Here is a 56,900-nt window from a genome sequence, read left to right on the forward strand (position 1 = left end):
GCGTCGCCCGCGGCGACCCCGAGTTCCCGTTCCACGTCGCCGACGTGGCGGCCGCCGGTCGCCGCGAAGCACCCCGTCCCCGAGCACACCCGGACATGCCGCCGACCGCGCGCGGTGGCGAGATCCGCGTAGAACGAGGCGGGCCCGAGAGCCGCGGCGCGCGGCAGTCCGAGCCGCCCGGCCACCGCGGGCGCCCACCGCTCCGGCGGATCCGGCGTCCGCGCCCGCTCCAGGGCCAGTTCGTCCGTCAACGCGCCAACGACCGGACCGCGCCGCCTCGCCAGCGCGCGGAACGCGTCCGAACCCCGGTCTGCGCTCATGCCCTCCATCCTCGATCCGGCAGCCGAGCCGGAGATGGGCCGAAGGTCACTATCCGTCCGACCTCACGGCGAACTGGTCACTTGGCGCTCGTGCGGGCGTAGCGGCACAGGCCGCCGATACCCTGGGATGGTCCCCCGGCGGGTTCGGGGTCGATGACACGGATCGCGGCTCCGCTCAACACCGCCGCGCGCACCGCGACGTCCACGAGCTCGCCGCGCACATGCGGGCTCGCGTCCGCGGGCAGGTCGCCGCGGCGCCCCGCGACGTCTGTCGGGCCCGTGCCGAACCAGGCGGTGTGGTGCGCCTCCGAGCCGTCCGAGATCAGCAGGGTGCGCAGCCGGCCTTGGGCGAGCGCGCTCAGCGTCGCGTAGCCGCCTTCGATCGCGGTTCCGTTCGGCGATCGCCGCTCGGCGAATTCACTCATCACGGCTTCGGTTTCCTCTCGCCCCGCCCGGCGCGCGGCATCCTCCACCTGGCGCGCCCGATAAGCCTGCGCTCCGTCGGCGCTGCGGCTCCCGCTGACGGGGTGGACGGCCACACGCTCGCGCACCCAGGTCGGCAGGTGCTTGAGCAGATACTGCCGTGCCCGCACGTCGCCGGCGAGCATCAGCGTGTGAGCGTCCACCTTCTCCAGGGCTTCGGCCACGGCCTGCGCCACGGCGGCGGCATTGTGCTCCCACGAATCCTCGGCACGGTGCTGAAAGCGCATCTGCGACATGCCGCCGGGGCGGTTGCGCTCGATCTCGTCGTCCGGCCCCGCCACCCGCACCTGCTGCGCCGCGGTGGCCCCGTCGGCGTAGAGCTGCAGGTCGGCGCCCGCGCGGTCGACCACGGCGACGACGTGCGCGGGGTGCTGCTGCCGCCAGGCGAGCAGTGGCAGCAGGTGCGGAAGCGATCCCCACGTGGCCTGGTCCTCGATCTCGTCGGCGTTCTCGGGGAGGATCACGGAGAGGATGACGGCGCCGTCGGCGGCGATCGCCACGAGCCGGCCGGCCTCGAACCGGTGAACGTCGTACTCAAGGCTCAACGCGGCGAGGTCCTCCCGCTTCGCGCCGTGTGCCGCGAGACGGTGGCAGAGGTCCCGCCAGCGCGCTCCGGCGGTCAGTTCACGTTCGGGATGCGCCTCCAGGGCGAAGTAGACGGTCGCGAACGGCCCGTGCGAGGCGTAGAGGGAACGCAGGGCGTCAGTGCCGATCTCATTGCCAACGGTCATTCTGCGCTCACCTCGCCGCGTTCTGAGTGAGGAAGTCGGCAAAGGCCGAGAGGGTGGTCAGCTTCGGGTAGTCGTCCTCGTCGATGCGTACGCCGGTGCGCTTGGTCACCGTCTCGACGAGGGTGAGGAAGTCGAGGGAGTCGAGTTCGAGGGCGTCGCGGTACGGGTCGTCGAGCCCGAGGGCGGTGAAGTCGGCGTCGGGGACGATCCGTCGGATCGCGTCGCGGACGAGGTCGAGGGCTTCGTCGCGGGTCATAGCTCCTCCGGTTTCTGGAGCAGTCGGTCGAGTGCGGTCAGGAAGCGTGCGCCGACGGCGCCGTCGCTGGCGCGGTGGTCGGCCGAGAGTGTCGCGGTCACGGTCGGGTGCACCCCGAGCAGGCCGTCGACGGCGACGGGCCGCTCGGTGATCCTCCCGAGGCCCAGCAGGGCGACCTGGGGCGGATAGATGACGCCGTATACGCGTTCCACGCCCTGCTCCCCCAGATTGGTCACGGTCATCGTCGGGTCCGCGGTCTCGCTCGCGCGCAGTCGCCCGGCGCGCGCCCGGTTCGTCAGGTCCCTGAGGGCGGCCATGACTTCGGGCAACGGGAGCCGATCGGCGTCGTGCAGAGCGGGGGCGATCAGCCCTCCGCTGCGCAGCGAGATCGCCACGCCCAGGTGCACGCCCGCGCCGGGGACGAAACGGTCGTCGAGCCAATAGCCGTTGAGTTCGGGCACCTCGGTGAGGGCCCGGGCGGCCGCCTTGAGCACGAGTGCGGCGGGAACGAGCCGGTCGGCCACGTCAAGGCGACGGTTGCGCTCCCGCATCCAGGTCAGCGCGGCGTTCATGTCCGTCTCGGCCGCCAAGTAGTAATGGGGGATCTCGCGCTTGGACCGGCTCATCAGTTCGGCGATGGATCTGCGCATCGCCGCCGCGCGGTCCGACTGCGCGTTGCGCGGTTGCGGCTGCCGCGCCGTGGGAGCGGCCGCTTCGGGCACCACCGCGGACGGCGCGGAAGCAGCGGGAGCAGCGGGACCGGCAGACGGTGCGGCAGCGGCGGGAGCGGCGGGAGCAGCGGGAGCAGCGGGAGCGGCAGACGGTGCGGCAGCGGCGGGGGCGGCGGCCGCGCGCACGTCTTGCGCCCTGATCACGCCGTTCTTCCCGGTACCTCGGACGCGGCTGAGGTCGATGTGCAGCTCCTGCGCCAGTCGGCGCGCGAGGGGCGATGTGCGCGGACGGGCCCGCCGGGCGCGCGAAGCCTGTTCGACATCGGCGTGCGTGAGCCTTCCGCCCGGCCCGGTGCCCTTGACCCCCGCGAGATCGACGTGGAGGTCGTGGGCGAGGCGCCGCAGGATCGGGGAGACCTCCGCCTGCTCACGTGCGGACGACACGGGTGCCGGCGCGGGTGCCGGCGCGGCCACGGGCGCTGTCCGGCGCGGCACGGTCTCCCGACGCTTCGCCGGGGCCTGCGCGCCCGTCTCGCTCTCGATGACGGCCAGCGGAGTGCCGACCGGGACGGTCGTCGCCGGCTCGACGAGCAGCCGGTCGATCGTGCCGGTGTCGAAGCACTCGATCTCGATGGTGGATTTCGCCGTTTCGACCACCGCGACGATGTCCCCGCGCTTGACGTGGTCGCCTGGGTGCACGAGCCATTCGATCAGAGTGCCTTCGTCCATGTCGGCGCCCAACGAGGGCATGGTGAACTCGGCCATGGCATCAACTCACTGCCTTCTGCACGGCGGCGACGATATCTGCGGTCTGCGGCAGCGCGGCTTCCTCGAGTTGGCGGGCGTAGGGAATCGGCACCTCGGCGCTGCACACTCGCTCCACCGGCGCGTCGAGCTCGTAGAAGACCTGCTCGGTGATCCGCGCCGAGATCTCGGCGGCCAGGCTGCCGGTGCGCCAGGCCTCGTCCACGACGACCGCGTGGTGGGTGCGCGCCACTGAGGACATGATGGCGGCGTCGTCGAGCGGCCGCAGCGAGCGCAGGTCGATCACCTCGGCGCTCACGTCGAGCCGGGCGAGCTCCTCGGCGGCTTCGAGGGCCTTGGGAAGGCAGCCGCCGAACGTGACGATCGTGGCGTCGGTGCCGGGCCTCCGGATCGCGGCACGGCCCAGATCGACCGGGTCCGCCCCGGGATCCGGGTCGCCGGAGAGGTTGTAGAGGCTGCCGTGCTCGAAGATCAGCACCGGGTCGGGGTCGGCGAGGGCCGCGGCGAGCACGGTGCGGGCGTCGGCCACCGTGGCGGGCGCCAGTACGCGGATTCCCGGGATGTGCGCGTACCAGCCTTCGAGGCTGTGCGAGTGCTGCGCCGCGACCTGACGGCCGGCGCCGGTGGTCATCCGGATCACCAGCGGCACGGCGAGTTGACCGCCGGACATGTGCAGCAGCGTCGCGGCGTTGTTGAGGATCTGGTCGAGGGCGAGCAGGCTGAAGTTGACGGTCATGATCTCGACGATCGGCCGCATACCGGCCACGGCCGCGCCGATGCCCGCGCCGACGAATGCGGACTCGGACAGCGGGGTGTCGCGGATGCGTTCGGGGCCGAACTCCTCGAGCAGGCCGAGGCTGACGCCGAAGCAGCCGCCGTAGCGCCCGACGTCCTCGCCCATGAGGAACACGCGCTCATCGGCGCGCAGGGCCTCGCGCATCGCCTCCCGCATCGCTTCGCGGTAGGTGGTCTGCTGCGGCTTCGTGGCCGCCGATCCGGCGGTCATGAGGGCTCCGTCGCGCTGGTCACGTACCGCAGCAGGTTCTCGACGGGCTCGTACGGTGCCTGCTCGGCGGACTGCACGGCGTCATCGATCTCCGCGTCCACCGCCTTAGCGATCTCGTCGACGCCCCCTTCGGGTTCGCCGCCGGCGCGCAGCACGGCCGCGAGGGCGTCGACGGGGTCGCGGGACTTCCAGCGTTCGATCTCGTCCTTGTCGCGGTACCGGTCGGGGTCGTACATGGAGTGCGCGCGGTAGCGGTAGGTGAGCGCCTCCAGGAAGTACGGGCCGCCGCCCGCCCGGACGGCTTCCGCCGCGCGGCGTGCCGCGGCCTCGACGGCCAGCACGTCCATGCCGTCCACCGGCCAGGCGGGCATGCCGTAGGAGGCCGCCCTGAGCGCGAGATCGGTCTGCGCGTGCTCCCGGGACAACGCGGTGCCCATCGCGTAGCGGTTGTTCTCGCAGACCAGCAGCAGCGGCAGCCGCCAGAGCACGGCGAGGTTCGCCACCTCGTGGAATTCGCCCTCGGCGAACGCTCCGTCGCCGAAGAAGCAACAGGTCACCCGGCCATCGCCGCGCATTCGGTCGGCCAGCGCGAGGCCGCAGGCGAGCGGTATGCCGCCGCCGACGATCGCGTTGCCTCCGTAGAAGCGCCGGGAGGCGTCGAACAGGTGCATCGAGCCGCCGCGTCCCCCGCTGCATCCGGTCGATCTGCCGTACATCTCGGCCATGATCGAGCCGGCGGACACGCCGCGGGCGAGCGCGTGGCCGTGTTCCCGGTAGGTGGCGACCACCGCGTCCTGGTCGGTCAACGCCTGATTGACTCCGACGGCGACGGCCTCCTCCCCGATGTACAGGTGGACGAACCCGCGGATCTTCGCGGCGCTGTACAGCTCGACGCAGCGATCCTCGAACCGGCGGATCAGCAGCATCTGCCGCAGCAGTTCGCGTCGGTGCCCGGTCTCGGCATCTGCCGCCGCAGCCTTCTGCTTCGTGGCGACAGACGGCCTTCGATGCGCGGTGCGCGCCTGCCTGGATCTGGACGTGCCGCGTGCGGTGGGGGTGCGATCCGCTTTCATGACCGAAGGTCCTCCATCGTCGAGACGTCGCCTTCCGGCAGCCCGCGCTCGCGGGCGCGCAGCACGCGGCGCATGATCTTCCCGCTGCGCGTCTTGGGCAGGTTCTGGTCGAACGCGATCTCGCGCGGCGCGACGGCGGGCCCGAGCCTGCGCCGGGCGAACGCCAGCAGTTCCGCCTCCAGGTCCGGCCCCGCGGCGAATCCGATCTTGAGCGACACGAGTGCCTTGACCACCTCGCCCGCAACCGGATCGGGGCGGCCGATCACCCCGGCCTCGGCCACCGCCGGATGCTCCATCAGCGCGCTCTCCACCTCGAACGGCCCGATGAGGTGCCCCGCGGACTTGATCACGTCGTCGCCGCGGCCGACGAACCAGAACCAGCCGTCGCGGTCCCGGGAGACGAGATCACCGGTCAGATACCAGCCGTCGGCGAAGCAGGCCGCGTACCTGGCGTCGTCGTGCAGGTAGCCGCGGAACATCGACGGCCAGCCCGGACGCAGCGCCAACTCGCCCTCCGCCCCCGCGTCCAGGACCGTGACGCGTCCCTGGGCGTCGAGGAGTACGCGCCCGTCCTCGCCGCGCGCGAGCACCGCGGCCTCGACGCCGGGCAGCACCCGGCCCATCGAGCCGGGCCGGATCTCGCACGCCGCGAAGTTCGCGATCATGATGGCGCCGGTCTCGGTCTGCCACCAGTTGTCGTGCACCGGCAGCCCGAGCACGTCGCGCCCCCACAGCACCGCCCGCGGGTTGAGCGGTTCGCCGACACTGGCGATGAAGCGCAGTGCCGACAGGTCGAACCGGCCCGGCAGCTCGTCCGGTCCGGCCTGCGGCGTCGCCCTCATCAGCATCCTGATAGCGGTCGGCGCGGTGTACCAGACGGAGACGCGCTGCTCGGCCAGGATCCGGTACCAGCGGCGCGCGTCGAACTCGCCCTCGTCCACCACCATGGTCGCGCCGCGGGCGAGCGGCGCGATGATCCCGTACGAAGTGCCGGTCACCCAGCCGGGATCGGCGGTGCACCAGTACACGTCGTCGGGGTGCAGGTCGAGCGCGAAGCCGGCGGTGGCGTAGTGGGCGACCACGGCTTCGTGCACGTGGACAGCGCCCTTCGGGGTGCCGGTCGTGCCGCTGGTGAAATGCAGCAGCGCCATGTCTTGCGGGTCCGTGGGCACGGTCGCGAACCGGTCGTCCGCGGCGGCCATCGCCTCGTCGTACCGCATCGTGCCCGGATGCTCGCCGGCCACGGGTCCGACCAGCACCACGTGCTCGAGGCCAGGCAGCCGCCCCCGGTTCGCCTCGACCCTGCGCATGTACAGCGCCTCGTTTGTCACGAGGACCTTCGCGTCGCCCAACTGCATGCGCTGGCGCACCGGTTCCGGCCCGAACGCAGCGAACAGCGGGCAGAGCACGCTGCCGTTCTTCAGCGTGCCCAGCGCCACCGCGTACAGCTGCGGGCACCGTCCGAGCAGCGTGAACACCCGGTCCGACCGCCCGACCCCGAGGGCTTTGAGGACGTTCGCGAATTGCGCGCTCTGCGCAGCCAGCTGTCCGTAGGTGATATTCAGCACCGAGTCGTCGCGCCCGACGCATCGCAGCGCGACCTTCTCCCCGCGCCCTTGCTCCACGTGCCGGTCGACGGCCTCGAACGCGATGTTCAACCCGCCGCCTGGCATACCCGCCAGTTCAGCGCGCGCCCGCTGCCAGGAGAAGCTCCGGCAGGCCTGCTCGTAGTCGCGCAGGTTCGCCGCCCTGGCGGCATCAGCGTCCTTGTGGATCACCTCAGGGCACATCGGCCGGGCACCTCCTCGCGCTCCCCGCCGCCTCCCGGACGACGCGGAGCGGCTTCTTCCAGAATCGGACGCCGAGTGCGAGGAGAAAGGGCCGAAAGTCCCTTATCCTCCCATTCGGGCTGATCGACTCTGGAGGTGCGGGGAAAGCGGCTCTCGCCGTACCAGCCGAAGGAGGTCGGAGCGTGCCCTTCATCGACCGCATCGACGCCGGACGGCGTTTGGCGGGGTACCTGGCCTCGCGACTGCGCTCCGAGGACGTGGTGGTGCTCGGCCTGCCTCGCGGCGGTGTACCGGTCGCCGCCGAGATCGCGGAGGCACTGCATGCGCCGCTGGACGTGCTGGTGGTGCGCAAGCTGGGCGTACCGTTCCAGCCTGAACTCGCCTTCGGGGCCATCGGCGAGGACGCGGTACGCGTGATCAATCACTCCGTCGTGCGCACGCTGCGCCTGGACGACGAGGACATCGCCGAGGTCGAGGACCGCGAGCGAGAGGAGTTGCAGCGGCGGCTGCGCCGATACCGGGACGGGCGCCCGGCGATCCCGCTGGAGGGCAGGTGCGCGCTCGTCGTGGACGACGGCATCGCCACCGGAGCGACCGCCCGCGCCGCCTGCCTCATCGCCCGGGAGCGCGGAGCGGCCCGCGTGGTCCTCGCCGTGCCGGTCGCGCCGCGCGAGTGGACCCGTCGGCTCGGGGACGCGGCGGACGAGCTCGTCTGCCTTGAGACGCCGCGCGAGTTCTACGCCATCGGCCAGTTCTACGATGACTTCGCCGCGACCTCGGACGCGGAGGTGCGCGCCTGCCTGCGGCGGGCCGGGCGGCCCGGGTCGGCCGCCGGCAGCGAGGCGGCACGGGCTCCGCGGCCTCCCGCGGCCCAGGCCGCCGATCCCGAGATCGTGCTCCCCGTGCACGACGGAAAGCTGGCCGCGCACCTGGTCACCCCGCGCGAGGGCGGCGGGATCGTGATCTTCGCGCACGGCAGCGGAAGCAGCAGGCACAGTCCGCGCAACCGCTATGTCGCGGCGGCCCTCAACGGTGCCGGGTTCGCCACGCTGCTGCTCGATCTGCTCACCGAGCAGGAGGAACGCGGCCGGGCCGGCGTCTTCGACATCGAGTTGCTCGCCGAGCGGCTGCGGGCGGCCACCGCCTGGGTGGGTGAATGGCTGGGCGAGCTGCCGATCGGGTACTTCGGAGCCAGCACCGGAGCGGCGGCGGCGCTGTGCGCGGCGGCCGACCCCGACTGCCCGGTGCGCGCGGTCGTGTCCCGTGGCGGACGCCCCGATCTCGCCGCCTCGTGCCTGCCGTCGGTCACGGCACCCACCCTCTTGATCGTCGGCGGCCGCGATGAGGCGGTCATCGACCTCAACCGGCGGGCTCAGGCGATGCTGCGCTGCGCGAACCGCATGGAGATCGTGCCCGGGGCCACTCACCTGTTCGAGGAGCACGGCGCGCTCGAGCAGGTCACCGAGCTGGCAACCGACTGGTTCGCCGCGAACCTCCGCGGCGCGGCGGGCGGCGGCCCGGCCGCGAGCGGAACGCCGAGCCCGAGGAGGGCGTCACGTGGTTGAAGACGAGATCGCGCCGTTCATCGTGGTCGGCGTCGACGGCGCCGCCTCCAGCAGGGAGGCGCTGCGATGGGCGGCCCGCCAGGCCCGGTTGACCAAGGCGGAACTGCACGCGATCCGCGCCTGGGACTTTCCGGTCACCTACGGCTGGACGCCGGACTACTCCGACGTGGATCTCGCCGCGCAGGCGCATCAGGACCTGGCCATGACGATCACGCAAGTGCTCGGCGACCTGCCGGACGTGCCGATCGTCGTGCGGGTCGAGCAGGGGCCAGCCACGGCCGTCCTGGTCGAGGCCAGCCGCGGCGCGGACCTGCTGGTGGTCGGCAGCAGGGGCCACGGGGCTTTCGACGGCATGCTCCTGGGCTCGGTCAGCCAGCACTGTGCGCAGCACGCCGTCTGCCCCGTCGTGATCGTGCCCCCTCAGCAGGATTGAGGGTCCGTCCGGGTACGGTTCACCCGCCCCCCGAGGTGCGAATCGGGGTAAGCCGGGCAAAAGCACGGTATGACGAACACGACGAACCCGGACCACGCGTACCTCGAAGGCGGCCCGAACGACCTGCCCGAGCGCATCGTCGCGATCAGCCGCCCCGGCCACGACGTGAAGATCCCCCTGCGCAACGGATACGAGCACTTCCGGGCCACCGCGCGGGAGACCGATTCCGCCGACGGGCGGCTGCCGGTCTACGAGTGGTTCGAACGGACGGAAGCGGTGAGCTGACGGGAGGCGGGCGCAGCTGACGGGAGGCGGGCGCACAGCGCACAGCTACAGCTTGTAGCCGATCTGACGAAGCAGGGTTTTGCGATCCGCTTCGTCGCCGTCCGTCTCCACGCCGAGCGGCGCGGCGCCGTCGACGACCCCCACGATCCCGCGGCCGAGTCCGGTCTCGGCGATGAGCGCCTCGACGGGATTGGCCGTGGCGCAGAAGATCCCGCAAACCTCGGGCACCTGCTTGATCGCGTTCAGCACGTTGACCGGATAGCCCTCGCGCAGGCAGATGACGAACACATGGCCCGCGGAGAGCGCGACCGCGTGGGAGACGGCCATCGCCACCAGGTCCGGGTCGTTACCGGAGCGCCGGACGAGACGTGCGCCGGACGCCTCGCAGAAGGCCACGCCGAATCTGAGGTGCGGGCTGGTCCCCGCGAGGCATTCGTGCAGGTCTTCGACGGTCTTGATGAAATGGCTCTGCCCGATGATCACGTTCACGTCGTCGGGTGTGTCGATGCGGACGGTGCTCAGGTCCATACGAGATTCTCCGTCGCCTGCTCGCCCGCCGACGACGGCGTGTACACCATCCAGGTGAGCGCCTGCGCACGCCGTGGACAAGCGGGTCCGCGGTCCCGTCGCGGTGGTCTCGGTGCGCGCTGCCGGCACTGCGAAAGGGACGATCGGCATCGCCCACCGGGCCGTTCGGCCCTGGGCGGGGCAACCACCGTGACAGGTGATGGAAGCATGAATACCGACAAATTCGTCCGTGAGGTGATGAGCGCGACGGTCGGCTCAGCCGCCCCCGATGCCACGATCGGCCGCCTGGCGAGGACGTTGGCCGAGCACCGTGTCGGCGCCGTGCCGGTGGTCGACGGCGCGGGCCGGGTCATAGGCATCGTCACCGAGGCCGACCTGGCGCGCGGCGGCACGGCGAGCGGGTTCGCCACGGCGGCGGACGTGATGTCGGTGCCGGTCTTCGCCGTCCGGGCCGAGGATCGCGTCGATGATGCGCAGCGCGAGATGCGGCGCAACGGCGTGGGGCACCTGCCGGTTCTCGACGGCGCCGGGCGCGTGATCGGCATGATCAGGGCAAGCGATCTCCGGCGTACCGTTTCGCCGACAGCCATCGAGGAGGCCGAACTGCGGCGCCGGGTGATCGACCGCGTCATCGACGCCGGGGGCGAGGTAAGCGCGCTCAGCGTCGAGGAGGGCGTGGTGCGTCTTTGCGTGCATGTCGGGGACTGCGGCGAGATCCCGCTCATCGAGCAGATGCTCCGCGGTATCCCGGGCGTCGGCCAACTCGAACTGACCGTCGGCGCCGACGTCGATGTCGCACATCGGCTGTCCCCTCGGACGTCCGGCCGCCGCGTCCGTGCCCGGTCCCGAATCTCGAGCTGACGGGAGAGGTGCCATGTCGGAGCTGAATTCCCACCGGCGAGTAGTGGCCTGGACGAACGGGTCCGACGAGGCGGCGCACGCCACCGACTGGGCCGCCCGGCACGCGATGGCCAGGGCCCTCCCACTGCACGTGCTCTACGTACCGCGCTTCGATGCCCCGGTCGGTCAGGGCAGTTCCCCAGGGCACAGTTCCCCAGGACACGCGGCCGAGGGCGGCGACCTCGCGTCGGACGCGTCGGATATGGAGCGTGTCGACGCCTGCTTGTCGCGCTTGCGGGCCCAATACCCGGACCTCGCCGTGACCGAGCAGGCCGTGCTGTACGGACGCCGTTGCCCTGGGCCCGGACTCGTCGATCCCGAGGACATCCTCGTGACGTGGCCGAGCGGATACCTCGAACTCGCCGAGCAGACGGAACTCCACGTGCACGCGGCGGCCCGGCTCCCCGCGCCGACAGTGTTCGTGCCGCTCAACGAGGCGGCCCAGCCGAGCGGCCGGCGAGTGCTGCTGCTCACGGGGCCGCGCTTCTTCCCGGCGGCCGCGTCCTTCGCCTTCGCCGCCGCGACGGACCTGGGCGTGGCGATGGACGTGGTGCGCCTGCCCTGTGCCTACGACGAGTTCTTGGACGAACCCCGACCCGCCGCACACGGGCCGTACTCGCTGGGACCGCGGTTGCGCTCGGAGATCGCCGGCATGCAGGCCCGGTTCCTCGGCGTACCCGGCGAGTTCTACTCGCTCGGCGATCGGCCCTGGCCCGCGCTGCGCACCATGACCCGCGCGGCGCAGTTGGCCGTGCTGGGCGCGGGCGCCGGATCAGGCGTGGACATGCGCGCCGTCTATGACCTCGGCACCTGCCCGGTCGCCGTGGTGCCGGAGCGATCGAGACGCGCGGAGACGGAATCCCGGCGCGCCTTCGCGTCACTCGGCTGAGCCGTCGGAAAAGGACCAACGTCCATGGCAAGGGCCGGTCCGGCATGGTCCGATCGAAGGAGGGGTTCGCCGCGACGATCGGAGTGGAGCGGATGGCCGGGCGGTGGGAGTTCTGGGTCGATCGGGGCGGGACGTTCACAGACATGGTCGCCAGGCGCCCGGACGGAAGCCTCGTGGCGCACAAGCTGCTGTCCGAGGATCCGGCGCGGTACGAGGACGCGGTGATCGCGGGAATCCGCGAACTGCTCGGCGTCCGCTCCGGGCAGCCGGTTCCGGCGGAGCTGATCGGCTCGGTGAGACTGGGGACCACGGTCGCGACCAACGCGCTGCTGGAGCGCCGGGGCGAGCCGACGATCCTCGTCATCACGCGCGGTTTCGCCGATGCTCTGAGGATCGGCTACCAGAACCGGCCGCGCATCTTCGCGCGCGAGATCGTCCTGCCGGAACTTCTGTACGCTCGCGTGATCGAGGCCGACGAACGGCTCGGAGCGCACGGTGAGATCGTCGTGCCGCTCAACGAGGACGCGGTCGCGGACGGGCTCAGGAGCGGCTACGCGGAGGGTTTCCGCTCGGTGGCCGTGGTGTGCGTACACGGATACCGCTATCCCGAGCACGAATCGCGGATCGGGCAGATCGCGCGGGCGATCGGGTTCACCCAGGTCTCCGAGTCCCATCGGACGATCCCCCTGATGAAGCTGGTCTCCCGCGGGGACACGACCGTCGTCGACGCGTATCTTTCGCCGATCCTGGCACGCTACGTGGACAGCGTGGCACGGGAGCTCGGCGGTGTCAGGCTGCTGTTCATGCAGTCCAACGGCGGGCTCGCGGACGCCCTGAGGTTCCGCGGCAAGGACTCGGTGCTCTCCGGGCCGGCCGGCGGGATCGTCGGAATGGCCCGCACCAGCGCGGCGGCCGGCTTCGAGCGCGTGATCGGCTTCGACATGGGCGGCACCTCGACGGACGTGTCGCACTACGCCGGCGAGTTCGAGCGGCAGTACGAGACGGAGGTGGCCGGGGTGCGGATGCGCGCGCCCATGCTGAGCATCCACACCGTGGCAGCCGGAGGCGGCTCGATCCTGCACTTCGACGGGGCCCGGTATCGGGTCGGGCCCGACTCGGCGGGGGCGCATCCAGGCCCGGCCGCCTATCGCATGGGCGGTCCGCTCACGGTCACCGACGCCAACCTCCTGCTCGGCCGCATCCAGCCCGAGTGCTTTCCGCGGGTCTTCGGCCCCTCGGGCGACCAGCCGCTCGACACGGCGGTCGTCGGTGCCGGCTTCGCCGCGCTGGCGCGTCGGATCACCGCGGCCACCGGCGATCGGCGCGGTGCGGAGCAGGTGGCGGCAGGATTCCTGCGGATCGCGGTGGCCAACATGGCGAGTGCGATCAAACGGATCTCGATCCAGCGCGGTTACGACGTCACGCGCTACGCTCTCGCGACATTCGGCGGTGCCGGCGGGCAGCATGCGTGCGCCGTCGCAGACGAGCTCGGCATCACCCGGGTGCTGGCCCATCCGCTCGCCGGCGTCCTGTCCGCCTACGGCATGGGCCTGGCCGACGTCATCGCGATGCGTGAACGGGCGGTGGAGGAGGCGCTCTCGCCCAGCGTGGAACCGAGGCTTGAGGAGGTGGCCCGCGAACTCGAGGCCGACGGCCTCGCGGAACTGCGCGCGGCCGGAATCCCCGACGACCGGATCCGCAGCGAGCGCCGTGTGCAGCTGCGCTATGCGGGGACCGACACGGCGCTGCCCGTCGTCATGGGCCCGGCGGCCGAGATGCTCAGCGCGTTCGAGGCGACGTATCGCCGGAGGTTCTCCTTCCTGATGCCCGACAAGCCGATCGTGGCGGAGGCGGTATCGGTCGAACTCATCGGGGGACCCGGGCTGCTGTCGGGGGCGGAGGCGGTATCGGTCGAACTCGTCGAGGGACCCGGGCTGCCGTCCGGGGCGGAGGCGGAATCGGTCGAACTCGTCGAGGGATCCGGGCTGCCGTCGGGGGCGGGCGCCCGGCCCGCGCACTCGGGCGCGGCCGCACGCGGCACGCCCGTCCCGGCGGGGCGGGTCCGGATGTTCGCGGACGACGCGTGGCGCGAGGTGGACCTGTTCCATCGCGCCGACCTGCGGCCCGGAGACGCGGTGCCCGGCCCGGCCGTCATCGCGGAGCGGTTTGCCACAACGGTCGTCGAGCCGGGCTGGCGTGCCGAGGTGACCGATCTCGGCGATCTGCTGCTGTCCCGGTCGAGCGCGCCCCCGCGGGCGGCGGCCGTGGGCACCCGGGCCGATCCGGTCATGCTGGAGATCTTCAACAACCTATTCATGTCAGTTGCCGAACAGATGGGGGCGCGCCTGCGCGGGACCGCGCACTCGGTCAACATCAAGGAGCGTCTCGACTTCTCCTGCGCCGTCTTCGATGCCGAGGGCAACCTGATCGCCAACGCGCCGCACATCCCGGTCCACCTCGGATCGATGGGCGAGAGCATCAAGATGGTCGTCCGCCGGAACGCGGGTCGCATCAAGCCAGGCGACGTGTACGTGCTCAACGACCCGTACCACGGGGGCACGCACCTGCCCGACGTCACCGTCGTCACCCCCGTCTTCGACGAACAGGGCTCTGAACTCCTCTTCTTCGTCGCCTCGCGCGGCCACCACGCCGAGATCGGCGGCATGACGCCGGGATCGATGCCTGCCTTCAGCACCCGCGTCGAGCAGGAGGGTGTGTTGATCGACAATTGGCTGCTCATCGAGAATGGCGTGCTGCGTGAAGACGAGACGCTTCAACTGCTGGCCTCTGCGGAGTACCCGTCGCGCAATCCGGTCACGAACGTCGCGGACCTGCGCGCCGAGGTCGCGGCCAATGAGAAGGGCGTGCGTGAACTGGGCCGCATGGTCGAGACCTTCGGCCTCGACGTCGTCCACGCGTACATGGGCCACGTGCAGGACAACGCGGAGGAGTCGGTGCGCCGCGTCATCTCCGCCCTGCACGACGGCGAATACGCGTACGAGATGGACAACGGCGCCGTGATCAGGGTTGCCGTCCGGGTGGATCGCGCGGCACGCGAAGCGGAGATCGACTTCACCGGCACCTCGGCGCAACTGCGCGGCAACTTCAATGCGCCCTCGTCGGTCGTCATGGCCGCGGTGCTCTACGTCTTCCGCACGCTGGTGGACGACGAGATCCCGCTGAACGCCGGGTGCCTCAAGCCGATCCGCGTCACGATCCCGCCCGGCAGCATGCTCGCGCCCGCGTACCCCGCGGCCGTCGTCGCGGGCAATGTCGAGACCTCCCAGGCGGTCACCGGAGCGCTCTACGCGGCACTCGGGGTGATGGCGGAGGGAGCCGGGACGATGAACAACCTCACCTTCGGCGACGATCGGTATCAGTACTATGAGACTCTGGCGAGCGGCTCGGGCGCCGGAGACGGATTCGACGGCACCGACACCGTGCAGACCCACATGACCAACTCCCGGCTGACCGATCCCGAAGTGCTCGAGTGGCGCTACCCGGTTCGCGTGGAGTCCTACGAGATCCGCCGGGGCAGCGGCGGCGCGGGACGCCGGCACGGCGGCGACGGCGGCCGGCGGCGACTCCGCTTCCTGCAGCCGATGACCGTCAGCCTCATCAGCGGCCACCGGCGCGTGCCGCCGTACGGCATGGCCGGCGGCCAGCCCGGAGACCTCGGCCGAGGCCGCGTCGAACACGCCGACGGCCGGGTGACCGAGCTGCGCGGCTGCGACACGGTGCGCGTGGAGGCGGACGACCTTCTCGTGATCGAGACCCCCGGCGGAGGCGGCTACGGACCGCCCGCCGCCGGAGGCTGAAGCCGCGCCGAGAGGTTCGCGCGCCTGCCCCGGCCCCGGAACACCGCACGGACGGCCCCGGAACACCGCACGAACCACCCCGTCGACCGCACGCTGCTCTCCGTGGGCGGCGGACGCCACCCTGGAGGTGACGCGGGGCGCGGCATTGACGCGATAGCATGCGGCGGACACTGAGGGAGTCAGTGTCTTGTCACTGGTGAGGGGAACCGTCGTGAGCACGACGTCCGTGATGCTGAAAGCGTCGTTCCGGGTCTTGCGGGAGCACAGGCGTCTGCTCGTGCTCCCGGCACTGTCGATCACGGCGGAGGCCGTCGTCGGCGCGTCGTTCGCGGTGCCCTACATCATGACCGGTCACGGCTCGTCCGCCGACGCGACGCACCTGACACCGGCGACGGACGTTCTGCTCGGCCTCTTCTCGCTGATCGCTACGACCATCAGCCTGTTCTTCAGCGCGGCCCTGTTCCTGGCCGTGGCCGACGCGATGAACGGCGACGAGGTGAGGCTGAAGACGGCACTGCGCGGCGCGCTGCGGCGGCTCCCGACGATCTTCGCGTGGGCAATCGTGTCGTGCACGGTCTCGCTCGTCGTGCGGACCATCGACAAGCGAGTGCCGCTCTCAAGCCTCGTACTCAGCATCTCCTGGACGTGCGTCAGCATGCTCGCCCTGCCGATGATGATCTTCGAGGGAGTCGGCGCCGTCGAAGGAGTCCGCAGGTCCATGGCGGTCTTCAAGAGCACGTGGCGTGAGCAGGCCATCGGAACCATGCGGCTCGGCGTGTACGCGCTGCTAATGTTCCTCCCGGCGCTGCTCGTGTTCGTCGCGGGCCTCACGACGGCCGACGGCCCCGACATCGTCCTGTCGATCGCGATCTGCGCACTCTGGCTCGGCCTGTGCTCCCTCATCGTGTCCTGCCTCAACGGCGTCTACCGGGTCGCGGTCTACCGCTTCGCGACCACCGGCGTCGCGCCGGAGCACTTCAGCGCGCTGGGTCTCGGCAAGGCGTTCCGGTAAGCCGTGAACCGAGCTGTGCGGCGCTCGCCGGCGCAAGGGCGATCGGCGGTTAGGGGGACCTGCCACGTACGGCCGGTCCCCCTCACTGCTTGCGTCGGTCGCTCAGTTCGCGGCCTTGGCCGCGGCGATCTCGCGGCGGACCTCGTCCATGTCCAGGGCGCGGGCCTGGCCGATGAGGTCGTCGAGGGCGGCCTCGGGCAGGGCGCCGGGCTGCGAGTAGACGACGACGCCGTCGCGGACGATCATCAGGGTCGGGATCGAGCGGATCTCGAAGGCGGCGGCGAGCTCGGGCTGGGCCTCGGTGTCGACCTTGCCGAACATCAGGTCCGGGTTGCCCTCGGCGGCGCGCTCGTACACCGGGCCGAACTGGCGGCAGGGGCCGCACCAGGACGCCCAGAAGTCCAGCAGGATCAGTCCGTCGTTGCCGACCTTCTCGTCGAAGTTCTCCTTCGTCAGTTCCACCGTGTGCGCACCGTTGCCTGCCATGCCCGTTCCTTCCATCCGTGCCGTGCCCCGTGGCCGGCTGCCTGGGGGGCGATACCCTGCCGGGTATAGCGGGCATAGGTCGTTATTTATTTCGTCTTTGTCGGCGGCGTCTGCCAGGATGGGTCAGGAAGTAGGAGACCCACATGCATCTCGCCCGTTACAAGTCCGTTCTCGCGCTGCCCGGAATGCGCACCTTCATGCTGGTCTCGCTGATCGCCCGGATCCCGGGGACGGCGTGGACGACGGCGCTCACGCTGAGCGTCGTGCTCGACCGGCACCGCAGCTACGCCGAGGCGGGCGCGGCCACCGCCGCGTTCACCGTCGGGCTCGCGCTCGGTTCGCCGCTGCTCGGGCGGGCAATAGACCGGGGCGGGCCGCGGCCGGTGCTGCTGCTGACCGGGCTGGTCTCGCTGCTGTTCTGGAACCTGGTGCCGATACTGCCGTATTCCGCGGTGCTCGCCCTCGCTGTTCCGTGCGGCGCGCTGCAGGTGCCGGTGACGACGCTGGTGCGGCAGTCGCTGGCCGCGCGCGTGCCGGAGCAGGTGCGGCGGCAGGCGTACTCGCTGGACTCGATGGCCGTCGAGCTGTCCTTCATGGTCGGCCCGGCGCTCGCGGTACTGGCGATCACGCAGCTCGGCGAGGCGACGTCGACGCTGCGGGTGCTCGGCGTCGGGCTCGGGCTGAGTGCGGCGGTCCTGTACGCGTACAACCCGCGGCTGCACGACGGCGCTTCTTCCGTCGGCAAGGCGGGCGCGGAAGGTGCGGAGCACGCCGCCGCGCGGCCGAAGGCCAAGGCGGCTTGGCTCGCTCCGGGCTTCCTGATGATCCTCGCCGTCTGCGCGGCCGCCTGCATGATGCTGGCGTCCACGGACGTCGCGATCGTCGCCGTGCTGCGCGGGCACGGGCAGATCGAGTGGGCCGGCATCGTCGTGATCACCTGGTGCGCGGCGTCGATGGTCGGCGGATTCGTGCATGGCGCGATGCCGCGGCCGCTGCCGATGACGGTGCTGCTGCTCGCACTGGGAGCGCTGAGCATCCCGATCGGCCTGGCCGGTTCGTGGTGGCTGCTGTGCCTCGTGGTGATCCCCGCCGGGCTCGCCTGCGCTCCGACGATCGCCTCGACGGTGGACGGCGTGAGCCGCGCGGTGCCGGCCGAGCGCCGCGGTCAGGCGATGGGCATGCACAGCGCGGCGCTGACCGTCGGCGGCGCGATCGGCTCCCCGCTGGTCGGCATCGTCATCGACAGCGGCGGCACCGGCTGGGGCATGGCCGTGATGGGCGCGATGGTGTGCGTGCTCGCACTGGTCGGGATCACGGCCCAGTTCCTGCGACGCCAGCAGGTCGCGGCGGCGCGCGTGTTCGAGGACTACTCCCCCGCCCGCGCCGCCTACGAGACCGGGTCTTGACCGCGCGGCGGGCTTGGGGATGGGCCGCCGGTCCGGCTCGACGGATTCGACGGAATCGACGGAATCGACGGATTCGACGGAATCGCCGGAATGGGATTCGACATCGGCCCGCACGCGTGTCCGGCGCGAATTCGACGTCGGCGCGACACGTGCCGCTGGCGCCGCGGGGCTACCGGCCCTTACCTTTGCTCGCGTGACTAAGCAGAGAACCGTGGGCGTACTCCGGGTGGTGTTCGGGCTGCTCGGCCTCGTCGCGCTCACGGTCGGATACGACCGGGACATCCACACCGGCGACGCGGTGAACTTCTGGTTCTACTTCACCGACCTGTCCAACATGTTCGCCGCGGGCGTGTTCCTGTACGGCGGGATCGCGGTGCTGCGCGGACGTCCTGGCGTGCCGGACCTGATGCGCGGGGCGGCGGTGCTCTACCTGGTGATCACTGGGCTGGTGTACTGGACGCTGCTCGCCAACACGATCAACGCGCAGACGATCGTGTGGGAGAACGACATCGTGCACGGGGTGATGCCCACCGTGCTGGTGATCGACTGGCTCGTCTCACCGCCCGCCAGGCGCCTCGGTTTCGGCAAGGCCAGCCGCTGGCTCGCCTTCCCGATCCTCTACCTCGCGGTCTCGCTCATCCGCGGGCCGATAGTGCGCTGGTGGCCCTACGACTTCCTGGACCCGACCCAGCCCGGCGGATACACGCACGTGACGACCTGGTCGTTCATCGTCACCGGCGTCTTCGTGGTCTTCATGCTGCTGATCGTGTGGGCGGGCAATCAGCTCGGCTCCTCGTCCGGCAGCCCGAGCAGCGACCGCAGCCTCTCGACGCGGTCCGCGTAGCGCTCCTCGACGCCGTGGCGCGTCGGGCGGTAGTAGCGGGTTCCGTGGATCGAGTCCGGCGCGTACTGCTGGGCGGCGACGGCGTTCGGCAGGTCGTGCGGATAGACGTACTCCTGGCCGTGGCCCAGCTTCTTGGCGCCCTTGTAGTGCGCGTCGCGCAGATGTGGCGGGACCGGGCCGGCCTTGCCCGCACGGACATCGGCGAGCGCCGCACCGATGGCGAGCGTGGCAGCGTTTGACTTGGGGGCCAGCGCGAGCGCGATCACGGCCTGGGACAGCGAGAGCTGCGCCTCGGGCCAGCCGATGAAGGACACCGCCTGCATCGCGGCGACAGCCGTGGGCAGCGCGGACGGGTCGGCCAGGCCGATGTCCTCGCTGGCCGAGATGACCAGCCGGCGGGCGATGAAGCGCGGGTCCTCGCCCGCCTCGATCATCCGCGCCAGGTAGTGCAGCGCGGCGTCCACATCCGAACCGCGGATCGACTTGATCAGCGCCGAGGCCACGTCGTAGTGCTGGTCGCCGTCCTTGTCGTAGCGCACGGCGGCCCGGTCGACGGCCTGCTCCAGGATGGCGACGGTGATCTCGTCCGAACCGCTGTCCTTCGCCGCTCCCGCCCCGGCCTCCAGCGCGGTCAGCGCCCGGCGCGCGTCTCCCCCGGCCATCCGCAGCAGGTGGCCGCGCGCCTCCTCGGCGAGGGTGACGGTGCCGGCCAGGCCGCGCTCGTCGGCCAGCGCCCGGTCGATCAGGGAGCTGATGTCGGCCTCGTCGAGCTGCTCCAGGGTGAGCAGCAGGGACCGGGACATCAGCGGGGAGATGACCGAGAAGTAGGGGTTCTCGGTCGTGGCCGCGATGAGGGTGACCGTGCGGTTTTCCACCGCGGGCAGCAGGGAGTCCTGCTGGGCCTTGGAGAAGCGGTGGATCTCGTCGAGGAACAGCACCGTCTCCCGGCCGTAGCCGGCGAGCTGGGTGCGCGCCTCGTCCAGGGCAGCGCGCACCTCCTTGACGCCGGCGGTGATCGCCGAGAGCTCCAGGAAGTGCCGGTCGGTGCTCTGCGCCACGACGTGCGCCAGCGTGGTCTTGCCGGTGCCGGGCGGGCCCCAGAGGATCACCGAGGCGGGCACGGCGCGGGACTGCGCGGAGGCCTCGACGAGCCGGCGCAGCGGGGAGCCGGGACGCAGCAGCTTGGCCTGGCCGACGACTTCGTCGAGGGTGCGCGGGCGCATGCGCGCGGCGAGCGGGGCGCGGGATTCGCCCTGCTCGCGGCTCGCGTAGTCGAAGAGGCTGTCGGCCGGCATGGCACGAGCCTAATACGCGGCGCCGACAAATCCGGATCAAGGAGTAGGCGCGGGCCCGCGCGAGCGCCGTACCGGATCAAGGAGTACGTGCAGGGCCCGCGCGAGCGCCGTACCGGATCAAGGAGTACGCGCATGGCTCGCGCGAGCGCCGTACCGGATCAAGCTTGTCGGTGCCGGATGCGAGAATCGTCGCCATGGACGTGATGCCGCAGGCGGCGGTCACCCGGTACGGCTCGTACGCCGAACTGCCCGGGGCGATGCTCGAGGACACGATGCTGCTGATCGAGACCGACCCCGGCGTGCTGCACGGCGCGTGGACCGCCTCGGACGGGTACGCGTTCGCCTCGGTCGACGGCTACGGCGGCGATCCGTGCTGGCTCAACGTCGTCGGGCCGCCGGAGACCTCCGCGGCGCTGATCGAGGCGGCGCTCGGCGAGCTGGGCGGGCGGTGCTGCGGGATGACCGTGCCGCGCGGGCTGGACGTCGCGCCGTGGCTGCGCTTCGGAAGCGGAGGCGGGGACGGAACCGGCGCCGGGGCCGGAACCGGAGGCGGGGACGGAACCGGAAACGGAAGCGGAGCCGGAACCGGAAGCGGGGACGGAACCGGAAACGGCGACGGCGACGGCGACGGCGACGGCGACGAGGCAGCGGCCGAAGCCGCAGCGGGGACGGGAGCCGAGGTCGGGGCGGTCGCCGCGGACGGCCTGCTCGAGCCCAGCCAGTGGGACGCGATGCGCTGCGACGCGCCGCCGCCGGTGCAGCCGGGTGAGGAGCGGGTGCGGCCCATCGAGGATCTCGCGGCGCTCCAGGAGTTCCTGGACCGGGTCAATCCGCACCATTCGGTGCGCGCGGACCATCCCGAGGTGGAGCGCTGGCTCGGAGCGCGCGACGCCGTGTCCGGCGAGCTGCTGGCGGTCGGCGCGTTCACCCGGCGCCGACGGGGTACGGCGTATCTGGCCTCGATCGCGACGGCCGAGGCCGCCCGCGGCCAGGGGCTCGGCGCGGCGGTGACGGCGGCTCTGACGCGGCACGCGTTCACGTCCGGTGACACCGTGTGCACGCTCGCGCACTACCATCCGAACGAGCCGGCGCGCCGGATCTACCTGCGGCTGGGCTATCGGACGACGCATCAGTCGCAATCGGTCCAGTTCGGGCGCCGTCGCGAGGCGGGGTGCCCCTGAGCCCTGGGCCCGGGCGAGTGATGTGGGACACAATAAGATCCATGACGAGAGCCTGGAAGATCGAGCCGACCGGTCCGCTGCGCGGGGACGTCACGGTCCGCGGGTCGAAGAACGCCGTCACCAAGCACATGGTCGCCGCGCTGCTCGGCGAGGGTCCGAGCAGGATCGCGAACGCGCCGCGGGTCGGCGACGTGGAGATCACCGGATCGATGCTGCGATCGGTCGGCGCGAGCGTGGAGCGCGAGGGTGACACGCTGGTCATCGAGCGCGGCGCCGAACTCTCCGCCGCGGTGCCCACCACGTTCACCGGGCGCAACCGGATCCCGGTGCTGCTGCTCGGCCCGCTGCTCAACCTCACCGGCGAGGCGTTCGTGCCGCTGGTCGGCGGGGACGCGATCGGCCCGCGCCCGCTGGACTTCCACATCGACGCGCTGACCAAGATGGGCGCGAACATCGTCGTCGACGAGACGGGCATCCACGCGACCGCGCGGCGGCTGCAGGGCACGAAGGTGCAGCTGCCGTATCCGAGCGTCGGCGCGACCGAGTCGGTCATGCTGAGCGCGGTGCTCGCCGAGGGCCGGACCGTGATCCAGAACGCGGCCGTGGAGCCGGAGATCATGGAGCTCGCGCTGTTCCTGCAGCGGATGGGAGCCGGCATCCAGCTCCAGCCGGACCGCAGGATCCTGATCGAGGGCGTCGAGAAGCTGCACGGCGCCGCGACGACGCTGGCGGGCGACCGGCTCGAGGCCTTCAGCTACCTCGTCGCGGGCCTGCTGACCGGCGGGCAGGTGCGCGTCCACGGCTGCGCGCAGGAGCGCCTCGTGACCGCGATCGAGACGCTGCGGAAGATGGGCACGCACTTCGAGATCAGCGACCAGTACATCACCGCCTCGGCGCCGAACGGCCTGCGCTCGGCGGCCGTGCACACCGACACCCACCCCGGGTTCGCCACCGACTGGCAGCAGCCGCTGCTCGTGCTGATGAGCCAGGCGCGGGGCCTGTCCGTGCTGCACGAGACGGTGTTCGAGAACCGGTTCGTGTACGTCAAGGCGCTGCAGCAGCTGGGCTGCGAGATCGAGCTGTTCCCGATGTGCCTGGGCGGCAACGCCTGCCGCTTCCACGACACCAACCACCTGCACTCGGCGGTCGTGCACGGCCCCTCGAAGCTGGTGGGCGCGGAGGTGCACGTCCCGGACGTGCGCACCGGCTACTCCTCGGTCATCGCCGCGTCCATCGCCGACGGCCCCTCGGTGCTGCTGGACGTCGAATCCCTCGAACGCGGCTACGACGAGCCGCTGAATCGGCTACAGTCGCTCGGCATGGCGATCACCGTCATCGGGTCCTGATCGCCAGACTGTAGAGATAAACCACCTTGGGGGAGAGAGACGTGTCCGTGTTCCAGGACGCAGCCGCGGCCCAGTTCGGGCCGGCGCCGGTCGGCAAGCAGATGAAGAAGCGCAACGTGGTCGCCGTGTGGATCGGGCTTCCGCTGATCACGCTGGGCATTTACCACCTCGTCTGGTACTACACGATCCAGGCCGAGATGAAGGAGTTCGACCCGCGCGAGGAGAAGATCAACCCGGTCGGCTCGCTGCTGACCGTGATGTTCGGCTGGATCCTGTGCTACGTCCCGCCGCTCGTGTCGTACTACAACACCGGCAAGCGGATCGCGAACGCGCAGCGCGCGGCCGGCCTGGCGCAGACCTGCAGCCCGGTCGTGGGGCTGCTGCTGATGTTCGTGTTCGGCCTGGGCACGCTGTACTACCAGGGCGAGCTGAACAAGGTCGTCGAGCACTACGGCGACGCCCCGGCCGGTTCGCCGGTCCAGCTCGCCGCGTAGCCGGCCCGTCAGCGGGTGGCCGGCGCGTCGGCGCGTAGCCGGCGCGTCAGCCGCCGTGCGCCAGCCGGCGCAGGGTCTCCTCGGGCTCGCGGCAGAGCCCGAGGTGCACCGGCGGTGGCCGGCGCGTCGGCGCGTAGCCGGCGCGTCAGCCGCCGTGCGCCAGCCGGCGCAGGGTCTCCTCGGGCTCGCGGCAGAGCCCGAGGTGCACCGGCCCCGGCTGCAGCACGGCCGAGCGGGGGGCCGTCAGCCAGCGGAAGCGCTGCCCGAGCGAGATCTCCCCGGCCGGACCGGCGGGCGCCCCGCCGCGGCAGATCTTCGCGATCGCGCCGAGCGCGGCGGCCAGGCCGTCGATGTCGGCGTCCGGATCGAGGGCGCGCACGCGGTCGGGGTCGAGCCACGTCGCGCAGGCCAGGAAGTCGCGGGCCTGGCAGTACACGAGCACGCCGACGTTCACCGCCTCGCCGAGCTCCACCCGCGGAACCGCGCGCAGGTACGCGTACTCCACCGCGTTCGAGGCGGCGTCCTTCGCGGCTGCGGTGTCCGCGGTGTGCGCGGAGTCCGCGGAGGTGGCGGCAGCGTGCTGAGCGGCAGTCATCATCGTCACCGGGCCGCCTTCGCGTCCACCGGCGCAAGCCACTCGGAGCGCGGCTCGCGGAGCCGGACCGCGAACCAGTCCACGAAGGCCTTGCGCACGGCGTCCGGCGAGTCGAAGCCCGGCTCGTCCGCCAGCCACTCGTCCGGAACCAGCGCCGCCGCGGCGGCGACCGCGTCCGGGGTCACCAGGGGCGCCAACGCCGCGTCCGCCGCCCGCAGATCCGGCTCGAACCGGGCCAGCACGTGCTCCCCGGGCGCCATCCGGGACGGCCGGCGCGCGGAGCGCTCGATCGCCGCCGCGTCCTGCGGCCAGGAGTGCTGGAAGATCAACGACGCGCCGTGGTCGATGAGGTAGAGCCTGCCGTGCCAGCGCATCAGGTTCGGGTTGCGCCACGAGCGGTCCACGTTGCCGACCAGGAGGTCGAACCAGACGACGCGTCCGGCGAACCCGGCGTCCACCTCGAACGCGAGCGGGTCGAAGTTGAGCGAGCCCGGCAGGTAGTCCATGCCGAGGTTGAGCCCGACGCTGTTGAGGAGAAGCTCCTGAATCTCCTGGTCCGGCTCGCCCTTGCCGATGGCCGCGTCCAGCTGCACCGTCACCAGCTCCGGCACCGGGAGCCCGAGCGCGCGGCCCAGCTCCCCCGCCACGACCTCCGCGATCAGCGCCTTGCGGCCCTGCCCCGCGCCGCGGAACTTCACGACGTACATCCCGAGGTCGTCCGCCTCCACGATCGCGGGAAGCGAGCCGCCCTCCTTCAACGGCGTGACGTATCTGGTCGCGGTGACATGTCTGAGCACGGGGACAAGCCTAACCGCAGATTCCTGTCGGACCCCTCCGGTAGAACCGGGGTCATGAAGGCTCTTCTCACCTCGGCCGGGATCAAGAACCGCAGCATCCACGATGAGCTGGTGGAGCTGCTGGGCAAACCGATCGCCGAGTCCAGCGCCCTGTTCATTCCGACCGCGATCCACCCCTTCCCCGGCGGGCCGGGCATGGCCTGGCGGGCGGTCACCGGCGCGTCGGCGTCACCGCTGGTCCAGCTGGGGTGGAGGTCGCTGGGCCTGTTGGAGCTGACGGCCCTGCCGCACATCGAGCAGGCCGCGTGGCTGCCGTCGGTCCAGGAGGCCGATGCGCTGCTGGTGTGGGGCGGCGATCCGATCTTCCTCGCCGAGTGGCTGCGGCGCTCCGGGCTGGCGGAGGCACTGCCGACGCTGCGCCCCGAGTCGGTCTACGTCGGGGTGAGTGCCGGGAGCATCGCCGCCACCACCACGTTCGCGGAGACATATCCCGAGCCGCCGCGCGGGAACGACGGCCCGCTGGAGTCGGAGCAGGTCGTCTTCGCGACGCCCCAGGGCGATGTCGAAAGGCTCCTGGTCGCGGGGCGGGGCGCGGGCCTCGTCGACTTCGCGGTGATCCCGCATCTGGAGAACCCCGACCACCCCGACGCCTCGCTGCCTAACGCGGAGAAGTGGGCGGCTCGCATCCCCGTCCCCACATACGCGATCGACGATCAGAGCGCGGTCTCGGTGGTCGACGGGGTCGCCCGCGTCGTCTCGGAAGGGCAGTGGAAGCTCTTCAGGCCGTGATCGGCGGGAGCATGCCGACGCCGGATGGTGACGCGGGCCGGGTCCCTTGGCACAGGGGCCCGGCCCGCGTGACCGGCGGCTCGCCGGAGTGCGCAACCGCCGCGCGGCGCGTGCTTAACGCGGCGCGTAGTCGTCGATGACCGGCAGAGCCTTGTCGCTGTAGTCGAACATGGCCTGGTTCTCCCACCCGTCGCCGGAGCTCGGGTCGGTCGGATCCCAGCCGTTGCCCTGCACGACGGTCCAGGTCGGCTCCCAGTAGAAGGCGCCGAGACCGAGGCCGTTCGGGACGGCCTGGACGATGCTGAGGGTGTCGCGGAACATCGCGGCCTGGCCGGCCGGCGTGGCGGCGTAGCCGGTCTCCAGCTCGCTCGCGGTGCTGAAGCTGAGCGAGGCGGTGGGGTCGCCGCTGTCGAGGGTGAACGGGTACGCGGTCTCGGCGAGGATGATCGGCTTGCCGTAGCGCTCGGCGGTCTGGTCGAGCGTGGACTGCAGCTCGTCCAGGTATCCGTGCCAGTAGGAGTAGTACGACAGCGCGATCACGTCGAACGGGATGCCCTGCGCGACCGCGTTGTCGAAGAACCACTCGACGCCGCCCCAGCTGGCCGCGTTCGCGATGTGCAGCGCGATCTTCGCGTGCGGATCCGCCGACTTCACGCCGGCGATCGCCGACTTGAGCAGCGCGCCGAACGTGGTCCAGGCGGTGCTGGAGCCGTAGTCGAGGCCGGTCGGCCACAGGAAGCCGCCGTTGACCTCGTTGCCGGTCTGCACCATGTCGGGCGGGGTGCCCTGGCGCACGAGGTCGCCGACCACCTTCGCCGAGTAGCCGTAGATGTCGGTCTCGAGCTGGCTCAGGCTGTCGTTCGCCCACGCCGCGGGGGTCGCCTGGTGGCCGGGGTCGGTCCAGGTGTCGGAGTAGTGGAAGTCGAGGAACAGCTTCATGTGGTGCGCCTTGGCCTCGCGGGCGCCCTCAAGCAGCTGCTGCTCGTCGTTCATGCCGTCTTCCGGGTTCACCCACACGCGCAGCCGGACGTAGTTCATGCCCGCGCTGCCGAGGATGTCGAGTGCGTTCTCCTGCTGCCCGTCGGCGTTGTAGTAGGTGCCGCCGAGCTGCTCGGAGCGCACCAGCGTGGAGACGTCGCCGCCGCGGATCGGCAGCGAGGCGTAGCCCGGGGTCAGGGTGACCAGGCCGTAGTTGGTCCAGTCGCCCGCCGCGCTGTTCGAGACCAGGTGGATGGTGGCCTCGTGGTTCGTCACGTGCACCGAGGTGACGATGTGGATCCAGCTGCCGTCCGAGATCACCGGGACGGCGGTCCGGTTGCTCTGCCGACCGGACTGGAGCTCGATGTAGTCCGCGGTGTCGCCGCCGCCCGACTTCACCCAGGCGCCGAGCGTGTAGGCGCCGTCGTCCAGGCCGGTCACGCGCTGCCAGGTGTCCACGTCGTACGCGGACGAGGACCAGTGCGTGAGCTGGTACGCGTCGCCGTCGTAGCCGTACCCGGTCGCCTCCGTGAACGAGGCGCCCGCGGTTCCGGTCGTGCTCCAGCCGGCGGGGGTCGCGGTGCCGGTGCCGTCGACGTCGAAGCCCGGGTTGACGACCTGGCCGTCGCCGGCTTCGGCGCCGCCGCGGCCGCCGTTCGCATCCGCGTGGGCCACTGCGGGGAACGCGGTCAACGCGAGGGCGGCGACGCCCGCGCACAGTCCGCGCGTCCATATCCGTGGCTGTGCCTTCGCATGCTGCATCGCTGCATCACTCCCAAGATCGGGGCCCGCCGCTCACCCTTCGTTGGGATCGTTCACAGGCCCGGCCGTAAGAAATACCACTGCAGCTGCAATTCGTCGAGATGTGCCAAGGGGTTTTGAAGGACACAATTCCGTGAACGCTCCCAGCCTGCGGCGACCGTCCGGCGCCGCGCCGGACTAGGCTGCGGGACATGGCGGCTGCGGAGGACTTCGAGGAGCACCGGCGCTATCTCGGCGCGGTGGCCTACCGGATGCTCGGCTCGATCGCCGACGCCGAGGACGTCGTCCAGGAGGCCTGGCTGCGCTGGCGGGACGTGGACCACGCGGGCGTCGAGAATCCGCGCGCCTACCTCACGACCGTCGTCACGCGGCTGTGCTGCAACGAGCTCGATTCGGCGCGTACGCGGCGCGAGTCCTACTACGGCGAGTGGCTGCCGGAGCCGCTGCTCGACGAGGCGCCGGGCCCGCAGGATCGGGCCGAGGTCGGCGAGCAGATCTCGTACGCGGTCACGGCGCTGCTGGAGCGGCTGAGTCCGGCCGAGCGCGCCGCCTTCGTGCTGCACGACGTGTTCGGCGTGGACTTCGCGCTGATCGCCTCGGCGCTCGACCGCTCGGAGCAGGCCGTCCGCCAGCTCGCCTCGCGGGCCCGCCGGCAGATCAAGGACGACGGACCGCGACGGACCGCCGACCGGGCCGTGCAGCGGCGGGCCGTCGAGGCGTTCGCCGGAGCCGTGACGCAGGGCGACATCATGGCTCTGATGCGGGTCCTTGACCCGGACACCGTCTGGCACTCGGACGGCGGCGGCATCGTGCGGGCCGGGGTGCGCCCGATCCTGGGCGCGGACAAGGTGGCTCGGCTCGTCCTCGGACTGGTCAGGAACTTCGTGGAGCCGGGCACGACGATGGGATTCGTCGAGCTCGACGGCGAGACGGGGATCGTCGTGCACGGCCCGGACGGCGCGCCGATCGCCGTGTTCGGCTTCTGCGTCGATGACAGCGGCCTGATCTGCGAGTCCCATGCCGTGGTGACCCCGGAGAAGCTGACGCGGGTGCCGTCCGCGGCGGTCTGAGCGCAGCCGGCCAGGGTGCAGTCGGTGTGAGCGCAGTGGGTGTGAGCGCGGTCACTGTCACATTCACGGGCCCGGCCCGGTCCCCCTCTCGTAGACACGCTCACGAGAGGACGAACAGAACATGGACAGGCACATCGTGGTCATCGGTGCCGGCTACGCGGGCCTCGCCGCGGCGACCCGCGCGGGCCGCAAGCAGCGGGTGACGCTGATCGCTCCCGAGGACCGCTTCCTCAACCGCGTCCGCCAGCACGAGGTGGCGGCCGGCCACGCCGAGCACCGGCCAACGATCGCGCACGTGCTGCGGGGCCGGAACGTCACGCACGTCCAGGCGCGGGCCACCGAGCTGGACCTGGCCGGGCGCAAGGTGTTCACCGACGGCGGCCGCACGCCGATCAGCTACGACACACTCGTCTACGCGCTCGGCAGCCGCACCGCGTTCCACTCCGTGCCCGGAGCCCGCGAGCACTCCTACCCGATGGAGCGGGCCGAGGAGCTGCGCGACCGGCTGCGGCGCCAGGACGACGCGGCGGTGGTCGTGGTCGGCGGCGGCGCGACCGGGATCGAGCTGGCCACCGAGCTCGCCGAGGCGTACCCGGAGCGGCGGGTGGCGATCGTGGACGCGGGCGAGGTCGGCGGCCGGTACTCGGCGAAGGGCCGCGCTCTCGTGCACGAGACGCTGGGGAGGCTCGGTGTCGAGGTGCACGAGCACACCGAGGTCACGGCCGTGGACGACGAGGGCCTGACGACCGCGAGCGGCCGCATCGAGGCGGGGATCGTGGCGTGGACCGCGTCGCTCGAGGTCGGGCCGCTCGCGGCGCAGAGCGGGCTCGCGGTCAACGAGCAGGGCGAGGCGCTCGTGGACGAGTACCTGCGCTCGGTCTCGCACCCCGACGTGTACGTCGTGGGCGACGCGGCGGCCGTGACGCTGCCGGGGATCGGCCGGCTGCGCAAGGCGTGCGCGACGGCCCAGCCGATGGGCTGGTACGTCGGACGGGCGCTCGCGCGCGGCGGCGCGTCGAAGCCCTACACGTACCGCTACGTGGTCCAGTGCATGAGCCTCGGCCGGAACTCCGGGATGGTGCAGGTGGTCGGCAAGGACGACGCGATGACCGGCCGCGTGTTCGGCGGCCGGACCGGCAGGCTGATCAAGGCCGCGATCGTGCGGTACGTCGTGCTGGGGCTGCGATAGCGCCGTGCGCCGGGGCCGAGGCAGGTCTCAGCGCTCGTTCAGGCGGTCGGGGCTAGAGTTCGGTTATGAGCAGCGAAGGGTCCAGATCCGGGCGGTCCGGCCACCTCGTCCGCGGCGGCCTCGTCGGCCTGGTCGCGGGCGGTGCCGGCCTCGCGGTGGGCGAACTTGTGGCGGTGGTCACGGGCGAGGCGTCCTCGCCCGCGGTGGCGGTCGGCCAGTGGGCCATCGGCCACACGCCGACCTGGCTCGAGCAGTTCGCGATCCGCAACTTCGGCACCGGCGACAAGCGGATGCTGCTGATCGGCGTGTACGCGGTGCTGGCGCTGGCCTCGGCGGGCGCCGGAGTCCTGGCGCGCACCCGCCTGACGGCGGCGAGCTGGGTCGCCGCGTGCTTCGGGCTCGTCGGCATGCTCGCCGCGGCGACCCGGCCGAACGCCGGTCTCAGCTATCTGCTTCCCTCGCTGCTGGCCGGGGTCACGGCGGTGCTCGTGCTGCGCTGGCTGACGATCCTGGCCGCGGCGGACTCGGACGAGCGGGCCGGCCGCGAGGAGCGGCGCCGCTTCCTGCTGGGGATCCTCGGCACCGCGGCGGGCGCGCTGGTCGGCGGGTTCGGCGCGAAGGCCTGGATCGACAGCCGGTACGACGCCGAGGCCGCGCGGTCCACGGTCGTGCTGCCGAAGCCGGAGACCGCCCTCGCCGAACCGCCCGCCTCGGTGCATCCGAACGTCTCCGGGCTCGGGCCGTTCTTCACGCCGAACTCGCAGTTCTACCGCGTGGACACGGCGCTCTCGATCCCGCAGGTGAATCCGGACACCTGGAAGCTGCGGATCCACGGCATGGTGAGCCGGCCGTTCGAGATCACCTTCGATGAGCTGCTCAAGTACGCGTTCGAAGAGCACGACATGACACTCACCTGCGTGTCCAACCCGGTAGGCGGCTCGTACTGCGGCAACGCGCGCTGGCTCGGCACGCCGCTGGCGCCGCTGCTGCGCCGGGCCGGAGTGCAGTCGGGCGCGGACATGATCCTCTCGACGTCGACCGACGGCATGACGATCGGCTCGCCGGTCGAGGCGACGCTGGACGGCCGCCAGGCGATGCTCGCGGTGGCGATGAACGGCGAGGTGCTGCCGGTCGAGCACGGCTTCCCGTGCAGGATGCTGATTCCGGGCCTGTACGGGTACGTGTCGGCGACGAAGTGGGTGACGGACCTCAACATCACCACGTTCGCCTCGTCGTCCGCGTACTGGACGCAGAACGGCTGGTCTCCGCAGGGCCCGGTGAAGACGGCGTCGCGGATCGACGTGCCGAGCGACAACGGCACGGTCTCGGCGGGTACCGTCACGCTCGCGGGTACGGCGTGGGCCACGCACCGCGGCATCGCGGCGGTCGAGGTGCAGATCGACAAGGGCGCCTGGCAGGAGGCGTCGCTCGCGGCCTCCGACACGCCGGACACCTGGCGCCAGTGGGTGTATCAGTGGCCGAACGCCGCGCGCGGCTCGCACACGGTCGCCGTGCGCGCGACCGACGGCACCGGGACCACGCAGACCTCCGTGGTCGCCGACCCGGTTCCGGACGGCGCGACGGGTTACCACACGATCACGGTCCAGGTGGCGTAGTTCCGGCGTCAACGGCGTTCGGGCACGATGCTCTTCGCGTGCTGCACGATGGCGTCCAAGTGGCGTAGTACCGGCGTCAACGGCGTTCGGGCACGATGCTCTTCGCGTGCTGCACGATGGCGTCCAGGTGGCCGGCGTGCGCCCCGCGCCAGTAGGCCTGACCGCACTCGGAGCACTCGGCGAAGGTCTCGTACGTGCGCTGGGTGCCGGAGGGCAGCCGGTCGCCCATCTCCTCCTTGGAGATCTCGCGCAGCTCGCCGTTGCAGGAGGTGCAGCGCGTCCACGGCGCGAGCGGCGGCGCGAAGCGGGTGAGCACCTCATCGAGCTGCTGAGCCGGGCGGTTGCTGTAGATGTAGGCGCCCGCGAACAGCTCGCGGCGGTGCAGCAGGCCGCGGTCGCGCGAGAGCATGATGCGCTCCTCGGCCGCCGATTTCGCGGCGAGGGCCGCGTCACCGACGTCAGGGTTCTCATATGCCGTGTCCAGGCCGAGCAGCCGCATCCGCCGAGCGAGCGTGCCGAGGTGGATGTCGAGCAGGAAGCGCAGCGGCGCACCCGCGCCCGGTGCCGGCTGCGGCAGGCCGACGGCCTCGACCTCGAGGTACTCCCCCGCCGCCGGAACGTGCCCGGCGCTCACCGCGGCGCCGTCCACCCGCAGCGCGCCGACCTCGGTCAACGGCACGCCGAGCGACTCGACGACGTGGCCCAGCGTCGAAACGCCGTCGCAGCGAACCGTCGCCCCGGCCGTGCGCTGCGCGGGACCGACGAACAGGTGCAGGCGCGGGTCGAAGGCGACCTGGATCTCCACGGGCTCCATCCGACCAGCATGCCAGCGGCGCGCAGCCGCACGCCAACGGCTTTATCGCGCGTGAGATGATCGGGCCCATGCTGCTGCCCCGCCTGATCGCCACGGACCTCGACGGCACGCTGCTCGACCACCGGAAGGAGCTCACGCCGCGCACGGTCGCGGCGGTGCGCGCGGTGATGGCCGCGGGGATCGGGTTCGTGCTGGTCACGGCGCGCCCGCCGCGGACCGTCGGGCACCTCGCCGAGCAGCTGGGCGGCCGGATCGCGGCGCTGTGCGGAAACGGCACGATACTCGCCGAGTTCGACACCTCCGCGGCCGCCTCCGATCAGGCGGCGTCGGCCGGCACCCTGACCTTCATCCGCTCCTTCGCCGCGTCCGACGCCGTGGCGATCGTGGAGCAGCTCAAGCCGGTGTTCCCGGAGGCCGGGTTCGCCATCGAGACCGGGCTCGACGTGTACTTCGAGACCGGGTTCGGCCTCGGCTCGGTCACCGACGAACGCAGGGTCCTGACGGACAGCCTGGCCGCGATAGCCCCGCAGATGCGCAGCATCATCAAGATCCTGGCCAGATCCGGGCAGCGCACCGCCGACGACATGGTCGCCCTCGCCGCCGAGAAGCTCACCGTCCAGGCCGAGGTCAGCCACTCGGGCGGGGCCGGCCTGCTGGAGATCGCCCCGCTCGGCGCCTCGAAGGCGAGCGCGCTGGCCTGGCTGTGCGAGAGGCGCGGCATCGACGCCGCCGACGTCGCCGCGTTCGGCGACATGCCCAACGACCTCCCGATGCTGCGCTGGGCCGGCCGCGGCTACGCCGTGGCCAACGCGCACGACGAGGTCCTGGCCGCCGCCGACCACGTGGTCGGCCACCACGCCGAGGACGGCGTCGCCCTCGCGCTCGAGATGCTGCTCGACGGGGTATCGAAGACCTCTGCTTAAACCCGCGGCTCCGTCAAGCGGCGCGGACGGAGATTTTGCGATGGAAACGCCTTTCTTAGGCCGCTTTCAAGCTTGTTTCATGCGGCGCGGCAGGATGCGTACTTAAGTGGGCACCGGTCCCCGCGCGCGCCCCGGCGCCGACCGGAGACCACCCCCTCCGCCGCCGGGAGCGGCGGCCCCGGCGGCGGAGGCGGAGGGGCGCGGGCGGGCGACGTGGTGATCGCCGCCCCGGGAGAGGTCCGCGTAATCCCGTTGATGGCACCCCGGCCGGATGCTTGACTGGGTAGCCACGGTGCCCTACTGTGACCTCGAAAAGTAAGGAAACTTTCCTTATTAGAGAGGTGCGATGGACCAGGTCCCCGGAACCCCGAGCCTGCTGCGCGCGATCAACGATAGGACCGCGCTGCAACTGCTCAGCGAGCAGGGTCCGCTCACCCGAGCCCGGCTCGGCGCGCTGACCGGGCTGTCCAAGCCGACCGCCACCCAGCTGATGGACCGCCTCGAGGCGGCCGGCCTGGTGGAGGCGCTGCCCGGGGAGGGGCGCACCGCGCGACTGTACCGGGTGCGGCCGGGCGCCGCCTACGTGGCGGGGATCGACGTGACGCCGGCCCGGCTGCGGGTGCGGCTGTGCGATCTGACCGGCGAGATCATCGCCGAGACCTCGCTCGCCACGCCGCGCCGCGAGGTGAAGGACGCGGTGGACCGGGTCCGCGAGGCGCTCACCGAGGCGTGTGCCGCGGCCGGGATCACCGTGCCGCAGCTCAACCGCGTCGTCATCGGGCTCGGCGGCGCGCCGGATCCGCAGACCGGCCGGATCCGGTACGCCCCGCACCTACCCGGCTGGCACGACCCGAACCTCCCGGCCCGGCTGCGCTCGGAGCTGACCGGGCAGAACGAGCCGGATCCGGCCGTGGACGTGGAGAACGACGTCAACCTGGCCGCGATCGCCGAGCAGTCCCTCGGCGTGACCCGCAAGGGCGCGCCGCTGGAGTGCCGCGACTTCGCGGTGCTGTGGATCGGCGACGGCATCGGCGCGGCGATCGTGATCGACGGCCGGCTGCACCGCGGCTACACCGGCGGCGCGGGCGAGCTCGGCTACATGCCGGTCTCCGGCCAGCCGCTGACGCGCAACATCCGGCGCAACGTCAACGGCGGCTTCCAGTCCATCGGCGGCGCGCCGGCGGTGCTGAAGCTGGCGCGCTCCAAGGGGTTCTCCGGCTCGGACGCGGCCACCGCGGTGCGCCGCGCGGCCGAGGCCGGACCGCTCGGCACGCCGCTGCTGCAGGAGCTCGCCGAGCGGTTGGCCGTGGGCCTCGCGCCGCTGGTCGCGGTGATCGACCCGGAGCTGATCGTGCTGACCGGCGCGATGCTGCAGGCCGGCGGCGAGCCGCTGCGCGAGCTGATGACCGCCGCGCTGCACGACATCGTCATCCCGCGCCCCAAGCTCGTGCTCTCCGAACTCGCGGAGGCACCCGTGCTCGCGGGCGCGATCGAGTCGGCGCTCGCGCAGACGAAGCAGGAACTCTTCGACAACACCCGCAGAGGAAACAGATGAAGCTGGCCATCATCGGAGGCGGCTCGACGTACACGCCCGAACTCGTCGACGGGTTCGCGCGGCTGCGCGACCAGCTGCCGGTCGAGCAGCTCGCCCTGGTCGATCCGGACCAGGAGCGGCTGGACGCGGTGGGCGCGATATCCCGCCGCATCCTCGCCAAGCAGGGGCATCCCGGCGAGGTGCTGGCCACCTCGGACGTGGCCGCCGGAATCGAGGGCGCGGACGCCGTGCTCTTCCAGCTGCGCGTCGGCGGGCAGGCCGCGCGCAACGTGGACGAGACGCTGCCGCTCGACTTCTGCTGCCTGGGCCAGGAGACCACCGGCGCGGGCGGCCTGGCCAAGGCGATGCGCACCGTCCCGGTCGTGCTGGAGCTGGCCGAGCAGGTGCGCAAGCACGCGCCGAACGCGCGGATCGTGGACTTCACCAACCCGGTCGGCATCGTCACCCGCGCGCTGCTGGACGCGGGCCACGACGCGGTCGGGCTGTGCAACGTGGCGATCGGCTTCCAGCGCCGCTTCGCCGCCGCGGCCGGAGTGGCACCCGAGCAGGTGGCGCTGGACCACGTCGGCCTCAACCACCTGACGTGGATCCGCGGCGTGCGGATCGGCGGCGAGGAGCGGCTCGACGAGATCATCGCCGAGCAGGGCGCCGAGATCGCCGGGAACCTGCACCTGCCGGCCCGGATCCTCACCGATCTGCACGCGATCCCCTCGTACTACCTGCGCTACTTCTACGAGCACGACGCCGTGGTGCAGGAGCTCAAGACCTCCGAGTCGCGGGCCGAGAAGGTCGCGGCGATGGAGCGCCGGCTCATCGAGATGTACAACGATCCGTCGGTGGACGAGAAGCCGCAGCTGCTCGCCGAGCGCGGCGGCGCGTTCTACTCCGAGGCGGCCGTCGAGCTCATCGCATCGCTGACGGGTCCGGCGGGCACCGCGGAAGGCGGGCAGCACACGGCGGAGCCGGACGTGCGCGTCGTGAACCTGCGCAACAACGGCACGCTGCCGTTCCTGTCCGACGAGACGGTGATCGAGGTGTCCGCCGAGGTCGGCCCGAGCGGCATCAAGGCCCTGCCGCAGGCGCCGCTGCCGGCGCACATGCGGGGCCTGATCGCGCACGTGAGCGCGTACGAGGAGCTGGCCCTGGACGCCGCGATCCACGGCGGCCGGGACCGAGTCGTGCAGGCGCTGCTGGCGCACCCCCTGATCGGCCAGTACGACCTGGCCAACCGCCTGGGCGACGCGCTGATCGCCGCGAACGAGAAGTTCCTGCCGTGGGCAGCGCGTTGAGCACCGCGCCCGCCGTCGCCGACCGGAGCGCGGCCGGGCGTTACCCCGGCCTGGTGCTCGCGGTGGACGGCGGCAACAGCAAGACCGACATCGCGCTCGCCACCGCGGACGGCGAGGTGCTGGCGCACGCGCGGTCAGGTCCGTTCATCCCGCAGACCATCGGCGTCGACCCGGCGATCGACACCGTCGCCAAGGCGATCGGCGAGATCCGCACGCAACTCGGGCTCCCGGACGACGAACCGCTCGCGCAGCATCTGTCGGCGTTCGTCGCCGGAGCCGACCTCCCGCAGGAGGAGGCGGCCCTGACGGCGGCGTTCGCGCGACGCGGCTGGGCCGAGACCCTCGAGGTCGGCAACGACACGTTCGCGCTGCTGCGGGCCGGCGCCTCGCATCCCTGGGGCGTCGCGGTCGTCTGCGGCGCCGGAACGAACTGCGCGGGCATCGGCCCCGACGGACGGCGCGTGCGCTATCCGGCGATCGGCATCCTGACCGGCGACTGGGGCGGCGGCCACGCACTCGGGCAGCGTGCGATGTACGCGGCCGTGCGCGGCGAGGACGGGCGCGGCGATCCGACGGCGCTCACCGCGGCCGTCGCGGAGCACTTCGGCACCGACACGGCCATCGACGCGGCGCTCAGCTTCCACGTCGGCACCTTCGCGGAAAGCCGGATCCATGAACTCTCGCCGCTGCTGCTGCGCGTCGCGGCGGCGGGTGACGCGGTCGCCCTCGGCTACGTCGACAGGCAGGCGCACGAGGTCGTCGTTTGGGCGCGCACCACGTTGAACCGGCTCGACCTGCTCGATCGCGAGACGGAGGTCGTCCTCGGCGGCGGCGTCCTGCGCGCGAATGTACCGGTGCTGATGGACCGGATCGCCGCGCTCGCCGCGGCCCGGATCCCGGCGGCCCGCCTCGTCGTACCGGCCCGGAGGCCCGTGCACGGCGCGGTGCTGCTCGGCCTCGACCGGCTGGGGCTCACTCCCTCGGGCTGAGCCCGCGGGAGCCTCGCCGGGCCCGCCGGCCGGCGGCCGAACCGCCCCGCACCGGCGTTGCCCACCCGTTATTAATCCTTTGCCCGGGAGCATTGCACTCCCTCGCACCGGGCAGTTAACTTTACTTACCTTTCTGGCACGTGGTCCGATCCCCCCTTTTCACTCGTGAGGTTTCCAGGATGAGGCGCACAAAGATCCTCGCCGCCGGCGCGGCGATAGGCTTGGCCGCCGCGGTGGCCGGCTGCAGCTCGACCAAGCACACCGGGGCGTCCGGGGGCTCGAACGCCTCCGGCAACGCCGTCCCGGCGCTCAGCGCGAACCTCAAGGCAGGCGGCACGGTCACCATCGCGAACGAGACCGGCGCCACCTGGAACTGCCAGTTCAACCCGCTCACCACGAACCAGCAGGAGGCGAACGGCTACCTCTACGAGTCGCTCCTGTACGTCAACCCCCTGCAGAGCACCGCGGCCCCGACGCCGATGCTGGCGACCGGCTACAGCTGGAACTCCACCGACACCCAGCTCACCTTCGACATCCGCCCGGGCGTGAAGTGGAGCGACGGCACCGCCTTCTCGGCCCAGGACGTCGCCTACACCTTCAACCTCGTCAAGCAGTACAGCTCGCTGGACACCTTCGCGCTGTGGACGGCGCCCGCCGGCGGCGGCGCCGGACTGACCGGCGTGACCGCGAGCGGCGACAAGGTCACGATGACCTTCTCGGCCAACGCGTCGGTGTTCTTCTACGACGTGGCCAACATGATGCCGATCGTGCCCGAGCACATCTGGTCGAAGGTCGGCAACCCGACCAACTACACCGACACCAAGCCCGTCGGCACCGGGCCCTTCGTGGTCAGCTCGTGCAGCGCGGACAACATCAAGTACACCGCGAACAAGACGTACTGGATGCCGAACGAGCCGCACGTCCAGACGATCGACTACCCGGCCTACCTGAGCAACGACCCGGCGAACAACGACCTGGCCAGCGGCAAGGCGAACTGGGGCGGCCAGTACATCCCGAGCGTCAACAGCTTCTACGTGTCGAAGTCCACGAACAACCACATCTGGTCGCCGCCGGTCGCCAACGTGTCGCTGATCCCGAACACGGCCCAGGGCCCGACCGCGAACCTCGGCGTGCGCCAGGCCATCGCCTACGCCCTCGACCGCGCGCAGATCGCCTCGATCGGCGAGCAGGGCGAGGAGCCGGCGGCGAACCAGACCGGCGTGGTCACCCCGACCTTCAACGCGTTCCTGAACTCCTCGGCGCTCTCCTCCTCGGGCTACGCGTCGCAGAACCTGACGAAGGCCGCCGCCGCGCTCAAGACCGCCGGCTACTCGCCCTCGCACCCGCTCAGCCTGACCGTCAAGACCGTGACCGGCTACACCGACTGGGACGCCGACCTGCAGGTGATCAAGCAGGAGCTCGCGGGCATCGGCATCGACGTCACCGTGCTCGACGAGGCGGACAACACGTTCACCAGCGACCTGCAGAACGGCAACTTCCAGGTCATCATGTACGGCCCGCCCGCCGGCCCGACGCCGTACTACGAACTGCACCTGATGCTCGACTCGGCCAACGACCAGGCGATCGGCACCGCCGCGCAGGGCGACTACGGCCGCTACAAGAACTCCGCGGTGGACGCGGCCTTCGGCCAGTACGCCGCCGCCACGTCGGCCTCCGCGCAGCAGGCGGCGCTCGAGCAGGTCGAGACCTACATGATCAACGACGTGCCGCTGATCCCGGTCGTCGAGTCCGTGGACTGGTACCAGTACTCCACCGCCGACCTCGAGGGCTGGCCGTCCGCGGCCGACGCCTACGCGCAGCCCTCGCCCTGGACGTACCCGGATGTCGAGCAGGTGCTGCTGCGCCTGTACTCGAAGAGCGCTCAGTAATCGCGCGCCGGGTGCGGACGCCGGCGTCTGCCGGCGTCCGCACCCGGCGATCAACGAAGGATCGTGACACGCCGTGAGATTCGTCGTGCGCCGACTGAGCATGTTCCTGTTCACGCTCTGGGCGGCAATGACTCTGAACTTCTTCATCCCGCGCTTCATGCCGGGCAATCCAGTGCAGGCGCTCCAGGCGCGCATCCGCGTGAAGGAGTCCCCCGCCGCCCTCGCGTCGATCCTGTCCAGCTTCGGCTACAAGCCGAACGCCGGGCTGGTCCCGCAGTACCTCACCTACCTCAAGGACATGCTCACCGGCCAGTGGGGCGCCTCCATCGGCCTCTCGCTCGGCGAACCGGTCCGCGACATCATCCTCCAGGCTGCGCCCTGGACGCTCGGGCTGATCGGCCTGACCACGGTCGTCGCGTTCGCGCTGGGCAACGTGGCGGGCATCGTGGCCGGCTGGCGGCGCGGCGGCACGCTCGACTCGTGGCTGCCCTCGACGCTCGTGGTCACCGCGAACCTGCCGTACTACTGGGTCGGCATGCTGCTGATCCTGCTGTTCGCCACGACGCTCAACTGGCTGCCCCCCGACTTCAACTACGACCCGACGATCCTGCCCGGCTTCTCGCCCGGCTTCATCGGCAGCGTCCTGCAGCACGCCGTGCTGCCCGCGTTCACGCTGCTGGTCACCTCGATCGGCGGCTGGATCCTGACGATGCGCAATAACATGATCACCACGGTGGCCGAGGACTACGTGCGGATGGCCCGCGCGAAGGGCCTCGCCGACCGGAAGATCATGTTCGGCTACGCGGCCCGCAACGCGATGCTGCCGAACATCTCCGGCTTCGCGATGTCGCTCGGCTTCGTGCTCTCCGGCTCGGTGCTCGTCGAGTACGTGTTCAACTACCCGGGCCTCGGCTACCAGCTGCTGAACGCCGTGGACAACAACGACTACCCGCTGATGCAGGTGCTGTTCATGCTCTACACCGTCGCGGTTCTGGTCGCGCTGCTGGCCGCGGACTTCTTCATGGTGTGGCTCGACCCGCGCGCCCGAGAGAAGGGGTGAGGCGCACGATGAAGTTCGCTTCCCTGGTCAAGAACCGCAAGGCCCTGATCGGCCTGATCCTGTTCGGGATCACCGTCGTGGTGTCCCTGTTCCCCGGCCTGTTCGCGTCGCAGTCCGACGCGGACGTGATCGGCGCCTTCGCGCCGAACCTCGGCCCGTCCACCGCGCACCTGCTCGGCACCACGTCGTACGGCGAGGACATCTTCAGCCAGCTCGTCTTCGGCGCGCGCCAGGTGCTGGTGATCGCGCTGGCGGCGGGCGGGTTCGCCACCGTGCTGTCCGTGCTGATCGGGATCACCGCCGCGTACCTCGGCGGCGTCGTGGACGAGTTCCTGTCGCTGATCACGAACGTGGTGCTGATCCTGCCGACGTTCCCGCTGATGATCATCCTGGCCCGGTACGCGGGCACCTCGAACTGGGTGATGATCTTCGTGCTGGTGGCCACGGGCTGGTCGTACGGCGCGAACCAGATGCGCGCGCAGGCGCTCTCGCTGCGCAACCGGGACTTCCTGGAGGCCGCGCGGGTGCGCGGCGAGCGGCGCGCGTACGTCATCCTGTTCGAGATGATGCCGACGATGACCTCGCTCATCGTCGCCAACTTCCTCGGCTCGGCGCTCTACTCGGTGCTCGCCGCCTCGGGCCTGCAGTTCATCGGCCTGGGCAACCGGAGCTCGGACAGCTGGGGCACGATGCTCTACTGGGCCGACAGCCAGGAGGCGCTGCAGGCCGGCAACGCGATGTGGATCATCGCGCCGGGCCTGGCGATCGCCGTGCTGAGCGCCGCGTTCGCGCTGATGAACTACGCCTTCGACGAGATCGGCAACCCGGCGCTGCGCCCGGTGCGCCGCAAGGACGTGCGCAGGGCGAAGAAGGGCGCCGCGGCGCTCGAGGAGAAGGGAGCGGGCCATGACGCCTACGTCGAGGCCGTCTGAGGACACGGCCGCGCTGCTCGATGTGCGCGACCTGCGGATCGTCTACGACTCGCCGCGCGGCCCGGTGGAGGCCTGCTCCGGGGTGAACCTGACGGTGCGTCCGGGCGAGTTCGTCGGCATCGTCGGCGAATCCGGCTGCGGCAAGTCCACGCTGCTGTTCGGCATCGCGCAGCTGCACACCGCCCCCGCGCGGATCGCCGGCGGCGAGGTGCTCTTCCTGGGCAAGGACCTCGTCACCCTGCCGCCGAAGGAGCTGGGCGACCTGCGCTGGCGCAACCTGGCGGTCGTGATGCAGAGTGCGATGAACGCGCTGAACCCGGTGCGCACGATCGGGGACCAGTTCGAGGACGCGATCCTGGCGCACGAGAAGTGGACCGACGAGCGCATCCGCGAGCGCTCCGCCGAGGTGCTGCGCCTGGTCGCGATCGACCCCGTGCACCTGGGCAGCTATCCGCACCAGCTGTCCGGCGGCATGCGGCAGCGCGCGATGATCGCGATGGCCCTGCTGTTCACGCCGGACCTGATCGTCATGGACGAGCCGACCTCCGCGCTCGACGTGGTGGCGCAGCGTTCGCTGATGGTGCAGATCAAGGAACTGCAGCAGAAGCTGGGCTTCGCGGTCGTCTTCGTCACGCACGACATGTCCCTGGTGAGCCACTTCTCGGACCGGCTGCTGGTGATGTACGCGGGCCAGGTCGTCGAGTTCGGCCCGACCCGCACGGTCTTCGACACCCCCTCGCACCCGTACAGCCGCTCCCTGCTCGACGCCTTCCCGTCGATCCGCGGCCCGAAGGTCCCGCTGCTCGGCATCCCCGGCGACCCGCCGAACCTGGCGGACCCGCCGGCAGGATGCCGCTTCAACCCGCGCTGCCCGGTGGTCCAGGACGCGTGCCGCAGCGAGGCCCCCGAGCTCTACCCGCTCGAAGCGTCGCCCGGCGTGCAATCCCGCTGCCTCGCGCACCGTCCGACCGATCCGATCGACATCTCCTCTCCCGCCACGGAGGTGACGGCGTCATGAGCCCCCTGCTCGAGACGAAGGACCTCAGCCGCCACTTCAAGGTCGGCGGCAAGCTCTTCTCGCACCGACTGCTGCACGCCGTCGACGACGTGAACCTGACGATCAACGAGCGCGAGATCGTCGCGCTGGTCGGCGAGAGCGGCAGCGGCAAGAGCACCATGGCCCGCCTGCTCGCGCAGGTGTACAAGCCGACCGCCGGCCAGATCACGTTCCAGGGCAAGGACCTCGCGCAGCTGCGCGGCCGCAAGCAGCACCTGCAGTACCGCAGCGACGTGCCCATGGTCTTCCAGGACCCGTTCGCCTCGCTCAACCCGGTCTACAAGGTCTCGCACGGCATCAAGCGCGGCCTGAAGCTGCACCGCCCCGAACTGTCCGCGCAGGAGCGGCACCAGGAGCTGCTGCGCGTCGTCGCGGCGGTGGGCCTCAACCCGCCCGAAGAGATCATCGAGCGCTACCCCTACGAGCTCAGCGGCGGCCAGCGCCAGCGCATCGGCTTCGCCCAGGCCCTGGCCTACCGCCCGAAGCTGATCCTCGCCGACGAGCCCGTCTCCATGCTCGACGTCTCGATCCGCATCGGCCTGCTGAACGTCATGGCGAAGCTGCGGGACGAGGAGGGCGTGTCCATCCTCTACATCACCCACGACATCGCGAGCGCGAGGTACGTCTCCGACCGCGTCATGGTGATGTACGGAGGCCACGTCGTCGAATCCGGTCCCACCGAGTCTCTCCTCGCGGACCCTCAGCACCCGTACACCCAGCTCCTGCTCTCCGCCGTGCCCGACCCCCGAGCCCCGCTGGAGGTGACCACGGAGGCGGCCAAGGCAGAGCCCCCGGCCGTCATCGACCCCAAGCCCGGCTGCCGCTTCCGCGCCCGCTGCCCTCTCGCCGTCGACGTGTGCGCCCATGTGACGCCGGTGCTCCGGCCTGTGGTGCCGGAGCACGCGGCAGCCTGTCACGTGACGGCACCGGCGGAGGTGGCTGCGGCTTAGGGATGTACCTCTGCATCGGGTCGTGTCCGCAATCATCGCGCGGACACGACCCGATGGTCTGAGAATCCACCTGGAGCTGTTCGGGCACGTCAAGACCAGCAAGAAGCGCACCAAATTGGGTGCGCAGCCTGGTTGGCAGGCTACAGGGCCGACTCCACCGTGATCACGATCGTGCTGAGGCCGTGGCGCAGGTCGCGGAAGACGAGGCAGCCGTCCCGGTCGACCATCTTCCACACCGCGAAGCTCGTACCGGCGACCAGCGGGGCGCGCAAGGGGACGCTGACGTCGACCACTTCTCCGGGTTCGGTGCGCGGGATCGGGACGCTTGGCGCAGATGCGAGGACCGTCGGGCCGTCACACGGGCCGACACGTGCCAGTTGCATGCCCACCCAGGGTTGGCCGCCGTCGTTCCGGATGCGCCAAGTCTTGGTGATCTCCGCGCCCCGCTCGACTACTGCGCCGTCCGGTGTCACGTCCGCTATAAAGCTGCTGCGCTCGCCGTGAACTCCGACCGCGGCTCCGGATGGTTCCTCCGTCGGCCAAAGTTGTAGCGGAGTCTGCCCTGGCGGCAGGGGCCTGCCCCCGATCATGGGAGCTCGGGCTGTCAGGTACATCGTGCTCAGCATCCCGTCACCGCCGAAACACGTGTCGTAGCGGGTCACCAGTACATGGCTGGGCCGATCGCGTCCGCGCTCCACCAGGGAGAGGTGGCTCTTGCTCGCGCCTACCCTTTCGGCAGCGGCGGCGAGGCTGGCCCCCGCCCGTTCACGCAGGAGCCTCATCGAGTGCCCGAGCAGTAGCCAGGTTTCGCTCTTGTCGACCAAGATCCGATTCACCCCCACGTTTGGGCATCGCCAAACCTCATCAGCAGCGTACATTCTGGCAAGTGTCCGAGGCGAGAATATCCCTGATCCGGCGACGCGGCTTCCTACTCTGAGATGTACAGGCGTCCAGGGAAAGGAGAGTTTGGTTCCGCGCAGCGCACAGCCCGTTCTGCTCCTGCTCTGACCACGCACCCTGCCAGTCGTACGAATGTCGCCCATCAGACCCCGGCAACATCACAGGCCACACCAATCTCGCAGGCGGCCAGGGCAGTAGATTTTTTCGCACCACTTATTGCGGCATCTGTAGAGGTGAGGAGGAAATTCGTGACCGTGCACGAGGAGCGTTATTGCCCTCAATGCAAAAAGAAAGTTAGAATGATTCGCTGCGAAGTCTGCAAGGGGAGGGGCGGCACCGCGACAACGCAGTGTCGTAATGCGTGCAAGCAGCATGGCTGGCTGTGCCCTAAGCATGGCAAGGACTACTGAAAGATAAGCCGCGGCCAGGCCGCGCGAATTTCCGCGGTTCCGCAATCTCGTATTTAGTTTCAGCTGGGGCAAAGGCATCTTGGAGGTCGTAATGCGGCAAAAGGGCGTCGTTTTCACTACAACGCTGGATATACCGGCGTTGGCCAATGTCTTCAAGGGAACGGGCGAGGCCGCCATGGGCGGGGTGAGGAGGGTACTCAAGGTGGCCCCCCGGCTGACCGGAGCGGGAGATAAGATTGGTTTCTACACGCCGAAGTTCGACCCGGTTTGGTCCGGCGTACAGGAGCAGCCCGACTTTGCGGTGGGGGTAAACATCCTCAAGTTTGGCCCAGGTTTCGCTCCCGGCAGCGGTCCGGGTGACGGTACGCACGTTCACATGTATGTGAAGAACAATGGAAATGCGCGCAACGTTGAACTGGTAGCCCAGCATGGGATGACGGATGCCAGGCTTGCCACCAAGCTCGTCTCGCGATTCCTTGATTCGTTTCGGGCGGCGGACCCAGGTCTGAGAATCAACGAATCAAACATCTGAGTCCGTGCCCACCGCCGAACCCGCTGCAAAACGCAGACTGACGCCACCGCAGGCAGCCGACGCGGAGTGAGCCCGCTGGGACCGGGGCGGGCGGGTGGGTAACGCACAGCACGCCGAACCTACGAACACTGGCCCCAGCGGCACGACGCAGCGCCCATAACCACCCCGCTGCCGAGGCGAAAAATCACAGCGCCGACCACAGGAATCGCGGCCCGGTCTCTCCCTATCCCGCGCCCAAGTGCGCAAGCACTGCCTGGTGCGCGGCCCAGCCGTCCGGAAACTTGACGGCGACGCCCAGGCGGACGGGCTCGGCGTGGGGGTGGGCGTCGAGGAGGTCGGCGATGCCGGCGCGGCCTACGACGATGCACGCGTGACGATGCCTCGATAGCAGGACGCAGAGGCGGCCGGTCTCGAGGTGGAAGGCGGTCGCGTCGCGGCGGCCGGACAGGGGGTGCAAGACGATGGTGACGTCGTACTCGCGGCCCTGGAGGCGGTTCGCGGTGTCGACGGTGACGTCGGCCAGGCCGCGTGCGGCTCGGTCGGGGCGGGCGAGAGCGGCGCGGACCGCGGCGGCCTGGTCGCGGTGGGCGGTGCCGATGGCGATGCGGTCGGGGGTGACTTCGCGCTCGTAGCCGGCGGCGCGGTCCACGGCGATGGCACGGCGCTGGACCAGGCGGTCCGCCAGCGCCGCGCAGGCCTCGACAGCCTCGGCGTCGGTGCGGATGGTGTGAGCGGCAGGGAGGCCGTGCCAGGACCAGCCGGTCTCGGCGGCCAGTTCGAGCGATTCGTCGAGATCGGAGGACGAGGCCGCGACCGCGAAGCTCAGGGCTCTGTCTTCCAGGTCGCTGCCCGCGTCGAACGGGGTGAAAGGGTAGAACGCCTTCGCGACCAGCGGCGCGGCCGTCGCGGGCAGGCGCCAGGAGTACGGGAGGCGGTGCACCGGCAGGTGCGGGTTGTGGGCGCGGACGACGGCTACGGCGCTGTCGCTCGGGTCCCAGGGCGATCCGGCCCACGCGTCCGTGTCGACTGTCGCGAAGGGATCGAGTTGGCCGGGGTCGCCCACGAACAGGGCGGTGCCGTTCGCGAAGCGCGGGGCTACGGCGAGCAGGCCGTCGGAGCGCATCTGGTACGCCTCGTCGAGGATCGCCCAGGGGAACTCGCCCTCTTTGACCAGCGCCCACTTGGCGGCGGTGGCGAGGACGATGCCGGCCGCCGCGAGTTCGGGGAGCTTGGAGGAGAACGCCAGGTTCGGGCCGCGGAACGGGGCCAGCCGCTCGGGGACCTCGTAGTCGCCCGCGGTCAGGCGGCCGAGGACGAGCGCCGGGTGCTTCTGGGCGATCTTCTCGACGAGGTCGTCGACCTGCTCGTTCGTCTGGGCGACGATCATCACGCGCTCGCCGTCTCTGGCCAGGCGTTCGGAGAGTTCGACGACGAGGGTGGACTTGCCGGCCCCGGGCGGCGAATCGACGATGACGCCGCGGTGGGCGCGGGAGAGCAGGTCGGCGGCCACGGCCTCGATGACGGCCCGCGCTTCAATGGATCGGGTTGACGCCGTCATCACAGGACCCCCTTCCCGGAGCGACGGGCGGGTCGGGTGCCGGCACGGCCAACGGCTCCAGTGCCAGCGGGGCGATCGGCTCCGGCGCGGCCAGCGGCTCCAGTGCCAGCGCGGCGATCGGCTGCGGCACGGCAATCGGCTCCGGCACGGCCAACGGCTCCGGCTCCGCCCCGGCCAACAACTCCGGCGCCGGCGCTCTCTTCGGCGGGTGACAGTGCCATCGCTAGCGCCACTCCTCGGCCTGGTCCTCAGCGCGGGCGACGTGCGGCCACGGGGGGCCGCCGTGCGTCCACGGGGTCTGATCGGCGTCCGGGAGCTCGGGGCGGGTGCCGCGCTGCTCGGCGAGGAACGTGGCGTAGCAGCGCTCCTCGCCGACCGCCGGGACGCTGCCCGCCTCCGGCGTCTTGCCGCGGCCCATGCCGCTCTGCAGCTCGAGTTCGACCTCGAAGCCGCCCGCCTCGGCCGGCCGCACGGCGAGCAGCCGGACGGTCTGGTTGACGCGCGCGGGGCTGGCGAGCTTGACGCCGGGGCGCAGGATCACCTCGTCCTGCGTCTGCATGACCACCAGCGGACGGGGCCAGGCGCGCTTGCCCTTGATCTCCTGGCGCTCGGCGTCGACGAAGGTGATCCGGCCCGCGAACGCCTCGCCGCCGACGCGGTAGCGGGCGAGGACGAGCGGGTCGTCGATGGCCTGAGTGCGGTCGTAGCTCTGCTGCGCGGATTCCAGGTCGGCGAGCCTGCGCGCGGCGGCTACGGCGCTGGGGCGCTTGGGCTGCGGCGGGGCGCCGTCTTCTATCCCTGTCATGAAGTCGGTGAAGCGGCCGCGGTCCACCTGCCAGCGCAGTTCGTCGGACGCCGCCGCGGGCATCGCGCGCAGCACGTCGATGCCGCGCCAGACCGTTTCCCACGTGGGCTCCAGCTGCGCGGCGAGCGCGGCCCGCAGCTCCTCCTCGGCCTTCGCGACGGCGCGCATGTCGTCCGCCGCACGGGCCTCCTCCTGCGCGCGCACGAGGGGCGCGAGGACTCCGGTGTCGAAGGCGGGGTCGGTGGCCGGGCCGGCCGGGGGCACCGCGTCGGGGTCCTCGGCGAGCAGGGCCGCGGCCGCGCCGCTCATACCGTCCGGCGGGTCGATCCAGCTCAGCAGCGCGGGCAGGTGCTGGTCCTCCAGCGCGCTCTGGCCGGTCGCCCAGTGCTGGGCGAGCACGGACGTCAGGGCCAGGCAGACGCTCGATCCGGGCATCGGCGCGCGGTCGTCGGCGAACCAGGTGAGGTAGCGTCCGAGCAGCGGCACCCGCGCGTCCACCGGGTACGGTCCGTCCACGGTCCGGAAGCGCGCGGAGCGGCCGAGCAGCCGCAGCGCCTCGACGCCGCCGGGATTGGGCAGGATCAGCTGCGGCGCGTCGGTGCAGCGCTCCCACTCCTCGTGGTTCTTCGTCGCCTCGACGGTCTCCGTGTGCTGACGCCGCGCGTCGATGTACGGCACGAGCAGTTCGGCGAACGCGGTCAGGAACTCGAAACGCTGGTCGCGGTTGCGCGGCTGGGCCACGACGAGCAGCGTCGGCGCGTCGCGATCCGTACCGGCCATCACCGCGAGCGGCGCCGCCGCCTCGCCGGCCTGCATCAGCGGGATGACGACGAGCGGTTCGTCGGAGACGTGCACGTGCCGCACCGCGGTGATCGGCACGGCGCGGCCGCCGCGAGCCGCCCGCGCCCGCGCGAGCGCCGTCAGGGTGCTCATCCGTCGGCCTCGGACCCGCCGGCGGCCCGGGGCGCGACCCGCAGCGCCTCGTCGTACGCTCGGGCCGCGGCACGCAGCAGCCGCGCCGCTTCGTGCTGGCCGGAGCCGGCTCCCGCGGTCCCGTCCGCGATCTCAAGGGCCTCGGACAGGGATTCGATCCCGCCGAGCGCGTCGCGCACCGAGCGGCCGAGCGCGTCGGCGGCGCCCGCGGCCCTGGCCTCGGAGCGGCAGTGGAACGCCATCTCGCAGTTCGTCACGCACTCCGGGGCGTATCTGGCCTCGATCATCGTGAGCGACTTGGTCAGCTCGACGGCGCTGCGGTGCTCGCGTCCCGGCTCGCCCTTCGCCTCGGGCGGGTCGACCGCGAGGTCGAAGTCGACGGCCGGATCGAGATCCGCGATCAGCGCGCCTATCCGCGGCAGCCTGGCCAGCTGGCGTTCCACGGCGGCGATCTGCCGGCGCACGTCGAGCAGGTGCGCGCTGGGCTTGTTCGCGAAGTCCGTCGGGCAGATCAGCAGCACGTCGTCGGCGACGATCGCGGGATCGACGCCGAGTTCGGTGAAGAGTCTGCGCAGCGCGAGGACGTACACGGCGGCCTGGGTGGCGGCGGCGCCCACCTTCGCCGGATCGGCCTGGCCGTCGATGACCGCGAAGGACTTCACCTCGGCGACGTAGAGCCGCGCGGGGGCGCTCGCGGACGCGTCGGCGGGACGGGCGCTGAGGGCGACAACATCGGGTTCGACGTACGCGGTGCGCCCGCCGACGTCGAGCCGCAGCAGCGGATGGTCGGCGAGCAGCGGCTCACCGGCCGCGACCCGCGCGAACGCCTGGCGGGTGCGCTCGTAGCGCGCGGCGCGGTCGAGGTTCACCGGCGCGGCCGGATCGGCTTCCGGTTCGACGCCGAGGTCGACGTATTCGTGCTCGGGGACGTCGAAGCGCAGCGGCTCGGCGCGCAGCAGTTCGAGCAGTGCGGCGCAGTTGTCGGCCTTGACCTGCTTCTCGAAGGCGAGGCCGCGGGTGATCGCGAACGGCGACTGGCCGTATCGCGCCGGGAAGCCGATCCGCTCCGCGAGCTTGCGCTTGTCCACGCCCGCCGCGTCCAGCACGGCCCGGCGCGAGCAGCCGGGATTCACGGTGAGCGCCGCGATCGTGCGCGCGTCGTGGCTGCGCGGCGGTACCGGTCCGCGCAGAGCGTCGAGCCGCGCCGCGGTGCCGGCGGGCCCCGGTGCGGCTGTGGCCTGAGGAACGGAAGGTGACATGGGCATTTGCCTGCCCACGATAGCCCAAAGCGGCGTTCCCGGGCTGATTAAGGGGCGTTTCAAGGGCGTTTTCGGCACCGGGAGCCGGCGCCGACCCCGAGCCGCCGCAGTGCTCTGCGGTCAGCAGGCCAGCTGCGGAGACGGTTCGGAGTCGGCGGAGCGGCTGAGCTCGACCGGCTGCTCGCACCAGATCGTCTTGCCGCCCGCGACGGGCCGGCTGCCCCAGCGGCGGGAGAGCGCGGCGACCAGCATCAGGCCGCGGCCCCCCTCGTCGAAGGCGTGGGCGCGGCGCACGTGCGGCGCGGTCTCGCCGGCGTCGTAGACCTCGCAGATGAGCGTCCCGTCGAGCTTGCCGGCGCGGCGGCGCGGCTGATCGAGGATCAGGCGCAGCCGGATCGGCGCGCTGCCGTAGCGGATCGCGTTGGTCACCAGCTCGCTGACGATCAGTTCGGTGGTGAAGGCGAGTTCGTCGAGGCCCCAGCCGGAAAGGCACCGGCTGACCCGCGCGCGCATCTCGCCGACGATCGCCGGGTCGACGGGCACGTCCCACGTGGCGACCTGGTCCGGGTCGAGGGCGTGGGTGCGGGCGACGAGCAGGGCCACGTCGTCGCTCGGCGGCGTCGTGAGCATCGCGTCGAGCAGCGAGTCGCACAGGTCCTCGAGGACCGCGCGGGGCTCGGTCATCGCCTCGCGCAGCTGCGCGAGGCCGTCCTCGGGGTTGTTCTCGCGCGACTCGATCAGCCCGTCGGTGTAGAGCACGAGGGTGCTGTCCGGCGGGAGCTCGACCTCCGTGCTCTCGAACGGGACGCCGCCGACGCCGAGCGGCGGCCCGGTCGGCACTACGAGGATCTCGGGCGCGGCCCCGGGGCTCGCCACGATGGGCGGCGGGTGTCCTGCGGAGGCGATCGTGTACCGGCGGGTGACGGGGTCGTACACGGTGTAGAGGCAGGTGGCGCCGGTCTCGCCGTCGCCGGACTCGGCGAGCGCCTCCTCGTCGGCCTCGCCGGACAGCTGGGTGACGATGTCGTCGAGATGGGTGAGCAGCTCGTCCGGCGGCAGGTCGACGTCGGCGAGGGTGCGCACGGCGCCGCGCAGCCTGGCCATGGTCGCCGAGGCGTGCACGCCGTGCCCGACCACGTCGCCGACGGCGAGCGCGACCCGGCCGCCGGAGAGCGGGATGACGTCGTACCAATCGCCGCCCACGCCGATCTCGGCGTCGCCGGAGAGGTACGGCAGGTACCGGCTGGCCACGTCCACGGCGGCCAGCTCGGGCGGCCTGCTCGGCAGCAGGCTCCGCTGCAGCAGGACGGCGGTGTTGCGCTCGCGGGTGTAGCGGCGGGCGTTGTCCAGCGAGAGCGCCGCCCGCGCGGCCAGCTCCCCGGCGACGCGCAGGTCGCCCTCGGCGAAGTGCTCGGGACGGCTGCGGACGCACATCAGAACGCCAAGCAGCGTCCCCCGGGCACGCAGCGGCACGGCGATCATCGTGTTCAGCCCGTAGTTCACGTAGCTGTCGGTCCGCTCGGGGCTCTGCGCTATCCAGCGGGTGAACCCGGGCTCGTCTCCCCGGCTGAGCACCCCGCGGCCGAGGGAGAGGCAGCGCGCGACCGGCGAGAAGTCGGGGTAGCTGTGCACCTCGTCGAGCTGCACGCCGAAGGGGGTGTCCGCGGGTTCGGCCCGCTGCGCGACCCGGCGCAGCGTGATCTGCTGCGAGGACTGCGCCGGGGTCAGCTCGCTGCCGGTCAGGACCGCGTCCAGCAGGTCGACCGTGGCCAGGTCGGCGAACTTGGGGACGATCACCTCGGTGAGCTCCTGCGCCGTCTTGGCCACGTCCAGCGAGGTGCCGACGCGGGTGCCGGCCTCGCTGAGCATGTCGAGCCAGGTGCGTGCCCAGTACTGGGTGGTGTCGTCGAGCATCGCGGCGACCACGCCGGTCACCCGTCCGTGCGCGTCCCGGAGCGGCGAGAACCAGACGATCCAGGAGCGTGCGGAGGTCTCCCCCGGCGGGGTGTGGCGGACGCTGCGCTCCAACGCCCGTCCGGACCGCACGACGCGCGCCATCCGGTTGTCGACGTCGCGGTAGAAGTCGCTCGGATGCATCTCGGACAGCCGGCGGCCCTGCACGTCCTCGGGAAGGGCGAGCAGGCGGCGCAGCTCCTTGCTCACGCACACGAAGCGCAGATCGGCGTCGTGGACGCCGACCGCGATCGGGAACTGGTCGATCGCGCGTTCCAGCAGATGCGGGTCGGTGAGGCCGGTGCCGAGCGGTTTTGCCACGAGCACGCGGCGCAACTGCGGCGTACCGGGGTCGGCGTCGTCGACGGTGACCTCGGCCGGCACCGGGTGGCCGTCCCGATGGCGCAGCAGGAGTGCGGCGCCGCTCGGCTCGGCCGCGTGGTCCGCGGACGGCTCGGCGAACAGCAGTTCCCGCAGCGGCCGGCCGACCGCCTCGGCGGCCTCGTAGCCGAGCAGCGATCGGGCGCCGGATCCCCACCCCGTGACGACGTCGCCCTCTCCGAGCATGACGAGGGCGACCTCGGGTGCACCGGAGACATCGCGGCCTCGATCCCCCGCGCCGACGTCTGAGGTCATGAGCTTCCGTTGTAGGAGGTCGAACTACCTGCTCAATTCTCCTCCGGCGCACAGGTGCCTGCATCCCGCTGGGTCCGGATGGCTCAAGGCCCGCCGCTCGGTCCCCCAGGTCGTCGGCGCCTCGGTCCTCCGGCGGGACCCACAGGATGCCGCCGAACTCGCTGCAGGAGTACGAGGTAGCCGAGGCGGCGGTCGGCATGGAAGGAAGCGCTCCTCGAAGATCTTCTGGTGCCGCCTAAGGCACGCTGTGGGGCATCGCGCCTTCGATTGCGAAGACCGGCAGCAGCGTCCGGGCCCGGGCGAGGGTCAGCAGCCGCTGAAGCTGAGGATTGACACCGGTCAGCCGCAGCCAGCCGCCGGCGGCGACCGCCCTGGCCGCGGCCGCACGCAGGATCCCGAGGCCGGCGGCGTCCGTGAAGACGAGACCGGTGACCTCGATCGCAACCCTCGGGCAGTCGTCGAGAACGCCGCGCAGGACGTAGTGCAGCTTGCAGCCGGTCGCGAGATCGAGTTCGCCCGTCAGGATCAACCGGGCGTAGCCCTCCCGAAGCTCGACCTCGACGGCCAGCGGCCGGACCATCGAGTCCACGTGCGCCGCGTCGTACGGCAGGCTGGACGTGGGCAGGCCGAACGGGCACGCCGCATCCGTTTCACCGGTGAAGTGGAACGCGCAGCCCTGGCAGGGCAATCGCCGGTTCACGGCGTGCGGAGCCGGCCTGCGCACGAGGTCGCGGGTGATTCGGGAACTGAGCACCAGATCACGCTGCGATCGCCAGGACGCCGGGCAGCTGTGCGGAGGGCCACGGGATGTCCCCGAACTCCGCCTCGTCGGAGTCGACCAGGACCTGGTTGACGGCGACCTCGACATCGATCGGCAGCAGCGGCTTCATGCCGCGCCGGCACTGCGCGAGCAGCGCGTGGTAGACGGAATCCGGCAGCAGCGGCCCGCGCGGGACGGCCCGGCTCGGCGTGGAGTCGCCCTCGCGCAGCGCGTTCGACTCGGCGTGCCAGTACTCGGCCTGGTCGCTCTCCCCGCGCTGCGCATGGTTCAGGTACAGGCAGTACGCGCCGAGGTGCACGCCGGCCCCGGCGGCGAAGCGCCACCAGAACCGGCTGGCCGCGACACGGCCGGTCAGGTGAAGCAGGCAGCCGAAGACGAGCGCGCCCTCGGGCTCCGGGTCGTCCTTGTCGAACAGCCGGGCGAGCACCGCCGCCGCCTTCGTGTCGCCGATGACGAGGGCGCTGGTGAGATTGAGCTCGTATTCGAACTGCTCACGCCTGGCCTGCGGCGCCCCGTCGATCGACGTCGGGAGTTCCAGGTCGCGGGCCGCGCGCACGATCCGCTCGGCGGCGCTCGGCCGCCCGCACACGTCGCGGGCCGGCGCGATGTACGCGTCGGCTAGAAGCCTGTCGATCGGCCGGATCGGGCCGTTGCTGGAGTACACGATTCTTCGCCTATCCCTCGGAGTCGGTGATGTGCAGGAGATGGCGCGCATTGGCTTCCTGCTCGAGCCTGTTGCGGGCATGGCGCAGGTTCGACCGCACCGAACCGGCCGCGATGCCCAGGGTCTCGGCGATGCGCTCCTCATCGAGGTGCATCACGTACATCAGCACCATCACCTCGTGCTGCCGCTCGGGCAGGTCGAATATGCCGCGGTAGAGCCACAGCGACTCCTGAAGGGCCTCGAACTGGCCGGACCAGGCCACCGCGCGCACCGCACGCTCGAACGCCGCGAACCGCACGAAGTCGGAACCGGCGTCGCGCTCCTCGAGCCACCGCTCCAGCACCTCCTTGTACAGATCCCACGCGAAGCGCTCGACGCTCTCCTGCGCCAGCGCCTGCGACCAGGAGTTCACCAGCCGCCAGGTGAAGTAGTTGGTGATGTTCTCGGCGTCCCGCCCGTCGGCGGTGTGCAGGAACGCGTAGTGGCTCCACGTGCCCTGGTGCTTCTGGTAGAACGCCTCGAAGGTGATCCGGTCGCGATCCGAGCGCGACCGGGGGTCCGTGCCGCCGGTCACGGGTGCTCCCGCGCGGGCCCGCGGGCCCCGTGGTGATCTCTGTCGATGGTCACTTGCGGGTTCGCTCCATATCTCTGTCCGCGGCGCTCCGACGGAGGCCGAACGACGGGATACGAGCCCTGCGAAAGGGCCGCGCGACCAGCAAATCAGCCGGATCGCCGATTTGTGCAAAACTCCGTGCGAGAAATCCGCGCGCGACGGAGGCCGCGCGCCCCCGCCGGCGACCGCGACATCCGACTCAGTGTAATGAGACACTGGGACGGCCCCGGTTCCGGGGCCAGGGTGAAGGATCGACACGGTCAACCGAGGAGACCACGTGGACGCGAACGCCATCGACCTCCAGCTGGACCGTCCGCACTCGGCGCGGATGTACGACTACTACCTCGGCGGACGCACGAACTTCACCGCCGACCGCGAGGCGGTCGGCAAGGTGATGGCCGCCTTCCCGGCCGCGCTGGTCGCCGCCCGCGCCAACCGCGACTTCATGCACCGCTCCGTCCGCTACCTCGCGGAGCACGGCATGGACCAGTTCCTCGACATCGGCACCGGCATCCCGACCAGCCCGAACCTGCACGAGGTCGCCCAGAGCGTCACCCCCGGCGCGCGGATCGTCTACGTCGACAACGACCCGATCGTGCTCACCCACGCGCAGGCGCTGCTCACCAGCAGCCCCGAGGGCCGCACCGCCTACGTCCACGCGGACCTCGGCGAGCCCGAGTCGATCCTCGCCTCCCCCGAACTGGCCAAGACCCTCGACCTCGGCCGCCCGGTCGCCCTGAGCCTGAACGCCGTGCTGCACTTCATCGCCGACGGCCGCGAGGGCCTCAGCGCCCACCAGATCGTCGACACGCTCAAGGACGCCCTGGCCCCCGGCAGCGCGCTGGTGATCTCGCACGGCACCGCGGACTTCTCCCCGGTCGAGGCGACCGAGACGACCCAGATCTACCGCGCCGTCGGTACCTCGGCCCAACCGCGCAGCCGCAAGGAGATCGAGGCCTTCTTCGAGGGCTGGGACCTCGTCGAGCCCGGCATCGCCGTCACCCACCGCTGGCGCCCCGACGAGGCCGACCTGCTCTCCGACATCAGCGACGCAGAAGCCTGCTGCTACGCCGCCGTCGCCATCAAGCCCGCCTGATCAGGAACCTCCCACTCAGGCCGCCAACCGCACATCACCCGAACGAGCCCGACCTGCTCTCCGACATCAGCGACGCAGAAGCCTGCTGCTGCGCCGCGCTCAGGCCGCCAACCGCACGCGAGACAGCAAGGTCTCACCGCCGCACTCCACGGCGCACGGAGCCGCCGCGACCCGCTCAGGCCGCCGGGGCGCCCGTCCGCACCGGCAATGTCTCGTAACCGCGGAGCACGAGGCGGTCGCGCCGTTCCGGCTCGGCCGCCTGCTCGATCTCGGGGAAGCGGGCGAGCAGCTTCTCGAAGGCCACCCTGCCCTCCAGGCGGGCCAGGCCCTGGCCCAGGCAGTAGTGGATGCCGGCGCCGAAGCTGAGCGGGACGTTGTCGGGGCGCGTCGGGTCGAAAACGTCGGGGTTCGCGAAGCGCTTCGGATCGCGGTGTGCGGCGCCGATCAGCAGCATCACCTGCTCGCCGCGGGCCACCGGGTGGCCGCCCACGTGCGCGTCCTCGGTGAGCGCGAAGCGGCTGGTGAGCTGTACCGGGGAGTCGTAGCGGAGCACCTCTTCGACGTACGCGGCCACCGGGATCTCGCCCTTGCGCACGCGGCCGAGCACCTCGGGGTGCCGGAAGCCGAGGTAGAGCCCGTTGCCGAGCAGGTTCGTCGTGGTCTCGAAGCCGGCGACCAGCAGCAGCAGGAGGTTGCCGAGCAGCTCGGCGTCGCTGAGCCTGCCGTCGTGCGCGTCGTTGGCCTGGACCATGGCGCTGACGAGGTCGTCCTGCGGCTGCTCGCGACGGCGGGCGGCGAGCTCGGTGAAGTAGGCGCGCAACTCCAGGGTCGCGGCGTCGGCGGGGCCGAAGTCGTCGAAGCTGTCGGTCAGCTCCAGCACGAAGGTCAGGTCGTGAGCGAGCGGGCGGAAGCGGTAGCGGTCCGCCTCGGGGACGCCGAGCATCTCGCAGATCACGCTCACCGGCATCCGGAACGCGAAGTTCTCCATGAAGTCGACCGGCTCGCCGCCGGCGCCGAGCGCGGCCAGCTCGTCGAGCAGCGCGTCGGTCATCCGCTCGATCGCCGGTTCGAGCCCGGCGACGCGGCGCTGCGTGAACGCGGAGCTGACCAGCGAGCGGACGCGGCGGTGGCCGGGCGGGTTCATCAGCAGCATCGAGCGCGAGATGCTCTCCATCGCGCCGTCCGGCAGGAGCAGGCCGCGCCACTCCGCGGGCAGCATGTCGAAGTCCATCTTGCCGAACGCGTTGTCGCGCAGGATCGCGTTGATCTCGTCGTAGCCGGTGCACAGGTGCATCGGCCAGTCCTTGACCTTCCTGATCGCGCCGAGCTCCCGCGCGGCGGCGTAGAGCGGATAGGGCTCGCCCCTGCCCTCCGGCGTCATCAAGGCGCCGATGATCGCTTCGGCCTCCATCTGCCCCGAACCCCTCTCCCCGCGGTCACCGTCGACCTTCCTCGGTATGCAGGCTCAACGATCCTCGGCGGGCGCGGAGTTCCCGTCCTCGTCGTCGTCCGGGAGCAGCGCGATGAGCGGGATCTTGGTCAGCCGGATCGGTTTCCCGCGCTCGTCCGTCTCGGGGTAGTAGCGCATCATCGTCAACCGCATCAGCAGGGTGACACGGTGGATGAGGAAGAACGCGAGCGGCAGCTCGATCAGCACGGCCGAGCCGACCGACCACCAGACCTGCGGCGTGCCGAGGTTCAGCGTGATGTCGAACCAGGCGTCGCACACCAGCAGCGTGGCGGCGGCGACCGCCGTGCCGATCAAAGCCTGCCGCCGCTTCCAGCCGAAGTACGCGGTCGCCGCGAGGGCCATCAGCTCCAGGACGTCGAAGCCGGTCCACGCCACGGCCCAGTGCCGGGTGCTGAAGTCGGCGGGCAGGGACACGCCGAGGTAGATCGTCCACGGGACCAGGGCCCCGGCGCAGACCC

The 56,900-nt window shown here is 71.2% G+C and carries 52 protein-coding genes (1 of these 52 running past the window's edge); 28 read left to right on the plus strand and 24 right to left on the minus strand.

Going from position 1 to position 56,900, the window contains the following annotated elements:
* The 7 genes from KDK95_RS12505 to acsA form a co-directional block, all read right to left on the minus strand.
* On the minus strand, positions 1–320 hold a 320-nt coding region (locus KDK95_RS12505), incomplete at its 3' end, for an NAD(P)H-dependent oxidoreductase subunit E (protein ID WP_212518281.1).
* A gap of 77 nt (positions 321–397) precedes the next feature.
* Complete coding sequence (locus tag KDK95_RS12510) at positions 398–1,534, minus strand: baeRF2 domain-containing protein (protein WP_212518282.1); 1,137 nt, start codon at positions 1,532–1,534, stop codon at positions 398–400.
* A gap of 7 nt (positions 1,535–1,541) precedes the next feature.
* Positions 1,542–1,790, minus strand: coding sequence for an acyl carrier protein (locus KDK95_RS12515; protein WP_212518283.1), 249 nt, complete (start codon positions 1,788–1,790; stop codon positions 1,542–1,544).
* The gene (locus tag KDK95_RS12520) at positions 1,787–3,226 is read right to left on the minus strand and encodes a dihydrolipoamide acetyltransferase family protein (protein ID WP_212518284.1); all 1,440 of its coding nucleotides are present in this window, start codon (positions 3,224–3,226) and stop codon (positions 1,787–1,789) included. Before KDK95_RS12520 ends, KDK95_RS12515 begins: the two co-directional genes overlap by 4 nt.
* A 4-nt stretch (positions 3,227–3,230) precedes the next feature.
* On the minus strand, positions 3,231–4,232 hold the full coding sequence (locus KDK95_RS12525; protein WP_212518285.1) for an alpha-ketoacid dehydrogenase subunit beta: 1,002 nt from the start codon (positions 4,230–4,232) through the stop codon (positions 3,231–3,233).
* Complete coding sequence (pdhA, locus tag KDK95_RS12530) at positions 4,229–5,305, minus strand: pyruvate dehydrogenase (acetyl-transferring) E1 component subunit alpha (RefSeq protein WP_212518286.1); 1,077 nt, start codon at positions 5,303–5,305, stop codon at positions 4,229–4,231. Before pdhA ends, KDK95_RS12525 begins: the two co-directional genes overlap by 4 nt.
* Positions 5,302–7,095 (minus strand): acetate--CoA ligase, encoded by a 1,794-nt coding sequence (acsA, locus tag KDK95_RS12535; RefSeq protein ID WP_212518287.1) that lies wholly within the window; start codon positions 7,093–7,095, stop codon positions 5,302–5,304. Before acsA ends, pdhA begins: the two co-directional genes overlap by 4 nt.
* A gap of 182 nt (positions 7,096–7,277) precedes the next feature.
* On the opposite strand from acsA, the gene KDK95_RS37670 reads away from it, so the two are divergent.
* From KDK95_RS37670 to KDK95_RS12550, 3 genes are all read left to right on the plus strand, one after another.
* Complete coding sequence (locus KDK95_RS37670; protein WP_212518288.1) at positions 7,278–8,660, plus strand: phosphoribosyltransferase family protein; 1,383 nt, start codon at positions 7,278–7,280, stop codon at positions 8,658–8,660.
* Positions 8,653–9,093 carry a universal stress protein gene (locus tag KDK95_RS36875; RefSeq protein WP_212518289.1) on the plus strand — a complete coding sequence of 147 codons (441 nt, stop codon included), beginning with the start codon at positions 8,653–8,655 and terminating at the stop codon, positions 9,091–9,093. The genes KDK95_RS37670 and KDK95_RS36875 overlap by 8 nt, the downstream gene beginning before the upstream one ends.
* Positions 9,094–9,162: 69 nt before the next feature.
* Entirely contained in the window at positions 9,163–9,378 is a 216-nt protein-coding gene (locus KDK95_RS12550) for a DUF5988 family protein (protein WP_212518290.1), read from the plus strand.
* A gap of 45 nt (positions 9,379–9,423) precedes the next feature.
* Here KDK95_RS12550 and KDK95_RS12555 read toward each other — a convergent pair whose 3' ends face one another.
* Positions 9,424–9,906, minus strand: coding sequence for an adenosine-specific kinase (locus tag KDK95_RS12555; protein WP_212518291.1), 483 nt, complete (start codon positions 9,904–9,906; stop codon positions 9,424–9,426).
* A gap of 39 nt (positions 9,907–9,945) precedes the next feature.
* Here KDK95_RS12555 and KDK95_RS12560 point away from each other — a divergent pair, with 39 nt between their 5' ends.
* From KDK95_RS12560 to KDK95_RS12575, 4 genes are all read left to right on the plus strand, one after another.
* The gene (locus tag KDK95_RS12560; RefSeq protein ID WP_212518292.1) at positions 9,946–10,767 is read left to right on the plus strand and encodes a CBS domain-containing protein; all 822 of its coding nucleotides are present in this window, start codon (positions 9,946–9,948) and stop codon (positions 10,765–10,767) included.
* 13 nt (positions 10,768–10,780) lie between these two features.
* A complete protein-coding gene (locus KDK95_RS12565) occupies positions 10,781–11,695 on the plus strand; it encodes a universal stress protein (RefSeq protein WP_212518293.1) in 915 nt (304 codons plus the stop codon).
* A 92-nt stretch (positions 11,696–11,787) separates the two neighbouring features.
* Entirely contained in the window at positions 11,788–15,513 is a 3,726-nt protein-coding gene (locus KDK95_RS12570) for a hydantoinase B/oxoprolinase family protein (RefSeq protein WP_372463318.1), read from the plus strand.
* A gap of 211 nt (positions 15,514–15,724) precedes the next feature.
* Complete coding sequence (locus tag KDK95_RS12575) at positions 15,725–16,525, plus strand: DUF6159 family protein (RefSeq protein WP_212518295.1); 801 nt, start codon at positions 15,725–15,727, stop codon at positions 16,523–16,525.
* Positions 16,526–16,627: 102 nt separating this feature from the next.
* On the opposite strand, the gene trxA is transcribed toward KDK95_RS12575, so the two are convergent.
* Complete coding sequence (gene trxA / locus KDK95_RS12580) at positions 16,628–17,011, minus strand: thioredoxin (RefSeq protein WP_212518296.1); 384 nt, start codon at positions 17,009–17,011, stop codon at positions 16,628–16,630.
* 143 nt (positions 17,012–17,154) lie between these two features.
* On the opposite strand from trxA, the gene KDK95_RS12585 reads away from it, so the two are divergent.
* Positions 17,155–18,417 carry an MFS transporter gene (locus KDK95_RS12585; protein ID WP_212518297.1) on the plus strand — a complete coding sequence of 421 codons (1,263 nt, stop codon included), beginning with the start codon at positions 17,155–17,157 and terminating at the stop codon, positions 18,415–18,417.
* Between the two features lie 193 nt (positions 18,418–18,610).
* Positions 18,611–19,261: a Pr6Pr family membrane protein gene (locus KDK95_RS36880; protein WP_212518298.1), complete on the plus strand. Its 651-nt coding sequence runs from the start codon at positions 18,611–18,613 to the stop codon at positions 19,259–19,261.
* Here the strand turns inward: KDK95_RS36880 and KDK95_RS12595 are convergent.
* Positions 19,198–20,556, minus strand: a complete 1,359-nt coding sequence (locus KDK95_RS12595) for a replication-associated recombination protein A (RefSeq protein ID WP_212518299.1) — start codon at positions 20,554–20,556, stop codon at positions 19,198–19,200. The two genes, KDK95_RS36880 and KDK95_RS12595, sit on opposite strands and share 64 nt — an antisense overlap.
* Positions 20,557–20,750: 194 nt before the next feature.
* On the opposite strand from KDK95_RS12595, the gene KDK95_RS12600 reads away from it, so the two are divergent.
* From KDK95_RS12600 to KDK95_RS12610, 3 genes are read left to right on the plus strand one after another with little or no spacing between them, the layout of a single operon-like run.
* Positions 20,751–21,737 (plus strand): GNAT family N-acetyltransferase, encoded by a 987-nt coding sequence (locus KDK95_RS12600; RefSeq protein WP_212518300.1) that lies wholly within the window; start codon positions 20,751–20,753, stop codon positions 21,735–21,737.
* Positions 21,738–21,778: 41 nt separating this feature from the next.
* Positions 21,779–23,083: a UDP-N-acetylglucosamine 1-carboxyvinyltransferase gene (murA, locus tag KDK95_RS12605; protein WP_212518301.1), complete on the plus strand. Its 1,305-nt coding sequence runs from the start codon at positions 21,779–21,781 to the stop codon at positions 23,081–23,083.
* Positions 23,084–23,124: 41 nt separating this feature from the next.
* Positions 23,125–23,577, plus strand: coding sequence for a DUF4234 domain-containing protein (locus KDK95_RS12610; RefSeq protein ID WP_212518302.1), 453 nt, complete (start codon positions 23,125–23,127; stop codon positions 23,575–23,577).
* 145 nt (positions 23,578–23,722) lie between these two features.
* Here KDK95_RS12610 and KDK95_RS12615 read toward each other — a convergent pair whose 3' ends face one another.
* Both KDK95_RS12615 and KDK95_RS12620 read right to left on the minus strand, forming a co-directional pair.
* Positions 23,723–24,175, minus strand: a complete 453-nt coding sequence (locus KDK95_RS12615) for a DUF3037 domain-containing protein (protein ID WP_249161067.1) — start codon at positions 24,173–24,175, stop codon at positions 23,723–23,725.
* A 2-nt stretch (positions 24,176–24,177) separates the two neighbouring features.
* The gene (locus KDK95_RS12620) at positions 24,178–24,969 is read right to left on the minus strand and encodes a HipA family kinase (RefSeq protein ID WP_212518303.1); all 792 of its coding nucleotides are present in this window, start codon (positions 24,967–24,969) and stop codon (positions 24,178–24,180) included.
* 54 nt (positions 24,970–25,023) lie between these two features.
* Between KDK95_RS12620 and KDK95_RS12625 the strand changes: the two genes are divergently transcribed.
* The gene (locus tag KDK95_RS12625; protein ID WP_212518304.1) at positions 25,024–25,758 is read left to right on the plus strand and encodes a Type 1 glutamine amidotransferase-like domain-containing protein; all 735 of its coding nucleotides are present in this window, start codon (positions 25,024–25,026) and stop codon (positions 25,756–25,758) included.
* 114 nt (positions 25,759–25,872) lie between these two features.
* Here KDK95_RS12625 and KDK95_RS12630 read toward each other — a convergent pair whose 3' ends face one another.
* Complete coding sequence (locus tag KDK95_RS12630; RefSeq protein WP_212518305.1) at positions 25,873–27,498, minus strand: glycoside hydrolase family 53 protein; 1,626 nt, start codon at positions 27,496–27,498, stop codon at positions 25,873–25,875.
* Between the two features lie 191 nt (positions 27,499–27,689).
* On the opposite strand from KDK95_RS12630, the gene sigJ reads away from it, so the two are divergent.
* The 3 genes from sigJ to KDK95_RS12645 all read left to right on the plus strand — a co-directional run bounded on the left by sigJ (position 27,690) and on the right by KDK95_RS12645 (position 31,373).
* Complete coding sequence (gene sigJ, locus KDK95_RS12635) at positions 27,690–28,568, plus strand: RNA polymerase sigma factor SigJ (RefSeq protein WP_212518306.1); 879 nt, start codon at positions 27,690–27,692, stop codon at positions 28,566–28,568.
* A gap of 121 nt (positions 28,569–28,689) precedes the next feature.
* Positions 28,690–29,757: an NAD(P)/FAD-dependent oxidoreductase gene (locus KDK95_RS12640; protein ID WP_212518307.1), complete on the plus strand. Its 1,068-nt coding sequence runs from the start codon at positions 28,690–28,692 to the stop codon at positions 29,755–29,757.
* Between the two features lie 65 nt (positions 29,758–29,822).
* On the plus strand, positions 29,823–31,373 hold the full coding sequence (locus KDK95_RS12645; RefSeq protein ID WP_212518308.1) for a molybdopterin-dependent oxidoreductase: 1,551 nt from the start codon (positions 29,823–29,825) through the stop codon (positions 31,371–31,373).
* A gap of 76 nt (positions 31,374–31,449) precedes the next feature.
* Here the strand turns inward: KDK95_RS12645 and KDK95_RS12650 are convergent, their stop codons facing one another.
* Positions 31,450–32,187 (minus strand): Mut7-C RNAse domain-containing protein, encoded by a 738-nt coding sequence (locus KDK95_RS12650; protein WP_212518309.1) that lies wholly within the window; start codon positions 32,185–32,187, stop codon positions 31,450–31,452.
* Positions 32,188–32,255: 68 nt separating this feature from the next.
* Here KDK95_RS12650 and KDK95_RS12655 point away from each other — a divergent pair, with 68 nt between their 5' ends.
* The 9 genes from KDK95_RS12655 to KDK95_RS12695 all read left to right on the plus strand — a co-directional run bounded on the left by KDK95_RS12655 (position 32,256) and on the right by KDK95_RS12695 (position 42,831).
* Positions 32,256–33,110, plus strand: a complete 855-nt coding sequence (locus KDK95_RS12655; RefSeq protein WP_212518310.1) for an HAD family hydrolase — start codon at positions 32,256–32,258, stop codon at positions 33,108–33,110.
* 346 nt (positions 33,111–33,456) lie between these two features.
* Positions 33,457–34,665 carry an ROK family transcriptional regulator gene (locus KDK95_RS12660; RefSeq protein ID WP_212518311.1) on the plus strand — a complete coding sequence of 403 codons (1,209 nt, stop codon included), beginning with the start codon at positions 33,457–33,459 and terminating at the stop codon, positions 34,663–34,665.
* Positions 34,662–35,954, plus strand: coding sequence for a 6-phospho-beta-glucosidase (locus KDK95_RS12665; RefSeq protein ID WP_212518312.1), 1,293 nt, complete (start codon positions 34,662–34,664; stop codon positions 35,952–35,954). The genes KDK95_RS12660 and KDK95_RS12665 overlap by 4 nt, the downstream gene beginning before the upstream one ends.
* Positions 35,939–36,943 carry an N-acetylglucosamine kinase gene (locus tag KDK95_RS12670; protein WP_307844326.1) on the plus strand — a complete coding sequence of 335 codons (1,005 nt, stop codon included), beginning with the start codon at positions 35,939–35,941 and terminating at the stop codon, positions 36,941–36,943. The genes KDK95_RS12665 and KDK95_RS12670 overlap by 16 nt, the downstream gene beginning before the upstream one ends.
* A 179-nt stretch (positions 36,944–37,122) precedes the next feature.
* Positions 37,123–38,832 carry an ABC transporter substrate-binding protein gene (locus tag KDK95_RS12675; protein ID WP_212518313.1) on the plus strand — a complete coding sequence of 570 codons (1,710 nt, stop codon included), beginning with the start codon at positions 37,123–37,125 and terminating at the stop codon, positions 38,830–38,832.
* Between the two features lie 73 nt (positions 38,833–38,905).
* The gene (locus KDK95_RS12680; protein WP_212518314.1) at positions 38,906–39,892 is read left to right on the plus strand and encodes an ABC transporter permease; all 987 of its coding nucleotides are present in this window, start codon (positions 38,906–38,908) and stop codon (positions 39,890–39,892) included.
* A gap of 8 nt (positions 39,893–39,900) precedes the next feature.
* Positions 39,901–40,824: an ABC transporter permease gene (locus KDK95_RS12685; RefSeq protein ID WP_212518315.1), complete on the plus strand. Its 924-nt coding sequence runs from the start codon at positions 39,901–39,903 to the stop codon at positions 40,822–40,824.
* Entirely contained in the window at positions 40,799–41,842 is a 1,044-nt protein-coding gene (locus KDK95_RS12690) for an ABC transporter ATP-binding protein (protein ID WP_212518316.1), read from the plus strand. Before KDK95_RS12685 ends, KDK95_RS12690 begins: the two co-directional genes overlap by 26 nt.
* Positions 41,839–42,831, plus strand: a complete 993-nt coding sequence (locus tag KDK95_RS12695; RefSeq protein WP_212518317.1) for an ABC transporter ATP-binding protein — start codon at positions 41,839–41,841, stop codon at positions 42,829–42,831. Before KDK95_RS12690 ends, KDK95_RS12695 begins: the two co-directional genes overlap by 4 nt.
* Before the next feature lie 140 nt (positions 42,832–42,971).
* Here the strand turns inward: KDK95_RS12695 and KDK95_RS37400 are convergent, their stop codons facing one another.
* Positions 42,972–43,874 carry an NBR1-Ig-like domain-containing protein gene (locus tag KDK95_RS37400; RefSeq protein WP_306466501.1) on the minus strand — a complete coding sequence of 301 codons (903 nt, stop codon included), beginning with the start codon at positions 43,872–43,874 and terminating at the stop codon, positions 42,972–42,974.
* 358 nt (positions 43,875–44,232) lie between these two features.
* Here KDK95_RS37400 and KDK95_RS12705 point away from each other — a divergent pair, with 358 nt between their 5' ends.
* A complete protein-coding gene (locus tag KDK95_RS12705) occupies positions 44,233–44,673 on the plus strand; it encodes a hypothetical protein (RefSeq protein ID WP_212518319.1) in 441 nt (146 codons plus the stop codon).
* Positions 44,674–44,896: 223 nt separating this feature from the next.
* On the opposite strand, the gene KDK95_RS12710 is transcribed toward KDK95_RS12705, so the two are convergent.
* Entirely contained in the window at positions 44,897–46,231 is a 1,335-nt protein-coding gene (locus KDK95_RS12710) for an AAA domain-containing protein (RefSeq protein ID WP_212518320.1), read from the minus strand.
* Between KDK95_RS12710 and KDK95_RS12715 the strand changes: the two genes are divergently transcribed.
* Positions 46,219–46,443 carry a hypothetical protein gene (locus KDK95_RS12715; RefSeq protein WP_212518321.1) on the plus strand — a complete coding sequence of 75 codons (225 nt, stop codon included), beginning with the start codon at positions 46,219–46,221 and terminating at the stop codon, positions 46,441–46,443. The genes KDK95_RS12710 and KDK95_RS12715 overlap by 13 nt on opposite strands.
* An 11-nt stretch (positions 46,444–46,454) precedes the next feature.
* Here the strand turns inward: KDK95_RS12715 and KDK95_RS12720 are convergent, their stop codons facing one another.
* The 6 genes from KDK95_RS12720 to KDK95_RS37675 all read right to left on the minus strand — a co-directional run bounded on the left by KDK95_RS12720 (position 46,455) and on the right by KDK95_RS37675 (position 53,836).
* Positions 46,455–47,969: a hypothetical protein gene (locus KDK95_RS12720; RefSeq protein ID WP_212518322.1), complete on the minus strand. Its 1,515-nt coding sequence runs from the start codon at positions 47,967–47,969 to the stop codon at positions 46,455–46,457.
* Positions 47,966–49,228: an RbsD/FucU family protein gene (locus KDK95_RS12725; RefSeq protein WP_212518323.1), complete on the minus strand. Its 1,263-nt coding sequence runs from the start codon at positions 49,226–49,228 to the stop codon at positions 47,966–47,968. The genes KDK95_RS12720 and KDK95_RS12725 overlap by 4 nt, the downstream gene beginning before the upstream one ends.
* A 120-nt stretch (positions 49,229–49,348) precedes the next feature.
* On the minus strand, positions 49,349–51,817 hold the full coding sequence (locus KDK95_RS12730) for a SpoIIE family protein phosphatase (RefSeq protein WP_212518324.1): 2,469 nt from the start codon (positions 51,815–51,817) through the stop codon (positions 49,349–49,351).
* A gap of 235 nt (positions 51,818–52,052) precedes the next feature.
* Positions 52,053–52,571: an STAS domain-containing protein gene (locus KDK95_RS37405; protein WP_212518325.1), complete on the minus strand. Its 519-nt coding sequence runs from the start codon at positions 52,569–52,571 to the stop codon at positions 52,053–52,055.
* Positions 52,572–52,575: 4 nt separating this feature from the next.
* Positions 52,576–53,262 (minus strand): hypothetical protein, encoded by a 687-nt coding sequence (locus KDK95_RS12740; RefSeq protein WP_212518326.1) that lies wholly within the window; start codon positions 53,260–53,262, stop codon positions 52,576–52,578.
* 10 nt (positions 53,263–53,272) lie between these two features.
* Positions 53,273–53,836: an RNA polymerase sigma factor gene (locus KDK95_RS37675; protein WP_212518327.1), complete on the minus strand. Its 564-nt coding sequence runs from the start codon at positions 53,834–53,836 to the stop codon at positions 53,273–53,275.
* Between the two features lie 316 nt (positions 53,837–54,152).
* On the opposite strand from KDK95_RS37675, the gene KDK95_RS12750 reads away from it, so the two are divergent.
* Complete coding sequence (locus tag KDK95_RS12750) at positions 54,153–54,971, plus strand: SAM-dependent methyltransferase (RefSeq protein WP_307844327.1); 819 nt, start codon at positions 54,153–54,155, stop codon at positions 54,969–54,971.
* A 175-nt stretch (positions 54,972–55,146) separates the two neighbouring features.
* On the opposite strand, the gene KDK95_RS12755 is transcribed toward KDK95_RS12750, so the two are convergent.
* Positions 55,147–56,382 (minus strand): cytochrome P450, encoded by a 1,236-nt coding sequence (locus KDK95_RS12755; protein ID WP_212518328.1) that lies wholly within the window; start codon positions 56,380–56,382, stop codon positions 55,147–55,149.
* Positions 56,383–56,436: 54 nt separating this feature from the next.
* Positions 56,437–56,900 carry the 3' portion of a hypothetical protein gene (locus KDK95_RS12760; RefSeq protein WP_212518329.1) on the minus strand. The gene runs 85 nt beyond the window's last position, so only the last 464 of its 549 coding nucleotides appear in the window; its start codon lies off the right edge, out of view; it ends in the stop codon at positions 56,437–56,439.

It is taken from the genome of Actinospica acidithermotolerans, assembly GCF_018139625.1.
In the GTDB taxonomy this organism is placed as follows: Bacteria; Actinomycetota; Actinomycetes; order Streptomycetales; family Catenulisporaceae; genus Actinospica; species Actinospica acidithermotolerans.

Bases quoted from the DNA above. Each gene is read 5' to 3' on its own strand.
- KDK95_RS12510 (WP_212518282.1), bottom strand. From the start codon at position 1,534: ATGACCGTTGGCAATGAGATCGGCACTGACGCCCTGCGTTCCCTCTAC.
- KDK95_RS12515 (WP_212518283.1), bottom strand. From the start codon at position 1,790: ATGACCCGCGACGAAGCCCTCGACCTCGTCCGCGACGCGATCCGACGG.
- KDK95_RS12520 (WP_212518284.1), bottom strand. From the start codon at position 3,226: ATGGCCGAGTTCACCATGCCCTCGTTGGGCGCCGACATGGACGAAGGC.
- KDK95_RS12525 (WP_212518285.1), bottom strand. From the start codon at position 4,232: ATGACCGCCGGATCGGCGGCCACGAAGCCGCAGCAGACCACCTACCGC.
- pdhA (WP_212518286.1), bottom strand. From the start codon at position 5,305: ATGAAAGCGGATCGCACCCCCACCGCACGCGGCACGTCCAGATCCAGG.
- acsA (WP_212518287.1), bottom strand. From the start codon at position 7,095: ATGTGCCCTGAGGTGATCCACAAGGACGCTGATGCCGCCAGGGCGGCG.
- KDK95_RS12550 (WP_212518290.1), top strand. From the start codon at position 9,163: ATGACGAACACGACGAACCCGGACCACGCGTACCTCGAAGGCGGCCCG.
- KDK95_RS12555 (WP_212518291.1), bottom strand. From the start codon at position 9,906: ATGGACCTGAGCACCGTCCGCATCGACACACCCGACGACGTGAACGTG.
- KDK95_RS12565 (WP_212518293.1), top strand. From the start codon at position 10,781: ATGTCGGAGCTGAATTCCCACCGGCGAGTAGTGGCCTGGACGAACGGG.
- KDK95_RS12570 (WP_372463318.1), top strand. From the start codon at position 11,788: ATGGCCGGGCGGTGGGAGTTCTGGGTCGATCGGGGCGGGACGTTCACA.
- trxA (WP_212518296.1), bottom strand. From the start codon at position 17,011: ATGGCAGGCAACGGTGCGCACACGGTGGAACTGACGAAGGAGAACTTC.
- KDK95_RS12585 (WP_212518297.1), top strand. From the start codon at position 17,155: ATGCATCTCGCCCGTTACAAGTCCGTTCTCGCGCTGCCCGGAATGCGC.
- KDK95_RS12595 (WP_212518299.1), bottom strand. From the start codon at position 20,556: ATGCCGGCCGACAGCCTCTTCGACTACGCGAGCCGCGAGCAGGGCGAA.
- KDK95_RS12600 (WP_212518300.1), top strand. From the start codon at position 20,751: ATGGACGTGATGCCGCAGGCGGCGGTCACCCGGTACGGCTCGTACGCC.
- murA (WP_212518301.1), top strand. From the start codon at position 21,779: ATGACGAGAGCCTGGAAGATCGAGCCGACCGGTCCGCTGCGCGGGGAC.
- KDK95_RS12615 (WP_249161067.1), bottom strand. From the start codon at position 24,175: ATGATGACTGCCGCTCAGCACGCTGCCGCCACCTCCGCGGACTCCGCG.
- KDK95_RS12625 (WP_212518304.1), top strand. From the start codon at position 25,024: ATGAAGGCTCTTCTCACCTCGGCCGGGATCAAGAACCGCAGCATCCAC.
- KDK95_RS12630 (WP_212518305.1), bottom strand. From the start codon at position 27,498: ATGCAGCATGCGAAGGCACAGCCACGGATATGGACGCGCGGACTGTGC.
- sigJ (WP_212518306.1), top strand. From the start codon at position 27,690: ATGGCGGCTGCGGAGGACTTCGAGGAGCACCGGCGCTATCTCGGCGCG.
- KDK95_RS12640 (WP_212518307.1), top strand. From the start codon at position 28,690: ATGGACAGGCACATCGTGGTCATCGGTGCCGGCTACGCGGGCCTCGCC.
- KDK95_RS12645 (WP_212518308.1), top strand. From the start codon at position 29,823: ATGAGCAGCGAAGGGTCCAGATCCGGGCGGTCCGGCCACCTCGTCCGC.
- KDK95_RS12650 (WP_212518309.1), bottom strand. From the start codon at position 32,187: ATGGAGCCCGTGGAGATCCAGGTCGCCTTCGACCCGCGCCTGCACCTG.
- KDK95_RS12655 (WP_212518310.1), top strand. From the start codon at position 32,256: ATGCTGCTGCCCCGCCTGATCGCCACGGACCTCGACGGCACGCTGCTC.
- KDK95_RS12660 (WP_212518311.1), top strand. From the start codon at position 33,457: ATGGACCAGGTCCCCGGAACCCCGAGCCTGCTGCGCGCGATCAACGAT.
- KDK95_RS12665 (WP_212518312.1), top strand. From the start codon at position 34,662: ATGAAGCTGGCCATCATCGGAGGCGGCTCGACGTACACGCCCGAACTC.
- KDK95_RS12675 (WP_212518313.1), top strand. From the start codon at position 37,123: ATGAGGCGCACAAAGATCCTCGCCGCCGGCGCGGCGATAGGCTTGGCC.
- KDK95_RS12685 (WP_212518315.1), top strand. From the start codon at position 39,901: ATGAAGTTCGCTTCCCTGGTCAAGAACCGCAAGGCCCTGATCGGCCTG.
- KDK95_RS12690 (WP_212518316.1), top strand. From the start codon at position 40,799: ATGACGCCTACGTCGAGGCCGTCTGAGGACACGGCCGCGCTGCTCGAT.
- KDK95_RS12695 (WP_212518317.1), top strand. From the start codon at position 41,839: ATGAGCCCCCTGCTCGAGACGAAGGACCTCAGCCGCCACTTCAAGGTC.
- KDK95_RS37400 (WP_306466501.1), bottom strand. From the start codon at position 43,874: ATGGGCGACATTCGTACGACTGGCAGGGTGCGTGGTCAGAGCAGGAGC.
- KDK95_RS12705 (WP_212518319.1), top strand. From the start codon at position 44,233: ATGCGGCAAAAGGGCGTCGTTTTCACTACAACGCTGGATATACCGGCG.
- KDK95_RS12710 (WP_212518320.1), bottom strand. From the start codon at position 46,231: ATGACGGCGTCAACCCGATCCATTGAAGCGCGGGCCGTCATCGAGGCC.
- KDK95_RS12720 (WP_212518322.1), bottom strand. From the start codon at position 47,969: ATGAGCACCCTGACGGCGCTCGCGCGGGCGCGGGCGGCTCGCGGCGGC.
- KDK95_RS12725 (WP_212518323.1), bottom strand. From the start codon at position 49,228: ATGTCACCTTCCGTTCCTCAGGCCACAGCCGCACCGGGGCCCGCCGGC.
- KDK95_RS12730 (WP_212518324.1), bottom strand. From the start codon at position 51,817: ATGACCTCAGACGTCGGCGCGGGGGATCGAGGCCGCGATGTCTCCGGT.
- KDK95_RS12755 (WP_212518328.1), bottom strand. From the start codon at position 56,382: ATGGAGGCCGAAGCGATCATCGGCGCCTTGATGACGCCGGAGGGCAGG.